This window comes from Pseudoclavibacter sp. Z016 (assembly GCF_002931215.1).
Lineage (GTDB): Bacteria > Actinomycetota > Actinomycetes > Actinomycetales > Microbacteriaceae > Pseudoclavibacter.
Map to the genome: position 1 here is coordinate 57,146 of NZ_PSTU01000002.1, position 53,196 is coordinate 110,341.

At 66.2% G+C, this 53,196-nt stretch carries 65 protein-coding genes (1 of these 65 running past the window's edge); 24 read left to right on the forward strand and 41 right to left on the reverse strand.

The features are described 5' to 3' along the window. Together C5B99_RS18925 and C5B99_RS18930 are read left to right on the forward strand one after the other, a co-directional pair. Positions 1–1,029, forward strand: the 3' portion of a protein-coding gene (locus C5B99_RS18925) for a hypothetical protein (protein ID WP_146081904.1). The gene continues 36 nt to the left of window position 1, outside the view; only the last 1,029 of its 1,065 coding nucleotides appear in the window; its start codon lies beyond the left edge, outside the window; the stop codon is at positions 1,027–1,029. A gap of 119 nt (positions 1,030–1,148) precedes the next feature. Further along, positions 1,149–1,826: a hypothetical protein gene (locus tag C5B99_RS18930; RefSeq protein ID WP_146081905.1), complete on the forward strand. Its 678-nt coding sequence runs from the start codon at positions 1,149–1,151 to the stop codon at positions 1,824–1,826. Positions 1,827–2,040: 214 nt separating this feature from the next. On the opposite strand, the gene C5B99_RS00425 is transcribed toward C5B99_RS18930, so the two are convergent. From C5B99_RS00425 to C5B99_RS00465, 9 genes are all read right to left on the reverse strand, one after another. Then, positions 2,041–2,796 carry an SDR family oxidoreductase gene (locus C5B99_RS00425; protein WP_219819510.1) on the reverse strand — a complete coding sequence of 252 codons (756 nt, stop codon included), beginning with the start codon at positions 2,794–2,796 and terminating at the stop codon, positions 2,041–2,043. Between the two features lie 452 nt (positions 2,797–3,248). Further along, positions 3,249–4,463 (reverse strand): acetyl-CoA C-acetyltransferase, encoded by a 1,215-nt coding sequence (locus C5B99_RS00430; RefSeq protein ID WP_104239806.1) that lies wholly within the window; start codon positions 4,461–4,463, stop codon positions 3,249–3,251. Further along, entirely contained in the window at positions 4,460–5,116 is a 657-nt protein-coding gene (locus tag C5B99_RS00435; RefSeq protein ID WP_104239807.1) for a CoA transferase subunit B, read from the reverse strand. The genes C5B99_RS00430 and C5B99_RS00435 overlap by 4 nt, the downstream gene beginning before the upstream one ends. Further along, entirely contained in the window at positions 5,116–5,931 is an 816-nt protein-coding gene (locus C5B99_RS00440) for a CoA transferase subunit A (RefSeq protein ID WP_104239808.1), read from the reverse strand. Before C5B99_RS00440 ends, C5B99_RS00435 begins: the two co-directional genes overlap by 1 nt. After that, positions 5,924–7,180, reverse strand: coding sequence for a 4-carboxymuconolactone decarboxylase (gene pcaC, locus C5B99_RS19755; protein ID WP_104239809.1), 1,257 nt, complete (start codon positions 7,178–7,180; stop codon positions 5,924–5,926). The genes C5B99_RS00440 and pcaC overlap by 8 nt, the downstream gene beginning before the upstream one ends. Further along, complete coding sequence (locus tag C5B99_RS00450; protein ID WP_219819591.1) at positions 7,177–8,406, reverse strand: lyase family protein; 1,230 nt, start codon at positions 8,404–8,406, stop codon at positions 7,177–7,179. The genes pcaC and C5B99_RS00450 overlap by 4 nt, the downstream gene beginning before the upstream one ends. A gap of 2 nt (positions 8,407–8,408) precedes the next feature. Then, the gene (gene pcaG / locus C5B99_RS00455; protein WP_104239811.1) at positions 8,409–8,996 is read right to left on the reverse strand and encodes a protocatechuate 3,4-dioxygenase subunit alpha; all 588 of its coding nucleotides are present in this window, start codon (positions 8,994–8,996) and stop codon (positions 8,409–8,411) included. Beyond that, positions 8,989–9,792, reverse strand: coding sequence for a protocatechuate 3,4-dioxygenase subunit beta (gene pcaH / locus C5B99_RS00460; protein ID WP_104239812.1), 804 nt, complete (start codon positions 9,790–9,792; stop codon positions 8,989–8,991). The genes pcaG and pcaH overlap by 8 nt, the downstream gene beginning before the upstream one ends. Beyond that, positions 9,789–11,093, reverse strand: a complete 1,305-nt coding sequence (locus C5B99_RS00465) for a 4-hydroxybenzoate 3-monooxygenase (protein ID WP_104239813.1) — start codon at positions 11,091–11,093, stop codon at positions 9,789–9,791. Before C5B99_RS00465 ends, pcaH begins: the two co-directional genes overlap by 4 nt. Positions 11,094–11,459: 366 nt before the next feature. Here C5B99_RS00465 and C5B99_RS00470 point away from each other — a divergent pair, with 366 nt between their 5' ends. Both C5B99_RS00470 and C5B99_RS00475 read left to right on the forward strand, forming a co-directional pair. Then, positions 11,460–11,930, forward strand: a complete 471-nt coding sequence (locus C5B99_RS00470; RefSeq protein ID WP_258062982.1) for an N-acetyltransferase — start codon at positions 11,460–11,462, stop codon at positions 11,928–11,930. Positions 11,931–12,166: 236 nt separating this feature from the next. Next, positions 12,167–12,820 (forward strand): hypothetical protein, encoded by a 654-nt coding sequence (locus C5B99_RS00475; RefSeq protein ID WP_104239815.1) that lies wholly within the window; start codon positions 12,167–12,169, stop codon positions 12,818–12,820. A gap of 9 nt (positions 12,821–12,829) precedes the next feature. Here C5B99_RS00475 and C5B99_RS00480 read toward each other — a convergent pair whose 3' ends face one another. From C5B99_RS00480 to C5B99_RS00495, 4 genes are all read right to left on the reverse strand, one after another. Beyond that, positions 12,830–14,206 (reverse strand): Imm61 family immunity protein, encoded by a 1,377-nt coding sequence (locus tag C5B99_RS00480; protein ID WP_146081906.1) that lies wholly within the window; start codon positions 14,204–14,206, stop codon positions 12,830–12,832. A gap of 197 nt (positions 14,207–14,403) precedes the next feature. Then, a complete protein-coding gene (locus tag C5B99_RS18935) occupies positions 14,404–14,871 on the reverse strand; it encodes a hypothetical protein (protein ID WP_146080665.1) in 468 nt (155 codons plus the stop codon). A gap of 188 nt (positions 14,872–15,059) precedes the next feature. Next, positions 15,060–15,623, reverse strand: a complete 564-nt coding sequence (locus C5B99_RS00485) for a GNAT family N-acetyltransferase (protein WP_104239817.1) — start codon at positions 15,621–15,623, stop codon at positions 15,060–15,062. 1,164 nt (positions 15,624–16,787) lie between these two features. After that, complete coding sequence (locus C5B99_RS00495) at positions 16,788–18,023, reverse strand: MFS transporter (protein ID WP_181064895.1); 1,236 nt, start codon at positions 18,021–18,023, stop codon at positions 16,788–16,790. Positions 18,024–18,109: 86 nt separating this feature from the next. Between C5B99_RS00495 and C5B99_RS00500 the strand changes: the two genes are divergently transcribed. Continuing rightward, positions 18,110–18,673 (forward strand): TetR/AcrR family transcriptional regulator, encoded by a 564-nt coding sequence (locus tag C5B99_RS00500; RefSeq protein ID WP_104239954.1) that lies wholly within the window; start codon positions 18,110–18,112, stop codon positions 18,671–18,673. 173 nt (positions 18,674–18,846) lie between these two features. Here the strand turns inward: C5B99_RS00500 and C5B99_RS00505 are convergent, their stop codons facing one another. After that, positions 18,847–19,365: a TetR/AcrR family transcriptional regulator gene (locus C5B99_RS00505; RefSeq protein WP_104239820.1), complete on the reverse strand. Its 519-nt coding sequence runs from the start codon at positions 19,363–19,365 to the stop codon at positions 18,847–18,849. A 65-nt stretch (positions 19,366–19,430) separates the two neighbouring features. On the opposite strand from C5B99_RS00505, the gene C5B99_RS00510 reads away from it, so the two are divergent. The 4 genes from C5B99_RS00510 to C5B99_RS00525 all read left to right on the forward strand — a co-directional run bounded on the left by C5B99_RS00510 (position 19,431) and on the right by C5B99_RS00525 (position 24,440). Then, on the forward strand, positions 19,431–19,919 hold the full coding sequence (locus C5B99_RS00510; protein WP_104239821.1) for a hypothetical protein: 489 nt from the start codon (positions 19,431–19,433) through the stop codon (positions 19,917–19,919). Between the two features lie 755 nt (positions 19,920–20,674). Continuing rightward, positions 20,675–20,932 (forward strand): CGNR zinc finger domain-containing protein, encoded by a 258-nt coding sequence (locus C5B99_RS19790; protein ID WP_374953212.1) that lies wholly within the window; start codon positions 20,675–20,677, stop codon positions 20,930–20,932. A 228-nt stretch (positions 20,933–21,160) separates the two neighbouring features. Then, positions 21,161–22,258, forward strand: a complete 1,098-nt coding sequence (locus C5B99_RS00520; RefSeq protein WP_104239823.1) for an epoxide hydrolase family protein — start codon at positions 21,161–21,163, stop codon at positions 22,256–22,258. A gap of 178 nt (positions 22,259–22,436) precedes the next feature. Beyond that, complete coding sequence (locus C5B99_RS00525) at positions 22,437–24,440, forward strand: serine hydrolase (RefSeq protein WP_181064896.1); 2,004 nt, start codon at positions 22,437–22,439, stop codon at positions 24,438–24,440. 282 nt (positions 24,441–24,722) lie between these two features. Here C5B99_RS00525 and C5B99_RS00530 read toward each other — a convergent pair whose 3' ends face one another. Next, positions 24,723–25,865 carry a zinc-binding alcohol dehydrogenase family protein gene (locus C5B99_RS00530; protein WP_104239825.1) on the reverse strand — a complete coding sequence of 381 codons (1,143 nt, stop codon included), beginning with the start codon at positions 25,863–25,865 and terminating at the stop codon, positions 24,723–24,725. Between the two features lie 78 nt (positions 25,866–25,943). Between C5B99_RS00530 and C5B99_RS00535 the strand changes: the two genes are divergently transcribed. Beyond that, positions 25,944–26,507 (forward strand): TetR/AcrR family transcriptional regulator, encoded by a 564-nt coding sequence (locus tag C5B99_RS00535; protein WP_104239826.1) that lies wholly within the window; start codon positions 25,944–25,946, stop codon positions 26,505–26,507. Between the two features lie 81 nt (positions 26,508–26,588). Here the strand turns inward: C5B99_RS00535 and C5B99_RS00540 are convergent, their stop codons facing one another. From C5B99_RS00540 to C5B99_RS00575, 8 genes are all read right to left on the reverse strand, one after another. Beyond that, complete coding sequence (locus C5B99_RS00540; protein ID WP_104239827.1) at positions 26,589–26,993, reverse strand: hypothetical protein; 405 nt, start codon at positions 26,991–26,993, stop codon at positions 26,589–26,591. 87 nt (positions 26,994–27,080) lie between these two features. Beyond that, positions 27,081–27,518: a nuclear transport factor 2 family protein gene (locus tag C5B99_RS00545; RefSeq protein WP_104239828.1), complete on the reverse strand. Its 438-nt coding sequence runs from the start codon at positions 27,516–27,518 to the stop codon at positions 27,081–27,083. Next, positions 27,509–28,315 (reverse strand): MBL fold metallo-hydrolase, encoded by an 807-nt coding sequence (locus tag C5B99_RS00550; RefSeq protein WP_104239829.1) that lies wholly within the window; start codon positions 28,313–28,315, stop codon positions 27,509–27,511. The genes C5B99_RS00545 and C5B99_RS00550 overlap by 10 nt, the downstream gene beginning before the upstream one ends. A gap of 107 nt (positions 28,316–28,422) precedes the next feature. After that, positions 28,423–28,917, reverse strand: a complete 495-nt coding sequence (locus C5B99_RS00555) for a MarR family winged helix-turn-helix transcriptional regulator (RefSeq protein ID WP_104239830.1) — start codon at positions 28,915–28,917, stop codon at positions 28,423–28,425. A 213-nt stretch (positions 28,918–29,130) separates the two neighbouring features. After that, positions 29,131–29,469: a transcriptional regulator gene (locus C5B99_RS00560; protein ID WP_104239831.1), complete on the reverse strand. Its 339-nt coding sequence runs from the start codon at positions 29,467–29,469 to the stop codon at positions 29,131–29,133. Next, positions 29,466–29,969 (reverse strand): hypothetical protein, encoded by a 504-nt coding sequence (locus C5B99_RS00565; protein ID WP_104239832.1) that lies wholly within the window; start codon positions 29,967–29,969, stop codon positions 29,466–29,468. The genes C5B99_RS00560 and C5B99_RS00565 overlap by 4 nt, the downstream gene beginning before the upstream one ends. A gap of 55 nt (positions 29,970–30,024) precedes the next feature. Then, the gene (locus tag C5B99_RS00570) at positions 30,025–30,465 is read right to left on the reverse strand and encodes a hypothetical protein (RefSeq protein ID WP_104239833.1); all 441 of its coding nucleotides are present in this window, start codon (positions 30,463–30,465) and stop codon (positions 30,025–30,027) included. A gap of 102 nt (positions 30,466–30,567) precedes the next feature. Then, entirely contained in the window at positions 30,568–31,440 is an 873-nt protein-coding gene (locus C5B99_RS00575) for an alpha/beta fold hydrolase (protein WP_104239834.1), read from the reverse strand. 85 nt (positions 31,441–31,525) lie between these two features. Here C5B99_RS00575 and C5B99_RS00580 point away from each other — a divergent pair, with 85 nt between their 5' ends. Beyond that, a complete protein-coding gene (locus tag C5B99_RS00580; protein ID WP_104239835.1) occupies positions 31,526–32,023 on the forward strand; it encodes a CGNR zinc finger domain-containing protein in 498 nt (165 codons plus the stop codon). Positions 32,024–32,097: 74 nt separating this feature from the next. Here the strand turns inward: C5B99_RS00580 and C5B99_RS00585 are convergent, their stop codons facing one another. The 6 genes from C5B99_RS00585 to C5B99_RS00610 form a co-directional block, all read right to left on the reverse strand. Next, complete coding sequence (locus tag C5B99_RS00585) at positions 32,098–32,421, reverse strand: hypothetical protein (RefSeq protein WP_104239836.1); 324 nt, start codon at positions 32,419–32,421, stop codon at positions 32,098–32,100. A 254-nt stretch (positions 32,422–32,675) separates the two neighbouring features. Beyond that, on the reverse strand, positions 32,676–33,281 hold the full coding sequence (locus tag C5B99_RS00590; protein ID WP_146081907.1) for a hypothetical protein: 606 nt from the start codon (positions 33,279–33,281) through the stop codon (positions 32,676–32,678). Further along, positions 33,278–33,835: a sigma-70 family RNA polymerase sigma factor gene (locus tag C5B99_RS19795; protein ID WP_219819592.1), complete on the reverse strand. Its 558-nt coding sequence runs from the start codon at positions 33,833–33,835 to the stop codon at positions 33,278–33,280. The genes C5B99_RS00590 and C5B99_RS19795 overlap by 4 nt, the downstream gene beginning before the upstream one ends. Continuing rightward, positions 33,832–34,500, reverse strand: coding sequence for a hypothetical protein (locus C5B99_RS00600; protein ID WP_146081908.1), 669 nt, complete (start codon positions 34,498–34,500; stop codon positions 33,832–33,834). The genes C5B99_RS19795 and C5B99_RS00600 overlap by 4 nt, the downstream gene beginning before the upstream one ends. Before the next feature lie 186 nt (positions 34,501–34,686). Continuing rightward, positions 34,687–35,046: a GntR family transcriptional regulator gene (locus C5B99_RS00605; protein WP_104239839.1), complete on the reverse strand. Its 360-nt coding sequence runs from the start codon at positions 35,044–35,046 to the stop codon at positions 34,687–34,689. Then, positions 35,043–36,044 (reverse strand): hypothetical protein, encoded by a 1,002-nt coding sequence (locus tag C5B99_RS00610; RefSeq protein ID WP_104239840.1) that lies wholly within the window; start codon positions 36,042–36,044, stop codon positions 35,043–35,045. The genes C5B99_RS00605 and C5B99_RS00610 overlap by 4 nt, the downstream gene beginning before the upstream one ends. A gap of 341 nt (positions 36,045–36,385) precedes the next feature. On the opposite strand from C5B99_RS00610, the gene C5B99_RS00615 reads away from it, so the two are divergent. Then, positions 36,386–36,811: a GNAT family N-acetyltransferase gene (locus tag C5B99_RS00615; RefSeq protein ID WP_308471570.1), complete on the forward strand. Its 426-nt coding sequence runs from the start codon at positions 36,386–36,388 to the stop codon at positions 36,809–36,811. 134 nt (positions 36,812–36,945) lie between these two features. Here C5B99_RS00615 and C5B99_RS00620 read toward each other — a convergent pair whose 3' ends face one another. After that, positions 36,946–37,356 (reverse strand): hypothetical protein, encoded by a 411-nt coding sequence (locus tag C5B99_RS00620; RefSeq protein WP_146081909.1) that lies wholly within the window; start codon positions 37,354–37,356, stop codon positions 36,946–36,948. Between C5B99_RS00620 and C5B99_RS00625 the strand changes: the two genes are divergently transcribed. Next, positions 37,355–37,813, forward strand: a complete 459-nt coding sequence (locus tag C5B99_RS00625) for a hypothetical protein (RefSeq protein ID WP_146081910.1) — start codon at positions 37,355–37,357, stop codon at positions 37,811–37,813. The genes C5B99_RS00620 and C5B99_RS00625 overlap by 2 nt on opposite strands. A 115-nt stretch (positions 37,814–37,928) precedes the next feature. Further along, the gene (locus tag C5B99_RS00630) at positions 37,929–38,420 is read left to right on the forward strand and encodes a hypothetical protein (RefSeq protein WP_104239843.1); all 492 of its coding nucleotides are present in this window, start codon (positions 37,929–37,931) and stop codon (positions 38,418–38,420) included. An 81-nt stretch (positions 38,421–38,501) separates the two neighbouring features. Here the strand turns inward: C5B99_RS00630 and C5B99_RS00635 are convergent, their stop codons facing one another. Both C5B99_RS00635 and C5B99_RS00640 read right to left on the reverse strand, forming a co-directional pair. Continuing rightward, a complete protein-coding gene (locus C5B99_RS00635) occupies positions 38,502–39,125 on the reverse strand; it encodes a hypothetical protein (RefSeq protein ID WP_104239844.1) in 624 nt (207 codons plus the stop codon). A gap of 27 nt (positions 39,126–39,152) precedes the next feature. Then, a complete protein-coding gene (locus tag C5B99_RS00640) occupies positions 39,153–40,664 on the reverse strand; it encodes a SulP family inorganic anion transporter (RefSeq protein WP_104239845.1) in 1,512 nt (503 codons plus the stop codon). A gap of 158 nt (positions 40,665–40,822) precedes the next feature. Between C5B99_RS00640 and C5B99_RS00645 the strand changes: the two genes are divergently transcribed. Next, positions 40,823–41,194 carry a MerR family transcriptional regulator gene (locus C5B99_RS00645; RefSeq protein WP_104239846.1) on the forward strand — a complete coding sequence of 124 codons (372 nt, stop codon included), beginning with the start codon at positions 40,823–40,825 and terminating at the stop codon, positions 41,192–41,194. Positions 41,195–41,234: 40 nt separating this feature from the next. Here the strand turns inward: C5B99_RS00645 and C5B99_RS19105 are convergent, their stop codons facing one another. Continuing rightward, on the reverse strand, positions 41,235–41,378 hold the full coding sequence (locus C5B99_RS19105) for a hypothetical protein (protein ID WP_181064897.1): 144 nt from the start codon (positions 41,376–41,378) through the stop codon (positions 41,235–41,237). Beyond that, the gene (locus C5B99_RS00650; protein WP_068495214.1) at positions 41,375–41,746 is read right to left on the reverse strand and encodes a metalloregulator ArsR/SmtB family transcription factor; all 372 of its coding nucleotides are present in this window, start codon (positions 41,744–41,746) and stop codon (positions 41,375–41,377) included. Before C5B99_RS00650 ends, C5B99_RS19105 begins: the two co-directional genes overlap by 4 nt. A gap of 100 nt (positions 41,747–41,846) precedes the next feature. Between C5B99_RS00650 and arsB the strand changes: the two genes are divergently transcribed. Continuing rightward, a complete protein-coding gene (gene arsB / locus C5B99_RS00655) occupies positions 41,847–42,941 on the forward strand; it encodes an ACR3 family arsenite efflux transporter (protein WP_104239847.1) in 1,095 nt (364 codons plus the stop codon). A 55-nt stretch (positions 42,942–42,996) separates the two neighbouring features. Then, positions 42,997–43,443: an arsenate reductase ArsC gene (locus tag C5B99_RS00660; protein ID WP_104239956.1), complete on the forward strand. Its 447-nt coding sequence runs from the start codon at positions 42,997–42,999 to the stop codon at positions 43,441–43,443. Here C5B99_RS00660 and C5B99_RS00665 read toward each other — a convergent pair. The 3 genes from C5B99_RS00665 to C5B99_RS00675 all read right to left on the reverse strand — a co-directional run bounded on the left by C5B99_RS00665 (position 43,415) and on the right by C5B99_RS00675 (position 44,944). Beyond that, positions 43,415–43,873, reverse strand: a complete 459-nt coding sequence (locus tag C5B99_RS00665; RefSeq protein ID WP_219819593.1) for a putative immunity protein — start codon at positions 43,871–43,873, stop codon at positions 43,415–43,417. The two genes, C5B99_RS00660 and C5B99_RS00665, sit on opposite strands and share 29 nt — an antisense overlap. 151 nt (positions 43,874–44,024) lie before the next feature. Further along, on the reverse strand, positions 44,025–44,336 hold the full coding sequence (locus C5B99_RS00670; protein WP_104239848.1) for a hypothetical protein: 312 nt from the start codon (positions 44,334–44,336) through the stop codon (positions 44,025–44,027). Beyond that, a complete protein-coding gene (locus C5B99_RS00675; RefSeq protein WP_104239849.1) occupies positions 44,333–44,944 on the reverse strand; it encodes a TetR/AcrR family transcriptional regulator in 612 nt (203 codons plus the stop codon). Before C5B99_RS00675 ends, C5B99_RS00670 begins: the two co-directional genes overlap by 4 nt. A gap of 169 nt (positions 44,945–45,113) precedes the next feature. Here C5B99_RS00675 and C5B99_RS00680 point away from each other — a divergent pair, with 169 nt between their 5' ends. Together C5B99_RS00680 and C5B99_RS00685 are read left to right on the forward strand one after the other, a co-directional pair. Continuing rightward, positions 45,114–45,677 carry a hypothetical protein gene (locus C5B99_RS00680; RefSeq protein WP_258062984.1) on the forward strand — a complete coding sequence of 188 codons (564 nt, stop codon included), beginning with the start codon at positions 45,114–45,116 and terminating at the stop codon, positions 45,675–45,677. A 19-nt stretch (positions 45,678–45,696) separates the two neighbouring features. Continuing rightward, positions 45,697–46,629: a CPBP family intramembrane glutamic endopeptidase gene (locus C5B99_RS00685; RefSeq protein ID WP_104239851.1), complete on the forward strand. Its 933-nt coding sequence runs from the start codon at positions 45,697–45,699 to the stop codon at positions 46,627–46,629. A gap of 41 nt (positions 46,630–46,670) precedes the next feature. On the opposite strand, the gene C5B99_RS00690 is transcribed toward C5B99_RS00685, so the two are convergent. The 3 genes from C5B99_RS00690 to C5B99_RS00695 all read right to left on the reverse strand — a co-directional run bounded on the left by C5B99_RS00690 (position 46,671) and on the right by C5B99_RS00695 (position 48,954). Then, a complete protein-coding gene (locus C5B99_RS00690; RefSeq protein ID WP_181064898.1) occupies positions 46,671–47,507 on the reverse strand; it encodes a CPBP family intramembrane glutamic endopeptidase in 837 nt (278 codons plus the stop codon). A 124-nt stretch (positions 47,508–47,631) separates the two neighbouring features. Beyond that, positions 47,632–48,123 (reverse strand): hypothetical protein, encoded by a 492-nt coding sequence (locus tag C5B99_RS19110; RefSeq protein ID WP_181059464.1) that lies wholly within the window; start codon positions 48,121–48,123, stop codon positions 47,632–47,634. Between the two features lie 171 nt (positions 48,124–48,294). Beyond that, positions 48,295–48,954: a stage II sporulation protein M gene (locus C5B99_RS00695; protein ID WP_104239853.1), complete on the reverse strand. Its 660-nt coding sequence runs from the start codon at positions 48,952–48,954 to the stop codon at positions 48,295–48,297. Between the two features lie 111 nt (positions 48,955–49,065). Between C5B99_RS00695 and C5B99_RS00700 the strand changes: the two genes are divergently transcribed. The 4 genes from C5B99_RS00700 (at position 49,066) to C5B99_RS00715 (ending at position 51,780) form a co-directional block, all read left to right on the forward strand. Beyond that, on the forward strand, positions 49,066–49,311 hold the full coding sequence (locus C5B99_RS00700) for a hypothetical protein (protein WP_104239854.1): 246 nt from the start codon (positions 49,066–49,068) through the stop codon (positions 49,309–49,311). Then, positions 49,308–50,444 (forward strand): sensor histidine kinase, encoded by a 1,137-nt coding sequence (locus C5B99_RS00705; RefSeq protein WP_104239855.1) that lies wholly within the window; start codon positions 49,308–49,310, stop codon positions 50,442–50,444. Before C5B99_RS00700 ends, C5B99_RS00705 begins: the two co-directional genes overlap by 4 nt. After that, positions 50,441–51,061, forward strand: a complete 621-nt coding sequence (locus C5B99_RS00710) for a response regulator transcription factor (protein WP_258062985.1) — start codon at positions 50,441–50,443, stop codon at positions 51,059–51,061. Before C5B99_RS00705 ends, C5B99_RS00710 begins: the two co-directional genes overlap by 4 nt. 68 nt (positions 51,062–51,129) lie before the next feature. Next, on the forward strand, positions 51,130–51,780 hold the full coding sequence (locus tag C5B99_RS00715) for a Type 1 glutamine amidotransferase-like domain-containing protein (RefSeq protein WP_219819594.1): 651 nt from the start codon (positions 51,130–51,132) through the stop codon (positions 51,778–51,780). Between the two features lie 56 nt (positions 51,781–51,836). Here the strand turns inward: C5B99_RS00715 and C5B99_RS00720 are convergent, their stop codons facing one another. Continuing rightward, positions 51,837–52,502 carry an SDR family oxidoreductase gene (locus C5B99_RS00720; RefSeq protein WP_104239856.1) on the reverse strand — a complete coding sequence of 222 codons (666 nt, stop codon included), beginning with the start codon at positions 52,500–52,502 and terminating at the stop codon, positions 51,837–51,839. Between the two features lie 119 nt (positions 52,503–52,621). Between C5B99_RS00720 and C5B99_RS00725 the strand changes: the two genes are divergently transcribed. Continuing rightward, positions 52,622–53,185 (forward strand): TetR/AcrR family transcriptional regulator, encoded by a 564-nt coding sequence (locus tag C5B99_RS00725; RefSeq protein ID WP_104239857.1) that lies wholly within the window; start codon positions 52,622–52,624, stop codon positions 53,183–53,185. The last annotated feature ends 11 nt before the right edge of the window (positions 53,186–53,196 follow it).

The window sequence follows — 53,196 nt, forward strand, 5'->3', positions numbered from 1 at the left end:
TCCAGCGACCCTGTCCTGAAAATCCTCGGTGCGGACTGGTGGGATGCACTATCTGCTGTCGGGACTGTTAGTGCGGTAGCCGTTGCTCTTTTGCTGTCACTACTGGAGAGACACCGTGCTCGACGGGCAGAACGCGCGCTGGACGCTATGCGCGAAACGCAGGCGGAGCGGCTCGAGCAAAGCACAGCAGCGATGGTTTCGGCCTGGATCGAGATCAAGCCGACACCTGCGAGAGATGGACGTAGCTACGACCGCGTGGCGATCGCACACGTGCAGAACCAGAGCGACCGCCCAGTATTCAACCTCAACGCCTGCGTGGCGCTTAAGAATGCCGCAGATCGCTGGACTCCACTCGGCTCCATGTCGATACCAATGCCGATTCCAACTCTCGCAGCACGTTCAAGTCAGACTTGGGACCTGACGGGCCCCTTGAGAGCATGGTCCTATTCCCTAAATGACCTCGCCGGGCACCCCACTATTGGATTCTCATTCACAGACCTAAATGGAATTCGCTGGACTAGAGACTTCGATTCCAAACTCGACCGTCAGGGCAGCGCAGGAGATGCAGCACTGTACATGATTGATGACGATCATGCCCAAGAACAGCTGGGAGATCTCGGAGACCCGCTCAACCCGTTTGCGATCCTCATCACCTTTCGAGCAGCACTGTCGAGAGCGCCCGAGGAAGGTGGCCCAGACTTGAGCACAGCACGCCTTGCTCTTGACCCGGCAGCCGGTGGATGGAAGGCTATCCATGACACGCAACTATTGGAGTTGGCTACGTCTCTGTCTGGACTGGGCGTTGCCGCACACGTCCACTACCCAGCACCTCGTATCGCGTACATCAAGATGCTCTCGGACGAAGCCACTCACCTGAAAGTGACTTCCCCCGGGTATGTTGAAGTACCGATGACCATCGTCACTCTGAGATTCGCAAGCGAAGTCGGTTGGCGCATCTTCTCGATCGGACCACTCACGCCTGTGGACCGCATCGAGTTCCCTGAGGGCGACCTGCGGGGCATGGCCTAGAACATCCGATGCAGATCATGAAATATTCATTCGATCAAGTGCTGTGATTTGCAGACAGAAGAGGGCCCACTCGTAGCCCCTAAGACGAAGTCCAACAGACCTCAACCTGGAAAGCATGCATGAAAGATTCAAGAGTTCATACATCAGGGACCTGGATCAAGAGCATCCTGCTCGTTGCTGCCATGCTGAGTTTTCTGTGCGGCCTTGGTGCCTTCTTTGCTGCCGTTCATCTCCTCACTTCCACGGATCCCACAGGCGGCGAGCACTTACTCACGTTCGCCGCGACAGTCACTCCAGCGTCTCTCGCGGCCGGCGCAACAATCTTCGGAGTGCAGACCTGGGCGGATGGTCGTCGTGCTGCTCGCGACCTGAAAGCAAGGGAGACACTCGAGGAACTTGCAATCCTGTCCGTTAGGACCGTCAGGACACTCGATCTTGAGGGGGAGTTATCGTTACGAGCGAGGGTTGCCACGTGGGCATCCCCGAAACTACTCACCGCGATGGCGGAAAGGTCTACACTTGTCGATGCCATTGGCAGAGAGTTCCAGTCCCAGATACTCGCTGCACAAAGCGGCCAAGCCGAAGGCGCCGCAGTGACTATTACTCTCGGTCCAAGACTAAGTGATATCGGCCGGATGACAGCGGATCTCCTGTCCGTTGCGCGCGCGGACCTGGGCATAGAGCCGGCTTCGCCAGAACTCATCTACGAGGGACTCTGGTCGACTATAGATGGGCACACCTACGCCTCAAGTCGTGACCGCATGCAGGATGGACATTCATCAGCGGCAGAATCCTGAACTCTGCGCCCGCCCTGTCGGACGAATCTGAGAATCGTGCGGACAGTCGAGGCACCGGGGGCGGCCGGTTCTTGACCGCATTGCGGGGCGTGCTAGTAGTCCGGCCACAGACAGGTTCAATCTTCGGAAACTCCGCGTCTCACCTCCGTGAGGATAGATCCGGGTTCTTAGCCAGCGTTGGCGAGATCGCGACCCAAACCGAGGGTCGTCGTGCTCAGCTGATCGCGCGAGCGATCGGGAGGCCGACGCCGTGCGAGGTCAGGCCGCCGTCGATCGAGAGCTCGGCGCCCGTCACGAATGAGGTCTCGGGCGAGAGCAGGCTCGCGATGACGTCGGCGACCTCACCCGGCGATCCCGTCCGGCCGAGCGGTGTCAGCTCGACGTTGATGTCGCGGAACACCGCCGAGGCGCTCGCCGTCATTGGCGTCTCGATGTACCCGGGATGCACGATGTTCACGCGGATCCCCCGCGGCCCCAGCTCCATCGCCGCGGTCTTCGTGATGCCGCGCAGCGCCCATTTGCTCGCCGCATACGCCACCGCGTAGTGGGCCGTGACCGCCGCCGCGGAACCCACGTTGACGATGGATGCGCCGCTCGCCATGAGCGGGGCGAGCGCCTGGATTCCGAGCGCTGGGCCCGTCGCGTTGACCGCGAAGGCCACCTCGAAGTCCTCCGCGCTCGCTGCCTCGAGCCGGGCACGCCTCGTGATGCCGGCCGCGTTCACGAGACCCGCGAGCGCGCCGGTGGTCGCGGCGAGCTCGGCGAGCGACGCCCAGCCCTCCGGGTCGCGCACATCGAGGACAACGCGTCGCACGCCCGACGGCTGGGCGGCATCCGCGGGCCATGCCAGGTCGGCGGCGATGACCGGGACGTCGCCCTCGATGAGCCGCTCCACGACGGCCGCGCCGATGCCGGAAGCGGCCCCCGTCACGACGACGGCTGCGGCGAACGCACTGGTGGTCTCAGGCACGGGGCTCCTCTCGGCGTGCGGCTCTGCGCATCCACCTCAACTCAAGCAGGGAGCGCGGCAGGCGGACAGCGGCAATCGCTGATCCGGCCCATCCGCTCCCTGGATACGACGCCGACAGCGACAGCCACGCCGACAGCGACAGCGACGACGAGCGCGCTTTCGGGATGGGTTACACGCCTCGGGATGGGATGCAACCCATCCGCAAGCGCGAAACCCATCCCGAAACCGCAGGGGGCAGGCAGCGAGACGAAGGTGGGGCTGGGAAGACAGACGAGGAATCCATCCCGAAACGGACGCAGCCGGACAACGCGCCCCACCCCAGCTTCTCGAGGTGGGTTACACGCCTCGGGATGGGTTGTAACCCATCCGGAAGCGCGAAACCCATCCCGAAACGAAAGTGGGTGGGCAGCGCGGCCCCGCCGCACCGCGGCCCCGCGGCCCCGCCGCGCGCCCTACACGCGCTCGAAGACGGCGGCGAGGGCTTGGCCTCCGCCGATGCACATGGTCTCGAGGGCGAGGTTGGCGTCGAGGGCCGGCAGCTCGTTCGCGAGGGTCGCGAGCATGCGGATTCCGGTGGCGCCGATGGGGTGGCCGATGGAGATGCCGGAGCCGCGCGGGTTGAGGCGCGGGTCTTCGGCGTCGATGCCCCAGTCGGCGAGGCACGCGAGCACCTGCACGGCGAAGGCCTCGTTGAGCTCGATCACGTCGAGGTCTGCCAGGCCGATGCCTGCGCGCGAGAGCGCAAGGGAGGTCGCCGGCACTGGTGCGACGCCGAAGAGGCGCGGGTCGTTGCCCGCTACCGCCCACGAAACCAGCCGAACCGAAGGCGTGAGGCCGAGCGCAGCCGCCCGCTCTGGGGTCGTCACGATGCAGGCTGCGGCCGCGTCGTTCTGTCCGCTCGAGTTACCGGCCGTGACGGTGGATGCTGGGTCCTTCTTCCCGAGGATCGGCCGCAGGCGGGCGAGGGCCTCGAGCGACGAGTCGGCGCGCGGATGCTCGTCCCGCTCGACGAGCACGTCGCCCTTCCGGCCTGGCACGGTGACGGGCACGAGCTCGGCGTCGAACGCGCCGGATTCCTGCGCGGCGACGGCGCGCTGGTGCGACTGCAGGGCGAAGCGGTCCTGCGCCTCACGGCTGATGCCGTACTCGGAACGCAGCAGCTCGGCGCTGCCCACGTTGCCGTCGGGGCTCGGGTAGTTGACGCCGCCGACGGTCTCCCGGCCGCGGGCCAGGGCGTCGTGCAGCATGAGGCCGGCGGGCGGGGTGCCGCGGCGTCCCTGCTCCGTATAGAGGGGAGCGTTCGACATCGATTCGGCGCCGAGGGCGACGACCACGTCGGCGACTCCCGTCTGCACCTCCATCGCCGCGTTCATGACGGCCTGCAGTCCCGAGCCGCACCGGCGGTCGAGCTGGTACCCCGTCGTGGTGATGGGGAAGCCCGCATCCAGTGCCGCCACCCGCCCGAAGGCCGGCGACTCCATGGAGGGGTACCCCTGCGCGCCGATGACGGAGTCGACGGCGGTGACGTCGAGCCCGCTGCGCGCGACGAGCGCCTCGAGGACGGCGACGCCGAGCGCCCGCGCGTCGAGCGTCGCGAGCGATCCGCCGAGCCGCCCGACGGGCGTGCGGAGCGGTGAGCAGATGACGACCTCGCGGAGCTCGGTCATGCCGAGACCTCCTGCAGGGAATCGGCGACCGTGAAGGCGGCCCCGGTTGCGTCCCGAACCTCGTCGACCGTCACGCCGGGCGCGAGCTCGACGAGCACGAGCCCGGAGTCCGTCACGTCGAGGACGGCCAGGTCGGTGATGATGCGGTCGATGCAGCCCTTGCCGGTGAGGGGCAGGGTGCACTGCTCGACGATCTTCGGCGAGCCGTCCTTCGCGACGTGCTCCATGACGACGAGCACGTGCTCGGCGCCGTTGACGAGGTCCATGGCTCCGCCCATGCCCTTGACCATCTTGCCGGGCACGGCCCAGTTGGCGATGTCGCCCTGTGCGGAGACCTGCATGGCGCCGAGGACGGCGTTGGTGACGCGGCCGCCGCGGATCATGCCGAAGCTCGCAGCCGAGTCGAAGAAGGACGCGCCGGGCAGCACGGTGACGGTCTCCTTGCCGGCGTTGATGAGCTTCGGGTCTGCCTCACCCTCCCACGGGTACGGGCCGACGCCGAGGATGCCGTTCTCCGAGTGCAGCACCACCTCGATGCCGTCGTCGATGTAGTTCGGGATGAGCGTCGGCAGCCCGATGCCGAGGTTCACGTACGAGCCGTCCTTGAGCTCCTTGGCGGCGCGGGCGGCCATCTCGTTCCTGGTCAGCGGCATCAGGCGTGTCCCCTCGAGTCGGTGGATGCGGTCGTTGCGGCGGTTTCGCGCGGCCGGACGGTGGTCTTCTCGATGGGCAGCTCACCGGACTGCTCCGGCGTGAGCACCACGACCCGGTCGACGTAGATGCCGGGCAGGTGGATCTCGTCGGGGTCGAGCTCGCCTGGCTCGACGAGTCGGTCGACCTCGGCGATCGTGATGCGCCCGGCCATACCGGCGAGGGGGTTGAAGTTGCGGGTCGACTTCTCGAAGCGCAGGTTGCCGTGGCGGTCGCCGACGGCGGCGCGCACGAGCCCGAAGTCGGTGCTGATGGCGGTCTCGAGCACGTACTCCTTCGCGGCCCCGAACACGTCGAAGGGGCGCTGCTCCTTGGGGTCGCTCACGAGGCCGACGGTGCCGTCGGGGTTGTAGCGGATGGGCATCCCACCCTCGGAGACCATGGTGCCGGCCCCGGTCGCCGTGTAGAAGGCGGGGACCCCGACGCCGCCAGCGCGCAGGCGCTCGGCGAGGGTGCCCTGCGGGGTGAGCTCGACCTCGATCTCGCCGGACAGGTACTGGCGCGCGAACTCCTTGTTCTCGCCGATGTAGCTCGCGATGACGCGGCGGATGCGCCCTTCGGAGAGCAGCTCGCCGAGGCCCCAGCCGTCGACGCCGCAGTTGTTGGAGACGACCTCGAGGCCGTCGACGCCGAGCGCCTGGATGGCGCGGATGAGGGTGATGGGCACGCCGGAGAGGCCGAATCCTCCGACCGCGAGCGATGCGCCCGCCGGGATGTCGGCGACGGCGTCGGCCGCCGAGGCGTAGGTCTTATCCACGTTCTGCTCCTTCGTTGGGGCTGGATTCTGGGGTCTCTGCGGCGTCTGCGGTGCTAGCGGCGTCGAGGTCCGCGAAGACCTCCTTGGCGATGCCGAGGGCTGCGTTGGCGGTAGGCAGCCCGGCGTAGAGCGCGGTGTGCAGGATGACTTCGGCGATCTCGGCGCGCGTGAGGCCGTTGGTGAGGGCGGCGCGCACGTGCATCCGGATCTCTGCCTCGTGCGATCCGGTGACGAGGCTCGCGAGCGTCGCGATGGACCGCTCGCGGCGGCACAGCTCGTCGCGCGCCCAGATCTCGCCCCACGCGTAGCGGGTGATGAAGTCCTGGAACGGCGCGGTCTCTGCGGTCGTTCCGGCGACGGCGCGGTCGACGTGCGCGTCGCCGAGCACCTCGCGGCGCACGCGCATGCCCTGCTCGTGCGCGCTCGTCGCGCCGGGCTGCGCCGGCGAGGCGGATGCGCGCAGGTGCGTCGTGAGGAGGCGGGCCGCGGCGTCCGGGTCTTCGAGCGCGGCCAGGTGGGCGGTGCCGGCGATGGTGGAGTGGTAGCCGTTCGGGATGCGCTCGGTGAGCGTCTGCATGGCTTCCGGTGTCGTGACGGCGTCGTGTTCGCCGCTCACGACGAGCACGGGTGCGCGCAGCGAGCCGAGCGATGCGGTGCGGTCGAAGGCGGCGAGCGCCTCGTTGCAGCGGGCGTAGGACTCGTCGTCGATGTCGATGAGCGTCGAGAGGGATCGCGCGGCGGGAGAGAGCGGGTGCTGTTCGAGGAAGCCGGGCGCGAACCAACGTTGGGCGCTGCCCGTGACGAGCGACGCGGTTCCGGATGCGCGCACCGCGGCGGCCCGCTGCTCCCATCCCTCGGTGGTGCCGATCTTCGAGTCGGTGCAGAAGAGCGCGAGGCTCTTGACGCGCTCGGGGTGCGCGAGGGCCAGCTCGAGGGCGATGGCGCCGCCGAGGGAGAGCCCCGCGAGGTGGAATGCGCCGCCGCCGGCTTCCTCGACGACCCCGAGGACCGCATCCGCGAGCTCGGCGATCGTGAACGGCTCGGTAACGGCGGGGCTGGAGCCGTGGCCGGGGAGGTCGACGCGCAGGATGCGGAGCGTGCTGCCGGGTGTCGAGGCGCGCAGAGCTTCGACGGTGCCGTCCCAGAGCGCCATGGTGGTGCCGAGCGATGGGAGCAGCACCAGCAGCTCGTTCTGGGCTGCGGGCTGCGTGCCGGGGGCGAAGGCGCCCCTGAGCCGTGGGATCGTCATGCCGTCTCCTCGCTGTTCGTGCTGTCGTCCGCGTGGCTGTGGCTGTCGCTGTCGCTGTCCACGTCGCTGTCCACGTCGCTGTCCGTATCCCGCTCCTGGCTGGCGTCCTGGTAGAGGAACCGGCTGATGGCGGCGTTCACGACGCGGTTCGCGGCCTGCAGCGTGACCTGGTCGGCGCCCGCGACGGCGGAGTCGGCGAGGTGGTGCCGCGCCGTCTCGCGCTCGACGGTGACGCGGTCGAGGGATGCGGCGAGGCGCCGGGCAGACACGCTGGCGAGCTCGAGGAGGCGGCGCAGCGCATCCCATTCGGCGTGCCATTCGCCAGCCGGTCGTTCGTCCTGGGAGATGGCGGCGGAGGCGACGGTCGCGAGGAGGCCGGGCGCCTGGAGGGCGTTCGAGACGACCACGATGGGGGCGACGGGGTTCTGCTTGTGGGGCATCGCCGAGGAGGTGCCGCCGCCGGCGAGCGACAGTTCGCCGACGCGTTCGCCGGAGGAGGTGACGAGGTCACGTCCGATGCGCCCGAGGGCGACGCACACTGCCGTGGCCGCGCTCGCGACGGCGAGCACCGGGGTGCGCTCGGCGTGCCAGGAGCGGCGGGGGTCGTCGAGGCCGAGGCCCGCCGCGAGGTGCGCCCGCAGGATGCTCGTGGTCTGCGCGCCGGACCCGAGCCGGTCGGCTGCCTCGCCGGTGCCGACGGCGCCGCCGAACTGCACGGGGTAGTCGAGGGCGTCGATGGCCGCGATGGCGGAGGTGACGCCGTCGAGCCAGCCCGCAAACTGCACGCCGAGTGTGCTCGCGGCGGCCTGCCGGCCGAGCGTGTAGGCGACGCGGGGTGAGCGGCGTTCGGCGTCGGCGAGGCCCTGGAGGCGGGTGCCGGTCGCGGCGAGGTCGGCGCGCACGGCGGCGAGTGCGTCGCGTGCGTGCAGCATGCTGGCGGAGTCGACGATGTCCTGGCTCGTCGCACCCGCGTGCAGGCGCGGGGCCTCGACGCCGGCGGTGGCGAGCGAGGCGCGCAGCTGGCGCACGAGCTCCGGAACCATCACGCCGTCCGACTCGAGGCCGTCGCGCAGCGCGTCGGCATCGAGGTCGGCGGTCTCGACGGCACGTGCGGATGCGGTGGCGTCCTTCGTCTCGAGCGCCGCCCACGCGAGCAGCAGCTCGGCCTCGACGCGGAGCATGCCGCGCACGAGCGAGCCCTGCTCGTCCCCACCTTCCCGACGCACGGTCACAGCTCCTGGCCGAAGTCGAAGAAGACCGTCTCGCCGTCGCCCTGGAGGCGGATGTCGAAGCGGTAGCTGCCGGGCGCATCCGGTGTCGCGATGAGGGTGGCGCGGCGCTCGGGGGCCAGTCCGGCGAGCACGGTGTCTGTCTCGTTCTCGGCGGGCTGGTCGCCGAAATAGGCGCGCGTGAAGAGGTGGTGGAGGAGGCCCCGCGCGAAGATCGTGACGAGCAGATAGGGGGCGGCTCCCGCATCCCGTCGCCCTGGCTTGATGGTCGTGAACGAGTAGTGGCCGTCGCGGTCGGCCGGTGCGCGGCCGAAGCCCGTGAACGTGGAGCCGTCGCGTTCGAGGCTGCCGCGCTGCGCGACCGGCTGACCGTCGGCGTCGAGCCCCCACAGCTCGAGAATGGCATCCGGAACCGTCTCGCCTGCCCCGTCGGTGACGGTGCCGTGGAGGCGGATCGCGTCTGGCCGCCAGGGGGCGGCGATCTCGCCGCCGCGCTCGTAGGGCAGGGCGTAGCCGTAGAAGGGGCCGACGGTCTGCGACGGCGTCTGGCCGAGCGGTGCCGCCTCGGTGGTGGTGGGTTCAGGCATGGTCGGTGTCCTCCGGTTCCATCCACGTGGACTTCGAGCCGGTGAGCACGATGTCCCACTTGTAGCCGATCGCCCACTCGTGCTCGCTGACGTCGTGGTCGTAGTTCGCGACGAGTCTTGCGCGTGCGGCTGGGTCGACGATGGACTGGTAGATGGGGTCGAGCGCGAAGAGCGGGTCGCCGGGGAAGTACATCTGCGTGATGAGGCGCTGCGTGAACTGCGTGCCGAACAGCGAGAAGTGGATGTGCGCGGGGCGCCACGCGTTGCGGTGGTTCTTCCACGGGTACGCGCCGGGCTTGATGGTGGTGAGCCGGTACTCGCCGTCGTCGCCCGTGATGATGCGGCCGACGCCCGTGAAGTTCGGGTCGAGCGGGGCGGGGTGCTGGTCGCGCTTGTGCACGTAGCGTCCGGCGGCGTTGGCCTGCCAGATCTCGACGAGCTGGCCGCGCACGGGGCGGCCTTCGCCGTCGAGGATGCGGCCGGAGACGATGATGCGCTCGCCGATGGGTTCGCCGTTGTGCTGGATCGTGAGGTCGGATTCCTCGGCGGCAACGTCGGTGTGCCCGAACGCGGGAGAGACGAGTTCGATCTCCTCGGGGTCGGCGCGCACGAGCTCGTGTGTGGGGTGGCGCAGCGCGACGGATCGGTAGGGCGCGAAGTCGCGCAGCGGGTGGCTGCGGGTGTCGTCGGCGTGCGCGGTGTGCATGTCGGCGATCTGCTGCGAGATGTGCGTCTGGGTGACCAGCGAGTCGACGGGGCCGTCGAGCTGCTCCGGCTGTTCCTGCGGGGCGCTCATCGTGCATCCACGAACGGTAGGCCGGCGTACTGCTCGGCGAGGCTGACCTGGGCGGCGTGCGAGGAGGTGACGTAGCGGATCTGCCCGAGCTGGCGTTGGAAGTCGAAGGCGCTCTGCTCGGCGGATCCGTCGGCGGGGTGCACGTGGAGCATGTCGGTCATCCATTGCGAGAAGTGCTGCACCTTCCACTGCCGGTCGAGCGCTTTGTCGCTGTACTGCTCGAGGCCCGTGTCGTCGCCCGCGTAGTGGGCTTGGAGGGCTTCGGCGAGGAGGGCGACGTCGGCGATGGCCGAGTTGAGGCCCTTCGCGCCGGTCGGGGGCACGATGTGGCCGGCGTCGCCGACGAGGTAGAGGCGGCCGTAATTGAGTGTGGAGACGACGAAGCTGCGCATGGGCAGGATCGACTTCTCGGTGATGGGGCCTTCGGTGAGGGTCCAGCCTTCGGTGCCGAGGCGCGTCTGGAGGGCTTCCCAGATGCGCTCGTCGCTCCAGTTGGCGATGTCGTCGTCGGGGCTCACCTGCAGGTAGAGGCGCGAGACCGTGGTCGAGCGCATGGAGTGCATGGCGAAGCCGTCGCGGTGGAGCGCGTAGATGAGGTCGTCGGTGGAGGGGGCCACGTCGGCGAGGATACCGAGCCACGCGAAGTCGTAGACGCGCTCGGCGACCTCGAGGGTGCCCTCGGGGAAAGCCTGGCGGCAGACGCCGTGGTAGCCGTCGGCGCCGACGATGTAGTCGCAGTCGAGGGTGATGCGCTCGCCGTTCGGGGCCGTGTAGGCGACGGATGCGCGCTCCCCGTCGATCTGCGTTCCGTCGGCCTGCGTTGATTCGAACTGTGTCGATTCGATCTGCGTCGGCTGAACGTCGGTGGCTTCGAAGACGAGCTGCGAGCCGAGCCGCTCGTGTTCGGCGACGAGGTGGTGGACGAGCGCCTGCTGGCCGTAGACGGTGACGGTGCGGCCGGTCAGCTCGGCGAAGTCGATGTGGTGGCGCTCGCCCTCATGCTGCAGGTAGATGCCATGGTGGGTGAGGCCGTTGGCCTTGAGGTCGGCGTCAAGACCGTACTTGCCGAGGAGGTCGACGGAGTCCTGTTCGAGGACGCCAGCGCGGATGCGCCCGAGCACGTAGTCCTTGTCGCGCGCCTCGAGGATGCGGTAGTCGATCCCCGCCTGGCCGAGGATGTGGCCGAGCAGGAGGCCAGCGGGCCCCGCTCCGATGATCGCCACCTGCGTGGACTGGCGGACGCCCGTCGCGGTGCTCTCGCCCGCCTCGGCGCTCTGGCCGTGGCTCTCGTCGCTCGTCATCGAACGCCTCTCGTCGTTGGGAAGGATGAGACGAGTGTGCGGGGCGCGCGGATGCGGTGGGCGGGGGTTTCCGCTGAGTGGAAGGATTTGAGAAGCTACCGGGCACCGAGGACGGCGGGAATGAAGCGCCGCTCGTGACAGGTCAGCGCTGTCGCAAAACCGACGGCGGATACACGTCTCCGCGGAGGGAGTTGTGACACATGGTTTTGAGAGTCGTGTGTCACGGACCCACGCGAAAGCCGCGCCGGGGGGCCACTGCGAGGTGAGACGTCTTGGAACCCTAGGGTTTTGAGTCGGTTCCGTGGTCGGCCGGAGTCGAGGACTCAACGGCGATAGCGTGGTCCCATGCTGCGGATACGAGCTTTCTTGCCAGACGACCGCGAGGACTTGATCTCGCTCGCGTTGCGCGCCTGGGAGCCGGTGTTTCCTCTGACTGAGCAAGCCGTCTCGCCGTTCGTTTACCGCGCGTTCTATCCAGACGGATGGCGCGCGCGACAGCGTGCAGACATTTCGGCAGTCCTCGATGAGGAGCCCGAGAACATCGACGTCGCGTTCTCAGGCAGCCAGGTGGCTGGGTGGGTGTGCACGCGGCTTCATCCAGAGGACCGCATGGGTGAGGTCTACGTGCTTGCGGTCGACCCAGATTTGCAACGACGTGGGATCGGTCGGGCTCTTCTCGAGCACTCCACGCGGCGGGCAAAATCGGCCGGCACGAGCATGGTGATGGTCGAGACTGGCGACGATCCGGGCCACGAACCCGCTCGACGAGCATACGAAGCTGACGGGTTTGAGCGCTGGCCGGTCGCGAGGTACTTCAAGGACCTTTCCGGTCACTGACTCAAAGCGACTGTGACGGCACGGCAACGCCCGACCGGACTGCGTGCACGAGTCGAAGGTCAGCCGCGACGTTCAGTCCAGTCTTGTGGCCCGGTGAGACATCGCAAAACCCATGGGTTGCGAGAACGAGGGTGATCCCCACGAGTACGTGTTTCCGCACCACCTCCCGCTAGTCGTCGTGAACACACCGCCGGACCGTGTCCGCCCTAGGCCAGCTCGAGGGAGAGTATGGGGCGGTGAGCACCCATTTCGACAAAACGTTCCGGGCCGATCCGCGGTTTGCGCGCAAACGAGTCGCAGGTCTCACCTGGTTCGGGATCGCGCTCATCCTGGCGGGCTTCGTCTGCATCGTGTTCACTGCGCAGAACTTCATCCCTCTCGCCGAGTGGGCCCGCGAGGGAGGCGAGGACTCGGCACTGGTTCGCAATCGCATGGCGGGCATCACGCCGCTTGTCATGATCGCGATCGAACTCGTTGGCATCGCTTGGGGGGTGTACCTCCTCATCGTCGGCGCTCGCCCGTGGCATGTCGCTGCGACCGGGACCCGGCTGCGCAAGCGCTACTACGGCTTCCATCTCAGCGATCAGACCTTCTTTCACGAGGCGCACCGGCGATTCGCGACCGGTGATCCGTCAGTGTTCGCGCCATTTCCTCACCAAGTAGATGGCGGGCAGACGGTCGTGATGATCTGGACAGCCGACGCCGACCAGACCGCGTTCGTCGGCATCTCCTGGGACCAGAATCGGCGACGCACGCACAATCTGCCACTCATCTCGCACACTGGCCCGCGCTATCAGGCACTCGACGCCGCGCTCCGGAACAAGCTGTACAAGCCGCTGCCCGACGAGCACAATCCACTGCTGCGCCCCGGCACTCGACCAGCAGACTGAGCGAGCCGATCAGCCGCCGAACGAGTCCAGCGGTGTCCGCTGCCCTTCTCGAAACTCGTCTAGGGCCCGCTCGAAGGAGTACGACGAGGACCGGTAGAGCACGGATCGATCGTGCGCGACGAGGATCATGCCGCCGCCGCGAATCGATCGGAACACCGCGACTCCCCCATCGAACGGGGCCGCGGACACGGGATCTTCAAAGACCTTCCCCCGCTTCTCGTTGAGGGAGCAGAAGAGACGAAATCCCGAGTCCGCGAGTCGGCGGTCCGATGCCGAGAGCCGTCCCCAATCGACCGAGGGTGGCACGGCATCCCCACGGCTGACGGGAACGAGGATGGGCGATAGGGCCGGTGATCCCGCCGCGTCGAGGTACGACTCGCGGATCTCCTGCGGCGTCGAGCGCAGCAGGTGGGTGAAGTCGCGGGCATCCCTTGCTGCGGTGATTCCAGCATCGGCGATCTCGATGCCCCGTTCGGAGCCGTCTGTCCCGCGCACGGACACCCACCCGGGTGCGACGGGCTCAAACCGCAGGCCTTCCGCGATCTCGACGGGAGGAGCGGGCTCGACGAGGAGGGGGAGCCTGAGCTGGGGAGCGTGCCGGGCAGCCGGACCGAACTGCAGCAGCAGATAGCGCTCAACGTCTTCGACGCCGCGAGCTCGCATCCTCGTGTCATGTAGGCCACGGGAGTACCGGCGGACGCACCACCATCCGTCAACGTCCGAGACTTCATAGCCGGTCTCGAAGTCACCGACGAGCACCGTGTCGCCACGTGCGGTCACCTCGGCGCCGCCGAGCGCGACGAACTCCCGGAAGGCCGTCGAGAACAGCCACTCGGGCGACCACGACAGAACGACGGGCGGGTTCACCTGGGGTTGACCGACGTCGAAGACGGGAGATCCGTGTGGGTCCAGCAGTGCTCGTCGAAGGGTCCCGAGGGGCACGGCCATGAGGTGACTGAACGTTCGGGGCTCCCAGGGAACCCCGCGAAGGAAGATCACTGTTCGGCTCGGATCGGCCACGTTCCAGAGACGAACGTTTCCCTTGCCGTCGGTCGCCGACTCGGTGCCAGCGGCGAGCGCTGGCTGAGTGCTTGTCGCCAGCAGCCCGAATCCACGCGTCCCCCGGACTGATGCGTTGCCGATGAGGAAGGTCAGGTAGCGCTCGACGTCCTCGAGCCGTGACGCCTGAAACTCCGTGACATAGCTTCCCGATCGCGACGCTCCGGCCACCAGATAGCCGGCATCGCTTGATCGGACTCGGTGGCGCTCCTCGCCACCCCTGCTCCACACTTCGACGTCCTCATCGTCGCTGCCGACCGCGTACCCAGCCAGCCCGATGAACTCGGCGAACATCGACGAGGGACCGAGTGCGTTGAAAAGCGTCACGCAAGCGACGGTAGCGTGCCCGGGCCGAGGGAACCCTGCCGGGTCTACCCGACCCCACCGTGCCTCGAGTGCCTGCAGTCGAGGCTCATCGCTGGGGTTTACTCGGCCGCGTGAAGCAATGTGGTCGATGCAGCTCCTTGTAGGCGGTGCATCTGTCTCAGAACCTCCTTCGTCTCGAAACCCATGGGTTCTGAGAATCAGAGGACCCAGGGGTCGGCTGGCTGTACCCGCTCGTCGACGAGCGTAATGAGCCACCCGGTCAGACTCTCGTCACCTTCATGCGCTTGGAGAGTGTCGGGCCCGTACCAGCCAGTCGCACCCGCCGGAGGGTCATGCTTTGCCAGTTCGCGTTGCTCGTGTTCTCGTTGAGGGTTTCGCGTGTTGCGTGTTGTAAGAACTTCCTCGAGATGCGCTGATCCGGGTTCCGGACGAAGGATCTGCTCTCGAGCACCTGTCAGGGCGAGTCTGACGTAGACAGCGCTTATCGATGCAACGGTTCCAAGGATCGACCATGGCGACGCGCTGCGTAGTGGAGCGTACTGGTCGAAGTGCCAACAGATTTCGTCGAGTTCGTTGCCGTAGTACTGCCAGGTGGCCTTCTCGGCTAGGCGTTCGATTCTGTCGCCAACTGCGATTATCTCGCCGTCTTCTTCGAGTTCTGTCACGCTGCACGTCACTCGGATCATGAGAACAGGGTCCCACGTCAGCTGTCAGATCGGCCGGTCAAGTCATCGCCCCTCCTCGGTCGAGGTCTCGGGCGCAGGTACCTGCCAGTGAGACATCGCAAAACCCAGGGGTTCTGCGACAACGTGGGACCGGGTTGAGCGCCGCGAAGCTCGCCGTGCGTCCCTGGCTAGAGCTCGATACTCATTGTGTAGACGAGAGGCCCATCCGCTATTTGCGTCTCGTGACTGACCTCGAAGCCGTGTCGCCTGTAGAGGGAGACGTTCCGTTCTGCAGATGTTTCGAGGGAGATGCGTGGGGATGGCGACGTGGCTACCTGACGCAAACATTCTTCAAGGAGTCGAGAACCCAAGCCCTGCCCAGCCTGCTCAGGACGCACTCCTATCGTCGCGAGGTCCCATGATTTCTCGAGCCTGGGGGGCAACTCGACCCCGAATACAGGGTCGAGACGATCGCCCATGAGCTCGGTGATTTCAACCTGTAGAGACTCGGCAGGTCCGGGGACCCCGGGTGGGAGCAGGGCGGCGACTCCGGCGAGATCGTCGCTGACTACGACGACGCCGTGCTGCAGCGCATGCGTCAGGTAGATGGCCTGGAGTTGCTTGAGTCGAGTTGAGTAGTCGTCGCTTGGAATGCTCCAGCGCGTCCACGGGTACGAATCGAAGGCGGCAGCAAGGGTAGCTGCCGCTTGAGATAGGTCTGAGTGAGTTGCATTTCGTATCGCTACTGGCACCCGAAAATCCTATGCTCAGTGACTGTTCCCCAGACAGCGGGTCCCGAGCGCCGTAGGTATAGCACGGCTCGTGTCAGCCTTGACTGGGGCGCCTGGAGAACGTAGTGAGACCGTCTCCAAACCCATGGGTTTCGCGAGCAAACTTTTGCAGCGAGTCGCCCTAGCCTGGATCGAAGACGTGCCCCAGAATTCCGCTGGTCAGCGTGAGCCATACAAGCGTGACCGCTGCTCCTAGGCTCACAAGCAGCGTGAGCATCTTTCTCTCCTCGTTTGATGGCATGAAACCAGCTTGCATGCTCTGCACCTGAGGGAATCCACAAGTGTTGCGAGACGCGATGAGCAGTCGTCGTGTTGCCTTCGCACGCCGAGACGTGTCGATCTCGTGCCCTGCCGCGTGAGACACCTCAAAACCCATCGTTCAAGGTCTGAATGCAACGCTGTCGATCCAGACCGGTCGGAAGACGTGCGGTCAATTGCTCGTAGCGGGGAATCTCACAGGCGTGACGTTGGTTAGCGCTCTCGCACTGGCGTGATCAGGACTCCGCCGAATCGCGCCTCGGAGTAGTCCCACTCGCGTCCATCAACCCACACCCGCGCCGAAATGCAGGGCAGCGATTCGTGCTCGCCGTTCGGCCAGTGCAACACGAACCCGCCGCCGAACGACGCGTTCGATCCAGCCACGCGTGCACCGTTCGCATCCACTGCGCGAGCCTCGCATTCGAGGCACAAGTATTCGGGGTACCGATCGGATTGGACGACTTGGGTGCCGCAGTTCGGGCAGGGCTGCATTCCGCGGGCGCCAGGGAGGAACGGACTCATCTGACGAGCGTAGGCCGAACAGCGCGCGAGCTGTTCGCGTACGGCCGGCTGATCGACATCGGGCGCAGCCCGGGATGGTCGAGACGAGTTCGGAGTGTCTCGCTCCCCCAGTCTGGCCAAGTGAGACATCGCAAAACCCGTGGGTTGTGAGAATGAGGGTGAGCCCTATAAGTACGTGTTCCCGCGCCCACCTCCCGCGCTTCGTCGTGGACACGCCGCCTGGCCGTGTCCGCCCGTGGCTAGGTCGGGCGAGAGCATGGGACGGTGAGCACCCATTTCGACAAGACGTTGAGCGTCTTGCGGGCACGTGCGTCGTGTGGCGTGGCTTGGTGAACCACTGATCGGTTAGCGCGAAACGGGCTGTGGGTGGGAGGCGCTGGCGCCATCCGGAACCCCCACAGCCTGACGACGAGCCCTGACGAGACCAGCCACGATCGCGATCACAACCAAGGCGACATCCAGCGCCCCGTACACGACCGCGGTGGGTTCGAGACCGAAGCGCTCGACGGCGAGGCCCGCCACCAGCGCGGGGACGCTGAAAGCGATATAGCTGACGATGTACATCGTCGAGAAAACTTGTCCACGCTCCGCATCCGGAGCTGCCTCACCCAGCGCGCCGACGGCGAGGCGGAAGGTCGCACCAAAACCGAGACCCGCGATCGCCGAACCGACGATATACAGCGGCGTACCGGCCATGACGAGTGCCGCGATCGTGATCAGCACCCCGAGAATCAGTGTTCCGTAGCCGAACAGCGTGCCCAGGCGCGGGGGGAGAAATGCCGAGACAGCTGTGCCGACCGTACCGGCGATGAAGAAGACCCCGAGCACGAGGCCGATGGTGAAGTGGCTCTGCACGCCGAGTACGGTGCCGAGGATTGACGACCCTAGTGACAGGTAAAGGCCGCCTAGTGCCCAGGTCGCGGCGATCGACGGGACAAGGGCGAAGAAGATGCTCCTTGCGGCGGGAGGAAGCCCGACGCTCGGCAGGAGCGACCGCCAGATCGAGCGGGCTGTGCGGCTGTCTGGCCGGACGCGTTCTGGAACCAGCCAGATGAGAGCGGCGATCACCAGATAGCTGACAGCCAGGATCCAGAACACCAGCTGCCGAGGGAAGGGCGCGAATTCGACCAGCGCGCCGGCGAGCACGGCTCCGAACGCGATTCCCAATGACGGGACCGCGCTGCTGACCAGCGAACCGGAGCGGGCGCTCGGCGCTTTGTCGATGATCATCGCCGTGAAGGTGCCGGTGGCGGCGCCGACCGCGAAGCCCTGCACGAGTCGCGCCGCTACCAGAGCGCCCGTACTGTCGGCCGTTGCGAAGAGAACCATGCCGAGGGTCAGCAGAACAAGAGAGGCCGATGCCACGGGGCGACGCCCGATCCGGTCGCTCAGCGAACCGACCGTGAGCAGAGCGACGAGCAACGCGACGACGTAGGCCGCGAAGATGACCGTCAGGGTGAACGATGAGAAGCCCCAGAGCTGCTGGTAGACGGGGTAGAGCGGAGACGGAGCCGATGCGGCGGTCAGCGTCGCCGCACCGGCGAGGCCAGCGAGCGCAAATGAGATGGGGCGTGAGAGCACGATACCTCCGTCGTAAAGCAATGATCTTTGCTTTAAACATAGGCGTCAGTGTTGGTTATAGCAAATTTCTTTGCGATAATCTGATCATGTCATCTGCTGCAGCGTCGAGCCGGCCCGGTGGCCGGAGCGCAAGAGTTCTGAACGCGATCTACACCGCCGTCGGCGAGCTCGTCGGCGAAGGAACAGAGAGGGTCACCTTTCCGCTCATCGCCGAGCGCGCCGGAGTCAACCCGACCACGCTGTATCGCCGATGGGACGACGTCGACGCTCTGCTCGAAGAGGTCTCCGTCGCGGCGCTGACGCGAGAGGGTGACCAGATTCCCGACACAGGCGCCCTTGAGACGGATCTCACGGAATGGGCACTCATTATCACCAAGGACATCGCGCGGCCACACCGCACACGGTATCTGCGAGCGATGGTGGCAGCGCGCACTGAGACCGTCTCGAGTTGCCCCGTGATGGAGCGGCGGCGCGACCAGGCGGCGGAGATGGTGCGTCGGGCATCAGGGCGGGGACAAGCAGCGCCTACCGTCGTGCAGATCCTTGACCACATCGTCGCACCGCTCTATCACCATGTCGTCTTCGCCCTTCCTGTCGACGAGGAGTATGCGCGGCGACTCGTTCGCGACGTGCTCTTGATGGTGCGCTGAGTCCGAGAAGGGATCGCCTAGCTTTTCCCAGTGGTCACGCCTCCGCGACGACGTCGGCGTCAGCGTCGGCGTCGGCGTCTGAGATGCCGTCGTGAGACGCCGCGAAACCCAAGGGCCTCCCGATGCCGCCTCTGTTGCGGAACGACTTCGATTCGCGGCCTGGAAACGGTTGTTCAGGAGAGTCTGCTGAGGAGGTCCCGCAGGGCGGCGCCGTCGTGGGGAAGGGCAGGTTGGGTGTTGCTGAGCGCGAGGTGCACAATGCCGTGGACAAGTGCGAACGCGGCGAGCGCATCAGCGCGCTCAGGCTCGTTTTCTCCAGTGGCGAGGTGAGCCCAGGCGCTCTTGCGCGCCCTGGACAGGCGGGGGTGGGCCAGGTCAAGCAGCTCCGTCTGCCACATGACGTTGTAGAGGCCAGGGTTGCTGGTCCCCCACTTCACGTACGCGACGCCCTTGTCATAGATGTCGCCAGGGGTCTCGTCGAGTGCGCGGCTCAGTGCTTCGAACCCTCCGGCTGCGAGTTCTGTCAGCAGGCCTTCTCGAGAGCCGAAGTGGTGGACTGGCGCGGCATGAGAGACCCCCGCCTGCCGTGCGATTTCTCTCAGGCTCAGTGCGTGGACGCCACGCTCGGCAACGGTCGTAGCGGCGAGCTCCAGGAGTCGGGAGTGGAGGGCTTCGCGGTCTCGAACAAGCATTGTGTCAGTGTAACGCTAGCCCTGATGTGTCAGTGTCACATTGCGTCGCCGTCCGCGGAGGTCTCATGTCCCTCATCTACCCGTTCGTCCTGTGCCTGCTCGGTACGCGCGTGAGCATGGGGGTTGCGCGTCGCCGCGGAGTCGCTTGGGCACGGCCGTGGGCGACATGGTCGTCTTCTTCCGCCGTGGCCATGAGTGCCGTGTTGCTCGCTGGTTCGGCGACGCATTTTGTTGAGCCGCAGCGCTCGGGGTTACTGGCGATCGTGCCGACCTGGATTCCGTTCCCGGGCTGGGTGGTCACCGTGACCGGAGTTGTCGAGGCGGTGCTCGCGGTGGGGTTGACCGTCTCCCGAACCAGAAGAAGGTCCGCAATCGCGACCATCGGGTTGTTGCTGGCGATCTACCCCGCCAACGTGATCGCCGCAAAAGGCGTTGAGGAGGCAAGCGCGCCAGACTCGCCCCTCCTACCTAGGACACTGCTGCAGATCGCGTTTATCGGTGCGTGCGCACTCGCGGCGCGGAGCCCAGTCGACCGCGGATCAATAGAGCCGTAGCACCGCGCGACGTCGTGACAACCTGGGCGGCAGTGGAGATAGGGGGCCTCGCGCCCGCAGCACGAGGCTCCACGCATCTGGCCCGACCCAAACGGGCTGCCACGCGCGACGGCGGGACTCTAGGGTTTTGAGACAACTGGAGGGGACTGAGCAAGCTCGTCCTGTTTCGCCGCCCACGTTGATGGCGGACCCGATTCGTCCAGGCATCCGGGCGTTGGGATGGCCCCTTCGAGGGAACCATCCATCGAATAGACGCAGATCCGGAACTGCGCTTCCTCGTTGGAAAGCCCGTTGTGCCAAAACTCCAGGAACTCGAGAGCGTGATTCGTCTCAGCGAGTGCGCGGGCGTCGAATCTCGCGTTTGGATCCAAAAGTCGACTTGGGGGCCGCGACGCCGCGACGCATGCTCGCTGACTTCTCACCGGAATCCGCATCTCCCCTGACGCCAGCCCACATGACGTAACGCCTCAGGCACAAGCTGTGCGTTACATCTCTGCTAGGGTCGAGTCATGCATGATGACCCCATCCGGCCCTTGGTCGACCTTGCCGCCACGCGCCCAGAGGGCGAATGGCCGGAACAGTTGGACATGGCTCGGTTCCACCGCGTTCTCGCAGACGTTGCACCCGCGTCCCGGGACCTTCAAGACCTGGAAGCTGCTCGGTCAGTTCGTGACCGACTTGCCTCGATCCTGCTCGACGGATCCGATGCCGAGGCCTACAAGACTTTGAACGGAGTCGTGACGGAGCACGCGGTGATGCCGTTCGTGGATGCGTCTGGCGTGCAGTACCGCTCGGGTCGCTCGGATGCGGTGAGCTCGTTGTGGGCGCAGGTTGCGGGACCACTTCTCCTCGCGCTCGCCTCCGGCGTTCGAGGGCGAACGAAGCGCTGCGCGAGTGCGCCGTGTGTAACCCCATTCATCGACTCGTCCGGTGGGGGCCGAGAGTACTGCTGCGCACGATGCGCCACGCGGGCACGAGTGCGCCGCCATCGGGCAGAGAGAGCGCCTCAGTGACGATCGCTGCACAGACGTGTCTTCAGTGCGCCCACCCTCCGGCCGGAAGCTGGTTCACGCGCGTGGCCCACGCACTCGGCGTTGCATTGCTGCGCGTGACCCACGCATCCGACGCCACGCGAAGCCGCGAGGCGCACCGCACCGCATACGAACTCAACTTGACGCTGGAAACCGAACGGCGCCACCGAGAAAAGACACGACTGCTCACGAACCGGCAGATCTGAGCGCATGACGATTCCTCCCAACGCCTTCTTCCACGTCTCGCCCGCCGACCTGAAGAGCCTCCACCGCCGACTCCGTAGCGCGGTGCTGCCGGAGCAGTCACCGGGCGAGGATTGGTCCCGCGGCATCCCAACGCGCGTCCTTCAACGACTCATCGAAAGGTGGGCCGGAGACTACGACTGGCGGGCACACGAACGCCTGCTGAATCGCGAGGCGCACGACTCCTACCGCAGTGCCATCGGCCCTCTCCATTACGTCCAGCGCAGTGGTGACGAAGCCAAGTTGCCGCTCCTCGCCATCCACGGCTGGCCGTACTCCTACGCGCAGCTCCTCCCTCTTGCGGATGCCCTGAACGGCGAGCACACCGTGATACTTCCCTCGCTGCCCGGGTTCGCTCACTCACCCGCTTCCACGCAGCCGTTCAGCGCGAGGCGCATCGCGGAAGCACTGCACTCGTTGATGGTCGACCACCTGGGTCACCACCGCTATATCGTCTACGGCGAGGACATGGGTGCCCCCGTCGCAGACTGGATCGCTGGCCTGTACCCGGGCCCCGTTGCCGGAATCCTCGCGTCGCATCCGTCGTACTCCGCTCAAGCGAGACCAGGAGTTCTGCTGACCCAAGACGAGCGCGCGTTCCTTCGGCAAGCTCGGGACCCCCTTGAAAGCGGATACGCGCATCAACAAGGCACCCGCCCCGACACCTTGGCCGTCGCGTTGCTCGATTCTCCGGTCGGGTTGCTCGCCTGGCTCGCCGAGAAGGTCGCAGCTTGGAGTGACGGTGGTCATGCGAGCGAGTTCGGCGGCCTGAGCGATGACGCGGTTCTCGACCTCGTCTCTCTGTACTGGCACACGCGGTCGATCGGAACGAGCTTCCGCAGCTACGCAGAGCCCAGCGATTTCGACGATCATCCGCTCGTTGCCGCGCCGGCCTCGATCCTCATCAACACTCACGAGCGCGGCTACCCTCGATCCCTCGCCGAGAAGAGCTATACCGGCATCCGGGCGTTCCAGCGACTGGAGAGAGGTGGTCACTTCACGGCGTGGGAGAACCCTGCGGAGATCGCGACCGCCATCCGACAGCACGCACAATGCGTCACCTGAAGCCATCGAGATCCCGGGGACGACAAGGTCCCGGGAGGAATGGGGAGATGACTGCGGCTTCGTCGCATCAGTCCCGGTCCTATGTTGAGAGGGAAAGCCCATTGAAGGGACCGTTCGGGAGTCTGGCCGATACTCCGGCCTCGCTCTGCCAGCTATGTACTCCGTTGAAGGATCAAAATTGCTCAGCTCTCCCCTTTTCCTCGTTCGCGGCCTGAGCGCTATCGCCCTGACAGGGGTGCTCGCGATGCTCGGCGCGACAAGCGCAGCAGCCGCGCCCGTCGGCCTCACGAGCGCCGCGCACGAGCTCACAACTGATGACGTGAACGCGTGGCTCGACGGGATGCTCCCTTCCGCTCTCGAGCGTGAGGGAATCGCTGGTGCAACGGTTGGAGTCGTCAGCAAGGGACAGGTGATGACGCAGCGCGGGTATGGCTACGCGGACACCGGCTCGGACACTGAGGACCCGGTGCCCGTGGATCCACATCACACGCTCTTCCGCATCGGGTCGATCTCCAAGATCGTGACCGCCACCGCTGTGATGCAGCTCGTCGAGCAAGGACGTCTCGCCCTGGATGCGCCAGTTCAGGACTATCTCGACTTCACACTCGACACGTCATTCGAGAAACCCATCACGCTCCGTCATCTCCTCACCCACACCGCCGGCTTCGAGGACAAGATCGCCGGAGTCATCGCTGGCCCCGGAGAGAATGCCACATCGCTCCGCGATGCCGTTACGGTCGACCCGCCCGAGCAGATCGCAGAACCTGGCACGACCCCCGCGTACTCCAACTACTCGAACGGGCTCGCCGCGTATGTCGTAGAGCGGACCGTCGGCGTCGGCTACGCCGACTACGTCCAGGAGCACGTCTTCGACGCGGTAGGAATGTCGACTGCAACGCTCGCCCAGCCGCTGCCCGATGAGATGCAGTCGTCGATGTCCAAGGGCTACTCGTTCACCGGCTCCGCCGAAGTGCCGTTCGAGATCAACGCACCCGCCCCTGCCGGTGCGATCTCCGCGACGACTGCAGACATGAACGCGTTCATGCTCGCGCAGCTCGGGGACAGCAGTCCGCTGCTCAGCGAACGCACTCTGGAGCAGATGCACGAGCCAGCCCTCAGCGCCGAGGAGCTCGGCGGTCTCGCTGCAGGACCTCGCATGACCCTGGGCTACTTCGAGGCGGACAGAAACGGGCACCGGATCCTCAGCCACGGAGGCGACCTCACCGCGTTCCACGCGCAACTCGACCTCTACCCAGACGACGAAGCTGGCGTCTACATCTCCCTGAACAGCACCGGGTTGAACGGGGACGCGTCGACTGCGATCCGAGACGCCCTGTCTCGCGGGTTCGCAGACCGGTACTTTCCCGACCAGCGCGACGCAGCCGTCGTGGAAACGACGACCGCAGCCGAGCATGCAGACGAGATCGTCGGCACCTATCAGGTGTCGAGACGCAGCGAGTCCACGTTCGTGCGCCTTTTCGCCGCCCTCTCCACCGTGGAAGTGTCTCCAAGCGCGGGCAATGCGGTGACGATATCGGCGGTCACCGACTTGGCCGGTACCCCCGTGGATCTCGTCGAGGTGGAGCCCTGGGTCTGGCAAGAGGTTGATGGGCAACGACGCTTCGCCGTCGACCAGCAGGACGGACGCGTGGTCGCGATCGGCCTCAACCCGGCGTTCGCGCTCCAGCCGATGTCGCCGAGTCGGGCAGCGTTGCCGATCATCGCGACACTCTCGCTCGCCGTACTTGCTGCCGCGGTGCTCGCGCTTCCTGCGCGTTGGGGCATCCGTCGCTGGTACAAGATCGCTCAGGAGGCCCCGCGTCGAGAGCGGCTGCTGCGCCGCCTCCGAGCGGCAGCCCTCGTGGCGCTTGCGCTTGCGGGCATACTCTGGGCGACTGTCGCAGCGACGCTCCTCTCGGACGGAGCTCCACCGTCCGCAGTGATCCTGCGTTCGGCACAAGCCCTCACCCTTGCGGCCGTTCTGGGCGCGCTTCCCGCAGCGTTCCTCGCAATCCACCGCGCGCAACCAACGGAGAGCAACGCGGAGAATCCTTCGCCGTGGCGGTCCAGAGGGGCACACACCCTCCGCATCACCGGACGCATTGTTCTGACGCTCGCATTCTGTGGACTCGGGTACGTGGCTGTCGTCGGCGGATTGCTTCTCCCGAGCATCACCTACTGACCACAGGCGCTTGCCCCGTGGTTCTCGAGGATGGTGACGCCCGCGGTGCGATCTACGGGCACGACGGGGCGGACCTCGACGGGGAGCAGCAAGCCCGCGCCCCCATTTGACGTCTCGTCCGTCGTGCAGCCTGTAACTGCCAGTAAGACATTGCAAACCCCAAGGGTGTCGAAACGAACCTGGCGGTGGTGAAGGTAGATGGGGGCCTCGCATCCGCAGCACGAGGCTCCACGCATCTGGCCCCGCTCAAACGGGCTGCCACTCTCGCCATGCTGCGGGTGATCAGGCGTCCCCCGACGCAGCGTCGTGCAGTGTGACGACCAGCTTCTGAGCGGACACGCCACCGCGGAGCGTGTCGATCGCTCCTTGGAGAGCAGAAAGGCCGTCTCCGACAACGTGGGCATTCGGGTAGGCGCGATGCCGGCCCGATGCGAGAGCTTCGGGGAGGTAGCTCCCCCAGATGGCAGCACCAACGGGAGAGGTCGAGATGGCGCTTCCCCAGATGAACGAGGCCCTGATGTTGCGGGCACGGCTGCGTACTTGCAGCAGCGCGCTCCGTGTTCCCAAGCGCAGGAGCAGGCGGATCCGGGCGAGGGAGAGGCCACCTCGACGGGGCTGCTCGTAGAACGACACGGGCGGGCTCGCCATCGCGATCTTCGTCGCGCCGGTCGCCCGAGCGATCTTCAGGCACGGTTCGGCTGACCCCACGGCGATGGCCAGGACACCCGCGACGACGGAACCGTCGACAGCCTCGATGATCCGGTCGACAACGTCCGCGTCGCGGTAGTCGAATGCCGCCTCGGCTCCCAACCTCTTCATCTGTTCGTGGTTGCGGGCAGAGGCAGTCGTGACGACTCGATAGCCGGCCGCTCGGGCGAGTTGAATCGCGTTGCCTCCCACGGCCGTCGCGCCACCCCACACCACGACGACCTCGTCGCGAGTCTCCGGGCTTCCGAGGCTGGAGTAGTCCAACCCCAGCTGCGCGGTTTCGAAGAGCCCGGCTGCCGCCGTGGACAGCGCGAGTGGGAGGACGGCGGCCTCCTCGAACGCCATGGTGTCCGGCAGAGCGGCGGCGAGGTTCGCGTCGACGGCGACGTATGCCTGGAAGCCGCTCTCGGACACAGCGTCGCGGCCCTTCTCCAAACCGATCGCGTACGCCGTGACGCGATCGCCGACCTCGAAGGCACCCACGTCCTCTCCGACCTCGACGACGACACCCGCGACGTCCTCGCCGAGGATCACCGGGTACTGCAGCCACCCGTACATCAGGCGGCCGTTGGACTGGATGATCGCATCCAGCGGATTCACCGCCAGCGCGCGCACCGCGATCAGTAGCTGCCCCGGGCCCGGCTTGGGTGCGGGTGCGTCCCGAATCGTCAGATCGGCGTATGGGGCATTGATCCACGCTGCAGTGTTTTCTCTCATGACCGTTCGCTCTCCACACCTGATGACATCTCGTGCCGTCACTGTACACCTGATGACACTTCGTGACATCATGTTCGTATGCCTCGATGGTCCCCCGACGCCGCACTTCGGCTCGAAAGTGCAGCGATACTCCTGTTCGAACAACAGGGTTTCGCCGCAACGACGGTGCCCCAGATCGCCGCGGCAGCGGATCTGACCACTCGGACGTTCTTCCGCCACTTCGCCGACAAGCGCGATGTCCTCTTCCTCCGGGATCGCGAGTTCCCCCAAGCTGTCAGCGACTTCATGAGCTCGGTCCCGCCCGACGCCACCGGGGCTGCCACGGTCCGCGCGGGGCTGGTCGCGGCATCTCGCGGGATTCAGGACTGGCGAGAGTCGATCGCTCGTCGGCGCCTGATCGTCCGCAGCGAGCCAGCACTGCACGAGCGCGAACTCCTGCAGAGCCACCACCTCGCCCTCGCGATCGAGGAGTCACTGGAGCAACGTGGCACCGCCCCTCGCTGGTCGCGCACGCTGGCCGCTCTTGCGGTGACCTGTTTCGACCTCGCGATGGATCAATGGCTCGCGGGGCCCACGGATCGCCCGCTCGAGGAGTGCGTGACGTCGGCCTGGGATGACATGCGCGAGTGCATCAGCGAGTGACGCCGAGCACATCGAATGAGTCCAAGAGGGGGGACGTGCGTGGCCACTACCCCACGGACAGCGGTCCGAGCTCGTCGAGTATCAGCCCTGGTAGACGCCTTGGGCTTCCAAGACGAACGGCGCAGCAAGGAAGCAGGTGACTTCAGCGGCAAGAGGCCCGACGACGAAGAACACCCCCACGCTGGGCCTGATGCCGAATGCTCTGCACGTTTGCACAGAGATCAGGGTCGCTCCTGCCAGTGCGAGTAGGACGAGCACTGCTCCAAAACCCACTCCGGAGAGTGCTTCACGGAAGCGCAGGTGGGCGTCGCTGCCAGAGCCGTGGCCGTAGTGCACGGCTTCACCAATGCTCAGCATCCAGAACACACCAACCAGGAACAGCATCGTTCCAAAGATCAGCACCGTCAGGACGAGTGCCCACCACTCATGAGCCCGCCTCGGCTCTGCCACGTCGCGAGGTGACTGCGGCAAGGTCGGCTGCGTCATGGGGTGATTCTAGGGACCCGACCCCGAGGCCAGGGCGCCTCGTGCACAGCACAAGACGCCCCAGCTCACGTCGACCGTTGCGCCGAGTTAACCTGCTGCCGCCTCCGCGACCAGGGCAGTGTCGACGAACTGCTCGAACCGCACGATGAGTCCGCCGCGAACCACGAAATGGTGGGCAACCCGTGCGTTCAGCGCCTTGCCCGTGGTTCGGTGGGTTGCGGTGTACCGCGCAAGCACGACCACATTCTCCCCCTCGACGATGTAGGAATCGTCGTGGGCAGTCCAGTCCTCCCAGTCGCGGCCGAGGACTTCCATGACGTTCGAGGTCACCCCTCGGGGCGTTCGGTACGTCCCTGCGAGTGGGAACCCTGCCATTTCGGTCCACTCGACGTCGGGGGCCAGGGTGGCCCGGAGCGCGTCGAGGTCGCCCGCCGCTGAGGCGAGGTACTGACGGCGGACCACATCCCGCGGTGCAGCGCTCGTCGTCTCGTTTTCGTCGTCGTTTGTGCTCTGGTTCAGCCCCATGTCGTCTCTCCCTTGGCAACTTTGGTCCCGATCTGAGCTGCGATGCCCATCCCGGAGTCGGGGTACTTCTGGTTCAGCAGTGCAGTGGCGGCAGCGCCGTCCGTGGTTTCAGCCAGTACCTTCTCGAACGTGTCGAGGTAGGTGCGGGTGTACCGAAGTGCGCTCGCGTCGTTCGCCGTGTCGGGCAGGCGATGACCTGGGATGACGGTGATCGGGTCGAGGGCCGACATCGCGTCGAGCTGGTCGACCCAGGCCGAGCGCAGTTCGGGCGTGGCGGTGTCTGCGGTCCAGACGTGCTCCTGCTGGAACACGAGAACACCGCCGAGGATGACGCGCTGCGCGGGGTACCAGAGGTAGTGGCGGTCGGGGAGGAGCTCGGAGCCGCCACGGAGCTCGAGCTCTTCACCGTCGACCGTGATGGTGTCGGAGGTGAGCGGTGAGATCTCGGGGAAGCGTGTCGGCAGGTTCGTGCCGAGCGTGGCCCAGGCCTTGAGCTTGCCCTCGAAGGAGGCCGAGATGTGTTCGATGACGATCGGGGTCGCCGTGACGATTGCCTCGGGGAACGCCTCGGCGATGACTTCAAGGCCGAAGTAGAAGTCCGGGTCCGCGTGACTGACGAACACGGTCATGAGGGTCTTGCCGGAGTCGAGGATCGCAGCCACAAGCCGGTGCCCGTCAGCTCGAGTGAAGCCAGCGTCGACGAGGACCGCCTCTGTTGGCCCGGTGACGAGCACGGCGGACTTGTTGAGGGAGCCGACGGGGAAGTTGAGATCGAAGACTTCGAAGGAGAGTGTCATGGTCGGTGATCGCTTTCTTTGGCTGTGCAGCGTCTGCCGCACACAAGAAGCAACTTAGCTGAGCAGTCAGCTATTCCCGGAACTTTCGCGGCATGACTCCGCCCCGGTCAGGGCATGATGGGCAGCGCCCGCGCAGCTTCCTTGCTGAGCGCCTCGACCGAGGCAGCGAATGCCGCGCGGTGCTCTTCCGGAAGCACCGCGAGCAGCGTCCGCTCGATGTTGGCAGCGTGCACAGCACTCGAGTGCAACAGCATCCGCTCCCCCTCCTCGGTGAGGTTGACCAGCTGGACGCGCGCATCCTCCGTCGAGGGTTTGCGCGTGACGAAGCCGCGCTGCACGCCGCGCTGCACGAGCCGAGTCGCACCTCCCGACGTGAGCACGCGCGCCTGAGCGATATCTCGGACCGCGATGCCGTCTGGGCCAGCCCTCCCGACGACGACCAGGAGCTCGAACAGGGTGTGCTCAAGACCCGTCTCGTCCTGGAGCGCCTTGGCGAGGAGATGCTCCCACCCATTGGCGGCCCCAAGGAGTCGGCCGAAGAGAAGGATCCGTGGGTCGCTGACCGCCTCGCACACACTCGGAATGACGGTCACTGAACTCATGAAGTCACCCTAATCCGCCTCCTCGCTAAGAGGGTCGTGGTGCTCACAAGAACGCGGCCGGACGACGAAGTGGAGATGGGCGAGACCGCTGCCCACCGGGGAGATGACAACGAAGCCCGGCGATCAACCACCCCACCTAAGGACAACAACCCGGGACTTCGAGCTCGGGAGCCGCTTCCCGGTCACGAGCGCCGGGCCGCCATGACTTGGGGACTACGCCTGCCCCGGAAGGGCGTCGAAGTCGGCACCGTTGGCGATAGCGGTCAACGCGGCGAGGTGGGCCTCCACCGCGGTGGAACCGATCGGCGTGAGCTTGACCCAGGTGAGACGCCTTGAGTCGGCTCGACTGGCCGACCTCTCCTTGCGGAGCGACACGAAACCGGCGTCGGTCAGCACTCTGATGTGCTTCGAGAGCTTGGCATCATCGATGGCGAGCGCATCGCGGACCACGGCGAACTCCAGCTCGTCGACGCTCCGGAGCAGTCCGCAGATCCGCAATCGCAGCGGCGCATGGATGACCTCGTTGAACACGGGAGCGCGACCGGCCGTCACGCTCCCGCCACCTTCGGAGCGGCGACCTCCTGGCGGAGAGCCTCGTCATAGCGGCGCCCGAGGATGACGGTGGCCATGAAGGTGACCCCAGCAGGGATGAGCGCCCACCACGGATCGATGCTCAGAAACTTGAAGGCCAGACTCGACATCATCGCGGCGACGAGCACACCGAGCGTTGCCAGGAGCAGGCGCTTGCTTCGCGGGCCGGCCGGCTTCGTCACGACCACTCCGAAGCGTCGGGAGTAGGTCGTGGTCAGGATCGGGATCGCGACGATCCCGAGCACCAACAGCACCATTGGCCATGCCCCGGGAAGCGCATGCGCACCCGCGAAGATCGCGGTGATCACCCCGAGGGCTGGGTGATACCACCACGGCGTGACGATGCGAGCGGCCAACCCCTGACTGTCGTGCCCGAGGTCGTCGAGCGCAGCCTGCGCCTGATCCCGGCTGGGCGACGTGGCCCGGCTATCCGGTGTCTGATCCTCGAAGTCACTTGCCATGATCGCAACTCTATCCAGTGAGTTGCGAACGTGGCAAGTCATCCAGTGCGAGGAATCAGAGAACGACCCTGGTGAGCTCCTGCCCTTCCGGGGTGGTGACCGTGAGGATCGTGCCTGCATAGGAAGCGATGCCTGCGAGACCCAGAACAAACTCGTACGTACCGGGAACTGCTCCCGTCGAGGTGAAGCGCGCGCCGCGACTACCCAATCGAGACCAACCCCACGTGCCGGGAGTCGTTCCCGAGGAGTTGAGGGCCCACTGATTCGCAGTGCCGTCGATGTCCACGTCGAAGGTCGTGCCTGCCGTCAGGCTCTCCGTCGTCGTGAGGGAGATCGGGAACCGCGTGGAGTCACTCGTGTTCGCAGAGAGGGTGACCGGCTGCGCTGGGCTCGCTGCCATGGCAGGCGCGGCGACGCCGAGAGCAAGAACTGGAGTGGCCCACGCGAGACCGATCACGGTGCGACGCGAGACAGCCTCAGGTTCGGGTGCGGTCATGGTGAAAATATAGCGACCGCACGGTCAGGCACCTAACACGATTTTGGCACTGACGACCGGGATAGAGGTCGAGCCGGAGCAGGCATCGCACCACCCGACGTTCTATGCGCTTCGCTCGCTGGCCTGGAGCCACCCCTTGATGGCGTCAGCGACCTCATCCAGGTGAGATTCGAGCAGGAAGTGTCCGCCATCAATGAGGTCGACGCGAGCGTGCGGAGCGTCGCGGGTGAACGCCTCGGCGCCGGCAGCGTCGAAGATCTCGTCGTTGCGCCCCCAGACGACGAGAACCGGCACCTGCGAGGTGCGGAGCCAGGCGTGCACGGCTGGGTACAGGTCACGGTTGGTGGTGTAGTCGCGGAAGAGCGTCAGCTGCACGTCATCCTGTCCCGGCCGGGCGAGGAGCGCGAGGTCGTGCTCCCACGCGTCGGGGTCGACGGTTGTCGTGTCCGGCACGCCGTGGGTGTACTGCCATTCGACGGCTTCCCGGCCGAGGGCGGGACGGAGCGCGTCGCGCGTCTCGGTGGTCCGCTCGGCGGCGTCGGCCCAGATCGGGTCCCAGAAGCCGGGCACGAAGCCTTCTTCGTACGCGTTGCCGTTCTGGGAGATGACCCCGACGACCGCAGCGGGGTCGGCGAGAGCGAGGCGCCAGCCGACCGGGGCGCCGTAGTCCTGGACATACATCGTGTACTGCGTGACCCCGATGGTCGAGAGGAACCGACCGGTCACCCGCGCGAGGGCCGCAAAGGTGTATTCGAACTCGTCGACGGAAGGCGCAGCGGAACGGCCGAAGCCGATGTGGTCCGGAGCGATGACGCGGTACCGATCGGCCAGCGCGGGGATGAGGTGCCGGAACATGTGGGAGCTGCTCGGGTACCCGTGCAGGAGCAGGAGCACGGGAGCGTCGGCGGGGCCGGCTTCGCGGTAGAAGACGTCGAGCCCATCGACGGAGACGGTGCGGTGGTGGACGGTGACCATGGCTAACCCCTTTGGCTTGTTTTACTGGTTAGCAGGACGGTAGCATGGATTCGTCGCACCAGACAGTGCGGGAAAGCGAGGAGAGGTGCTTCGCAACGAGGAACTGCTGCTGAGCCTGCTGAACAGCGCACCGGTCATCGAGGGCACCCCGACCGACAGCCTCCAGGGCGCTCCGGGGCGAGATATCGCTCGCAGCTGGGGCGGGACAGGATCCGCGAACGAGTTGGCGCGCCTTCGACGCGCGCGACAGGCGCTGCAGGCCGTCGTCCGCGGAGACGACGGAGGGGCGATCGGAGAGCTCACGGGCATCCTCGACGATGCCGTGCAGACGCCGCGCGTCACCCCGGATGGTGTGACCTGGGAGCTTCAGGCTCCCGACGACGACCGCCTTGCGGCAGGGGCCGTGATGGCGTGGTCGAGCGTGATCACGGAGTTCCCCGGGCGCCTCCGCGCCTGCGCGAATGACGAATGCACCCAGTTCCTCGTCGACCACAGTCGCCCTGGCACCGCGAAGTGGTGCTCGATGGCGGTCTGCGGCAACCGGATGAAGGCGCGCACGCACGCACGCCGCTCCAAGGCCTGAGCCAAGCTGCCCGCGAGCGCAGCCCCCAAGCGATCACTCTGGTCGGGTCAGGCGACTGAAGGTTGTGGGCCCCGTCAGGCCTCGCTGCGACGGCGGGAACCCAGGCCAACGGCCGTCGATCCCGTGATCGCCACTCCCAGCACCAATGCGGTCCCCAAGCTGCGGTCGCGTGACGCCGCGCAGGCACCGATCGCTTCCTGCATCCCGTTCCCACCCGTGTCGCGAACACCGAGTCGGTAATCCGGGTCAGCGCCGAGGACGGGGGTGCAGATGACCTTGACGGGATCTTGCGTGGACACGACGACGGACGCGGGAAGCGTGAGGGCGAGAATCACGACGCAGGCTGCTACCGCGGCCAGCCCCCAGGCGATGACAGCAACAATGCGAGCTCGTCTCATTCCGGGATCCTACAACCGCCGTTATCGAGGACGACAAACCCTCGGGCACGGAGAAATCCACAGACGGCCATGAGTGCTCCACCTCTCGATGGCCACTCGTCAGAAGATGGCCTGCTGGTACTCATGCTTGGTGTGAGCTTCCACGTCGGGACCCTCTGTGAGGCAGTAATAGTTCGCCTCATCGGGGTTTGCGCGCGATGGCGAAGCGACAACTGCCCAGCCGTCGTTCCATCGCGAGGTTCGGTGGGCCGCGTCTATTCGTGGATTCGTTCGACAAAGAAATAGATTTTCCTGCCGTTCTCGGTCCGGTGATCAGACACCTGCTCTTCCCTGACTACGGTGTACCCCCGGACGTCTTGAGGCAGGATCTCTTGAGTCGTGTTGTCGATGACAATGATGCTTGTGTGCACCGATCGCTCGTAGAGCATGAGCAGTTCCCCCAGACTGTTCTGCGCCTCCCACGGCTCGCGGGTCACGATGATCTTCGGTCGGTGATTGTCTTCGTGGGTGATCGAGACGACGGTGTAATGCGATACCGACGCATCCACTGGGTGCCCCTCGGTGTCCACGATGTCCACGTTCGCGCTGACACTCGTGACGAGGGGGTGTATTTGCTCGAGTGGCTTCCCTTCCACAAGGTCCGCAGATATGGACCCCATTGGCCTTCTCTCTGCATCCTCGGGCCAGAAAGCAAACATACCCAAGGTGGCGGCGACGATGGCCAGGAGCCCGATGATCCCGTAGAGGTTCGTTAGGTGCCGGGGTGTCGGTCGCAGACCGGGTGCCGGAACACGCTCGCTTGAAGCACTGTCGCGTGCGCGAAAGGCTTCCTGGTCACTCTTCCTGCTCGTTGACTTCAATCGCTTCCAACTCCCCGTTGAGAAGCGAACGTTGTAATAGGAGGCTCTTCGGGACGGAGGAGTTCTCGAAGTCGAATGCGGGCGCGTTGGTAGCGACCGCGAGCCGTCGACTCACTGATGTCGAGGATCGACGCGGCCTGCGGCAGAGTGAAGCCGTCCCAGAGGATCAGGCGCACAAGTTCGCTCTGATCGACCGGCAGCTGACCAAGAGCTTCGCGCACCTCGAGCGTCGTGGAATCGATCGCTGCGAGAGGTTGCGTTTCGAGCTGCCGACGGAGCTTGAGAGTCAGGTCCGTGCGTCGGAGCGATCCGCGGACAGCATTTGCATGAACTCGACGGGCGACTCCGAAAAGCCACATCCGCGCCTGCTCAGGGTTCGAGGGCATGTGGTCGACTCGTCGCCACGCGACGACGAACGTCTCGCTCAGCAGGTCAGCGGCGTCGGCCGGAATGCTCACCCGCCTCCCGAAATAGCTGAGGAGGTCCGCCGCGTTGGCCTGGTGAAGCGCCTCGATCGTCGCTTCCCGCTGGTCACGTCCGCGTCGCCGGGTCACTCGGAGCTCCCGGGAGTCTCGTCTCCGCAACGGCCAGCCATCTCCAGGGAGACTCCGCCGTCGAGGTAACCGGCCTCCTCGAATACCCGCAACATCTCGTCGCCCACGAGCGAGCTCGCGGCGATGCCGTGCTCCGCGTCCGGGACATCCGCCGAGTCCCCTCCCCCGGCCTCGATTTGGTTCTTGAGCGCTTGCTGTTCAGCCTGCTGATCGTTGAACTCAGCTTCGATATCCTCGGCGGTGATCGCCGCGACGAAGGGATCCCAGTCGTAGTCTGCGAGGAATTCGCGCGCGGCCTGAGTGCGCTCATCCACTTCGACGTCCGACAGCTCTCCGCCGTACTCGGGGCTAATGCGCGCGACGACGGTGCAGAGCCCGAGTTCGTCGCTACCTGTTCTGAGCTCGAACGTGCGCTGCACCACAACGTCCGGCGTGAAACCGACCCAGTCCAGCAGAGCGGGCCCTGCAACCGCGGCTGTGGTGCCGACCCCCACGAGCCCCACGCTGAGGATCGCGGCCCAGAACCCCGTTTGCAGCTTGGAGCGTCGCGGCAGCCTGTCGGCCGCGACGGCGTGGGCGATCTTCCGCGCCTCCGTTGCGTTCGTGGATTCCGAGCCCAGCGCTGGCGGCGCCGTTCGGCGTACCAGGTCGTCGATGTCGTCCATGTCGTCCATGTCGTCCCTCCTCAGCGTTTGCCCTTCACTGTGAACATGTCCAGGTGCGACCCGTTCTTAACGCGGGGCGGGAAATTGCCCATCGAGCGTCCGACTGATTTCCCAGAAGATACGACTTGGCGCTCCGACGGATCAGCCGGGAGCTGCATGCTCGAGCGTGCGCGACGCCGTCAGGCTTTACTCCGTCCAGTAAGCGCTCAGCGCGTTGATGAGGTCGCCATGAGGGACGTTCGCAGACTTCGCGGTGGCTACGGCGGCCCGCAGTTGGGCGGCAACGGCCCCCGGCAGCGCGGCGGACGCATCCGCGACTCGGGTGCCCGCGCGACCCCGCGACACGACCAGGCCTTCCTGTTCGAGGAGTTTGTACGCCTTGGCGGCTGTGCCGAGAGCAACGTCAAGATCGACCATCGTCTGGCGCACAGTCGGGAGCTTCTCTCCTGCTCCGAGCCGCCCCGAGAGGATGAGCCCCTTGAAGTAGCCGAAGATCTGCTCCGCAGTGCGCAACGTGTCGGCGCTGTGAACCGGGGAGTCCTTCATCGAAGGGCGCCCGCCTGAGCCGCGACATCGCGATGCGAGGCGAAGCTCGGGAGCCAGCTGAGGAGAGGAATGGCAAGGAGCAACGTGAGGCCAGCCGTTCGGAGGATGGCAGCCGAAGCGATGAACAGGCGCCCGAGAGCCTCGTACGAGGCCCCAACTGCCACGTGAGTTCCATCCTCGAGCACCATGCCCTGATGCGGCATACCGGCATAACCGGTATCGCGGAGCACAATCGCGAGCGTGAGAAGAACGACTCCCCCGGAAAGAGTCAGCACTGTCGAACTGATCTTGCGACGAGCCTGCCGCTCCAGTTCCAGCGTCGATGGGCGGCGGAACGGGCGCAACGCATTCTCTCGGAGCACTGCCCAAGCGGCGGCTGCGACGACGACCACCGCGGCGACTACGGGAAGGCTGTAGGACCAACCGAAGAAGTCTCGTCCTTCCTCAAGGAAACCCGCGCCCGTAAAAGAGCCAGGTGCGACCAGGAGCCGGTACGCCCCATCAGACGCTTGTGTCGATGTGACCCCCGTCCAGATCATGAGAACAGCGAAGGCCGCCAGCAGGAAGCCCCCACCGGCAAGCGCGCTCCGGTTTGAGAACGTCATCCAATCGCGCGCCGTTGTCGGTGCCACCCTTTCCTCGACATCACGACGTGCCGACCTGAGGATGACGGCCACCGCCAACAGCGGCAGGAGAACGGCAGCCAGCACCGTCACGTACTTCCACCAGATGAAGTTCGTCGTCCAGTCAGGGTTGACGAACCGGACCGCCGCGAGGTCGCGTCCGAGCTGCTGCGCGATGAAGGCGAACAGCGCCCCGGCCGTGAGGGCCCCAAGCGCCCACCTCTCGCGTGGTGACCAGACGGTCACCGGGACCCTGTGGCTTCGCCGCCTCAACGCTGTAACGGTACCGATGGTGAGCACCAGAGCCGGCACCCAGGCATGGTTGTAGAGAGCGCTCCACGGGTCCTCGACCAGGATGAAAAGCCATGCAGGCATGTGTAGTCCGTTCGTCAATTGTTCCGACTTGTTGAGACAAACTTTGTGTCTACACAATAGAACACAATCTCAGGCTGACAGCAACCATCGCCGGTCACGTCAGCCCTGGTGCCCCAGATGCTTCCGGGGGCGCAGGGGGCCGAAATCTCGAAGAACCCCTCGCCCGACGCGGCACGGGCGAACGCTCTGAACTTCGCGAGCGGGGTGGATCTCACAGTGCGAGCATGAGGCCATGCTCAAACTGTTGACGCTTCCGACCGAACTCCCGACGGCGACCGAGCCCATCGCGATCCGTCGAGCGACGCTCGGTGACCTCCCCGCACTCATGGGACTGCTGTCCGATGACCCGATCAGCGCGTCTCGGGGCGACGTTGCCGATCACGCCGATGAGCGGCTGTACCGCAGGGCGCTCGAGGGCGTCATCGCCGACCCTGGCAACGAGGTCATTCTGGCGACTGACCTGGCCGGAGCCCCCCGTCGGCACCCTGCAGCTCACCCTCATCCCCGGGATGGCCCGCCGAGGAGCCTGGCGGCTCCAGATCGAGGCGGTTCGGGTTGCGACCCACCATCGTTCGTCCGGGATCGGCACGGCCCTCATGAACTGGACGGTCCGCGTGGCTGCGCCGGCACTCGGCGCCACGCTCGTGCAGCTGACGTCCGACAGGGCCCGCGCCGACGCCCACCGCTTCTACGAACGCCTCGGTTTCCGGCCCTCGCACACCGGGTTCAAGCTCACCCTCGACACCGCCCGCCAACCGGGGCTCTGACCGGGAACGCGCTGCTGGTCGCCTCGGGGCTCAGGTCCAGCCGAGGGTCGCGAGGCGATGTCGCGCCCGAGGCTGGACTGAACGCGTGAGTTCCCGCCCGCCCCTCCGCGATGACACCGTGCACAACCGCGGGGTTACGAGTACTCCCACCCCTGCTCGCGGTGAGGGCCGAACTCTGGAATGACGACGGTTGTCTTGTAGAGCTCTCGTTGGAGGTCGGTCGCGAGACTCAAGCCTTCCTGCCACCAGGCGTGCAAGGTTTCGAGGTCGGTCCATGGTTCGAAGGGGTCGGCTCGAGCCGCCCAGAATGCCGTCCACTCACGCAGGCGCTCGGCCAGCCCGTCAGAGATACCGAAATGTTCGGGGCTCATTGCTCCCCCGTCTCCCCAGAGCGAGTAGTCGTGTCCCCAGTCAGGGAAAAGGCGCAGACGCCGTAGCTTCCCTGCCCTGCGCAATCGAGCGTGCTCGATAGCGTCGTCGCGGGAGATGCCATCAGGCACGATGAGCTCGACCTGGGTCACCGGATCAAGGATGCGTTGCGACATGCACTCACTCAACAACAGGGAACGGAGAGCGTCCAGCGTGAGACGCACCAAAGCACCTGGGTTTTGCGAGGCGGCGGCGGTGACGGGGTTTCTCGGTCATGATGTTGTGATGGCGAGCAGCGAACCGAAGAAGCGCATTCTGCGCCTGGCATCCAGCTCGCCACAGCAGGGAGATGCGGGCTCGCCGGCGTGGCCCTACGACGTCGACTTCGTGCTGAGCGAAGACCAGGTGTGGACTATCGGGCTGAGCGAGGGCGTGGGCCACGGGGCTGCCGGACGTGTCGTCAGCGTTGAAGAGGCCCTCCAAACGCGCTCGCTGGCACACATCATGAAAGCCGAAGGGAGCTGGCTGGTCCCCTACCTTCGGCGACTGCATGCTGGCGGGCGAGTCACCGAAGAGGAGCTCGTCGAGGACTATCTCCGTCGACACGGCCGCCTTCCGCGAGTAATTGCCTAGTCGGAGCATCACGGCGACGGCCTCGCAGGCTCCCACCGACCGAGAACGAGCTGCGGGCGCCAGGAGTTGAGCTTCCTCTGTCAGTGCAGGAGCTGAGCCCGTATGATCACGCCTCGTGAAGAGCGTGAACGTTCCGATGATCCTCGATTCCAGCTCGTGGTGGGACGAGGGGGTCGAGGTGCCCAAGATCGATCACGAACCTGCCGGGCCCGCGACCTGGCTGCGGGGCCATCCATCGGTCTTCGACACAGACCACGACGAGACGCTCCTCTTCGCGGAGACCGGAAGCGGAGTCTCCCGGTGTGGAACGGCGGACGACTTCAGGCAAGACGTCCTGTTCGAGAACGTGCCCATGGGGTACACCAGCCTGACGCTGCTCGAGAAGCGCGCGGTCGTCATGGGTGGTCGCGTTGCGCGCCTGTGGCCTGGTGAACGTCAACCACTGGGATACGTCGCGAGCACGGTGGATGTGGCGGGACGGCCCCTCGGGGAGGGTCACGATTCGGTCCTCTGGCACAGCATTCACCGCGCACTGCGATGGTCGACGATCGTCACGGATCGCCCGTTCACCGTCGGCGCCGTGCACAGCTCGCAGACCTGGCACTAATCGCCGTCGGATCAGCTCGTCAGCGTCCGCATCCGACTGCCGGCCAACCGGATTGGTGAGCCCGCTCGACTCGTCAGCTTCCTAGCCGGCGACCCACGGAGCGGTGAGACCCACGCGGAGGGCACGATCGAGGTCGCCGAACGGACGACCGCTGAGCACGATGAGGGGTGCGTTGCGGGTGGCCTTCCGCTTGCTCCCCCAGGTCATTCCGACGAATGCGAGCTGGTCGGCGTCGGCGGTCCAGATGAAGACGACGCCGTCACCTCCGCGGCTCTGCTCCGGCAGTGGCACGTACCGGGTCGGGTCTCCGGATGCGAACGCCGCGTGGAGTCGCTCGAACGCGTCCGGGCTGAGCGAGTGGTACCCCTCGAAACGCTTCCGAAGCGGTGTGCCGGTCTGCTCGCGGACCCAGACTTTCGACCAGGACCCCACAATCGCCCCGACGGCGAACACACCGAAGGTCACGGCGAGGATGATGATCGCTATGGGAAGAATGCCCAGCCCCCGCAGCGCTTGATAGCGCGGGCGCGACGCTTCCTGTGCGCTCTCCTTCGAGTACTCCATCAACCCGGCGAAGTTCACCACCGCGAACACCACCGCTGCCATGCACAGCAGGAGCGCGCCCGTCGCCACGATCGTGCGCGGCAGCGAACGCCGAGAGACGAGGCCGGGAGTCCGCGAGAGCGTCGTGTCGTAGAGAGCCACACCCCCAGCATCCCAGGTCTGCGAGGCCTAGTGGCTCGAGGCCACCCCTCCGCTGAGTCGCTGGTGGAAGGCGGTGGTCGCGTCGTTCATGCCCTCGATGTGCACGCTCTTGCCGTGGGCTTCATATTTCGTGACGACGGCGTCGAGGGCCGCGACGGTCGAGGCGTCCCAGATGTGGGAGCGGGACATGTCGATGACGATGCGGTCCGGGTCTGTCGTGTACTCGAACTGCGTCGTGAGGTCGTTGCTGGAGGCGAAGAACAGCTCCCCCTCCACGTCGTAGTGGGCGGTGCCGCCGTCGATGCGGCGGGTGACGTTGGTGAAGTGCGCGACGCGGCGGGCGAAGAGGACCATGGCGACGAGCACGCCGAGCACGACGCCGATAGCGAGGTTGTGGGTCCAGACGGTCGCGACGACGCTGATGAGCATGACCGCGAGCTCGCTCTTCGGCATGCGCTTCAGCGTGGCCGGGGTGATGCTGTGCCAGTCGAAGGTCGCGATGGAGACGACGATCATGACGGCGACGAGGGCTGCCATGGGAATGACCGCGACCACGTCTCCAAGTGCGAGGACGAGAACCAGCAGGAAGACGCCGGCGAGGAACGTCGAGATCCGTGTGCGGGCACCGGACGCTTTCACGTTGATCATGGTCTGGCCGATCATCGCGCATCCGCCCATGCCGCCGAAGATGCCGGAGAGCATGTTGGCGACGCCCTGCGCCCAGGTCTCGCGGGTCTTGCGGGAGTGGGTGTCGGTGATCTCGTCGACGAGCTTCGCGGTCATCAGCGACTCGAGGATGCCCACCACGGCCATCGCGATGGCGAACGGAGCGATGATCTGCAGCGTCTCCAGGTTGAGGGGCACGTTCGGGATGAACAGCTCGGGCAGACTGCGCGGCAGCTCTCCCTGATCCCCAACGGTGGGCACGTTCAGGCCGAAGACCACGGCGGCGCCGGTCAGCAGCACGATCGCGACAAGCGGCGCTGGCACGACCTTCGTCAGCCTCGGCAGCAGGTACATGATGAGGAGGCCCGCGCCCACGAGCGGGTAGACGAGCCAGGGCACGCCGAGCAGCTGCGGCACCTGCGAGATGAAGATGAGGATCGCGAGGGCGTTCACGAACCCGACCATGACGCTGCGCGGGATGAAGCGCATGAGCTTCGCGACCCCGAGCAGGGCGAGGACGATCTGGATGAGGCCGCCGAGGATGACGGTGGCGATGAAGTAGTCCATGCCGTAGTCGCGGGCGACGGGCGCGATGACAAGCGCGATCGCGCCGGTCGCGGCGGTGATCATCGCGGGGCGGCCGCCGAGGAACGCGATGGCAACGGCCATCACGAACGAGGAGAAGAGGCCGACGCGAGGGTCGACGCCGGCGATGATCGAGAATGCGATGGCTTCGGGGATGAGCGCGATCGCCACGACCAGACCAGCGAGCACCTCGCGAGTCAGGATGCGGGGGCTCCGCAGCGCCTGTAGGACGGTCGGCTCGATGCGGTACCGGGATGAGGGATCGGAAGTAGGGGTGACGATGGTCACGGGAGCTCCTCGGTGGGTGCAGGAATAGGACGAGGGAGCACGCGCCGTTGCGCACCACGAGAGCCTGAGGCGTCTCGAAAAGAGTGAGAGGATCGCGGAGAACCGCAACCCCACGCAAACCTACCGTAACGTGAGAGTTAAGCCAAGAGGGGCACGAGATGACCGAGGAAACGATGCAGATCGGCAAGCTCGCCGACCGCACCGGCATGTCGATCCGGTCACTGCGCCACTACGACGAGATCGGCCTTCTTGTGCCCTCGGCACGGACCGAGGGCGGGTTCCGCCTCTACACCGCTGAGGACGAAGAGCGGTTGCTGCTCATCCGCCGCATGAAGCCGCTCGGCTACAGCTTGGAGCAGATGCGAGCGCTGCTCGACGTCGTCGACGAGCTGGCTGCGCATCCCGAGAACGCCGGAAACCGAACGCGGCTCGAGGAGATCCGAAGCGAAGCACTCGAGCGGCAGGCGAAGCTCCAGAAACAGGTCGCGGCCGCAGACGAGTTCGTCGATCGATTGACCGCCCTGAACTGAGGTGGAAACTGTAGGTGAGTGCGGGTGTCGCTCGCCGGATTCAGTGATCAGCGTCCTTCACGAATGCGACGGAGGTGACGTGCAGCTCGGCGCCAACGACGGAACGCATGAGCGCTGCGGCCATCTGCGACTTGCATCTGTTCTTCTGGCAGACGAAGACAATGTTGCGGGGACTGGTGGTCATCGGGTCGCTCCGGTGAGTTCGTTGCTGGTGAGGAGGGCGGCGAGCGAGTCGAGCGCACCGGGGACGAGACTGAAGTAGGCCCACGAGCCGCGCTTCTCGCGGGCGAGGATGCCCGCCTCGACCAAGATCTTCAGGTGGTGGGAGACGGTGGGCTGCCCGAGTCCGAGCGGCTCCGTGAGGTCGCAGGCGCACGCCTCCGCCTTCTCCTGTGCCGCGATCATCGAGATGAGCCGCAGGCGGGCCGGGTCGGCGATGACCTTGAGGGTTCTGGCCAGCTTCTCGGCGTTCTCCGCGGAGATCGCCTCGTCCGTGAGGGGCTCGCAGCACGCGGTCACGTCGGTGAGCGGCAGGAGTTGCGTGAACGACATCTGAACGTCCTCCAAGGAAATTGACAGTCATCGATACCCTAGCCATACTCGTATCGATCCGCATCAATATCGACCGAGATCAATATCTCTCTGGAGCTTCATGACTGCTGTCACCCCGCCCGTCAAGCTCGGCATCACAGATCGGTTCCTGCCGGTCTGGATCATCGCGGCCATGGCCCTCGGCCTCGCTCTCGCAGTGTTCGTTCCCATCGTCGGGGAAGCGCTGCACGCGTTCGAGATCGGCTCTGTGAGCGTCCCGATCGCCATCGGGCTGCTGGTGATGATGTACCCGGTGCTCGCGAAGGTCCGCTACTCGGATGCACGGGCCGTCGCCGGTGACCGGAAGCTGCTGATCTCCTCGCTCGTCATGAACTGGCTTGTGGGACCCGCCCTCATGTTCGCCCTCGCGTGGCTGCTGCTGCCAGATCTGCCCGAATACCGGACCGGGCTCATCATCGTGGGACTTGCTCGCTGCATCGCGATGGTGCTGATCTGGAACGACCTCGCCTGCGGGGACCGGGAAGCGGCCGCGTTCCTCGTTGCGCTGAACTCCGTGTTCCAGGTCATCATGTTCGGGGCGCTCGGCTGGTTCTACCTCCAGCTGCTCCCGTCCTGGCTTGGCCTGCCCACGACCAGCGCGGACTTCTCCTTCTGGGCCATCACGATCAGCGTGCTCGTGTTCCTCGGCATTCCGCTGCTCGCCGGCTACCTCTCCCGCCGCATCGGGGAGTCGACGAAGGGCCGCGACTGGTACGAGTCCAGGTTCCTCCCAAAGGTGGGCCCATTCGCGCTCTACGGGCTGCTGTTCACGATCGTCATGCTCTTCGCCCTCCAGGGGCAGCAGGTCATCGACCGCCCCTGGGACGTCGCACGCATCGCTCTGCCGCTGCTCATCTACTTCGCCGTCACCTTCCTCCTCGGCTTCGGGCTCGGGAAACTCGTGGGGCTCGGCTACGAGCGCACCACGACGCTCGCGTTCACGGCGGCGGGCAACAACTTCGAGCTCGCGATCGCCGTCGCCATCGGCACGTTCGGCGCGACCAGCGGGCAAGCCCTCGCGGGCATCGTCGGCCCGCTCATCGAGGTGCCCGTGCTCGTCGCACTCGTCTACGTCGCCCTCTGGTTGCGCACCCGGCTCTTCCCCGCCGCAGCAGCCACCCCGGCACCCGCCGCGCCGACGTCCACCCTCGTCTGAACCCTCTCCACCCCCTCGTTGACCTCGCTCCACCCACCTCTGTGAAAGGCCCATGATGTCCACGAAACCTTCCGTGCTGTTCGTCTGCGTCCACAACGCTGGCCGCTCCCAGATGGCCGCCGGCTACCTCACCGCCCTCGCAGGTGGGCGTATCGAGGTGCTCTCCGCGGGGAGCGAGCCGAAAGACCAGATCAACCCCGTCGCCGTCGAGGCCATGGCCGAAGAGGGCATCGACATCGCGGGGAACACCCCGAAGGTGCTGACCACTGAAGCTGTCCAGGCCTCCGATGTCGTGATCACGATGGGCTGCGGCGACGCCTGCCCGTTCTTCCCCGGCAAGCGCTACGAGGACTGGAAGCTCGACGACCCCGCAGGCCAGGGCATCGAGGCCGTGCGCCCCATCCGCGACGACATCAAGCGGCGCGTCGAGGCGCTCATCGCTGACCTGCTCCCCGAGAAGGTCGAGCCGATCGCTAGTGGAGGCCCTTCGGGAAGCCGATAGCCCGCAACCCTGGGGCGAGCTGCTCCCATTGCCAGGCGCGCTCAGCTTCTCGAGCAGCCTCGCCGCCGCCGTGAAGGCCAACCGCTTTCGCCGCGTAGCTCGCAGCGTGCGGCGAGTGGTCGAACATGTGGGCCACTGCGCACGCCTGACCGGCGGCACGAGCGGCGGCGACGGCCGCCGCCCCTGCCTCAGTCGCGTCGCGCGCGGCCGCGTGAGCTGCAAACGCAGCAGTGCGACATGTCGTCATCGGGAGTTCGCCGCGTTCCCACGCGCGTACTGCTGCGATCGCTGCGCGCGGGCGGTCATCACCCGGTCGCTGTTCCTCAAAGATGGGCAGGGCACGCTCGGCGCAGCTCGCCGCCCACCGGGCGATCGCGCGATGGATCGGCGGCTCAGGGTTGGCCCACTTGGCCTTGGTCTCCTCGCTCACGCATCGATCGTCTCAGGGATCCGCTCCAGAACGATCACCCAACGCGGGTTGGTCGAGAAGGTGCGCGCGCACGTGCTGGAAGTGGCCCAGCATTGGTCGGCTCCGACTGCGGGCGAGACGAATCGGAGGATGACGTCGCCGCACGGACGAGTCACCTTCCTGCGGGCCTTCCCCCCTCGTCGATCCGTTGCCAGATCTGTCCGCAGAGCAGCCCGATCGACCCTGCGACGGCGGAGATGACGATCGCCATGGTGAGCGAGCCGGCAGGTATCACCCCCGCGACGACGAACAGCGACAGCATGAACGCGATCCCGTTCAGGAGCAGCGAGAACTTGCTCGACCAACGGTGCCATCGCCGGGCACGCGCCGTCGTCTCGTCACCTGTCACGCGTCGATCGAGGAAGAGGGCGATGAGCAACAGCGGAACGACCTGCAGCGCGGCCTCGTAGAGGAGCCTGTTCATGAGGCGCTCCACGCGGTCGTGACGGCGTGCACGGCGAGGCGGAGCGTGTCCGTCTCGGCCTCCGTCTGCACCGCTTCGGCGGGCAGAGCGCGGTCGGTCATGAGGCCGCTGAGCACGGTCGCGAGAAATCGCGCCCGCCGCTCGACCTCGCCCGCGGGCACGGCCCCCTCCTCGATGAGCGTGGTCAGCCATCGCTCGATACGGTGGCGCCCCATCCGCTCGAGCGCGAAGTAGGTCGCCGCTTCGTCTTCGGACGGCGGGGATGCCACGTATGCGTCGTACAGGGCACCCCATTGCTCCCGGGCGCGATCGCCGACACCCACTTGCGCGAGGATCAGGCGCAAGCAGGCCATCAGGCGATCGGCCGGCGACATGGAGCGATCGGTGATGGGATCGTCGGGGATATCGAGGTCGTAGAGGCCCGCGACAACCGTATCGATGAGATCGCGCTGGGTCGGAAAGAAATGGCGGAGCGAGCCGGTGCTCACCTGCGCACGGGCAGCCACCGCCCTCACGCTCAAGCGCGCGGTCGGGTTCTCGCCGAGCATCGTCGCCGCGGCGATCAGGATCTTGTCGCGCGTGCCCGGCTCCTTGGGTACCTCAGTCATGTCTGCCCTTCTCGCGACAACACTCTATTACGGTGTGCTAGCTTATCCCCTCGTTGACTATCACGCTGTACCAATTCGGATCGAGGACGGAATGGGGCTCAAGAAATGGCGCACCCGGCGCGTGCGTGCAGGATCCGGCGAGCCACTTCGCCGTTACCACTGGTGGCAGATGTTGAGCAGGTCGCTCCGCGCGATCACGCTGCGCTCCGCCGACGGCACCGCATCCACCTACACGGTCGATGTCCGACACGGTGGCGATATGACGGACGGCGAGATCCGCGCCCGCCTGTATGTGGACGGGGCGCTGCAGTCGTTCGCGAGAATGCCGACCCGCTTCCCGGTCCCAGGCGGTCACATCGAAGTCGCCATCACCGGCTTCGGACTCAAGCGCTGCCACTACGTGCGCGCAGACGGCAGCGAGGTGCAGCTGACCCCCGATCCTGCATCGGGCGAAGGCCGCCGCGCCCGGCTGCACCACAGGCATCCCAACGCCAGCCGTCTCATCGGCATTATCTCGACCCTGCTCGTCGTCATCGGCCTGGGCGTCGAAGTGCCGCAGATCATCGCAGCTCTCTCGCAGATTCCCCCCATCGCCGACTCGATCGGGACCTTCACCTCTCCCGTGCAACTGCCGCTTCAGGCCAACCTGCTCATCGGCCTCGCCGCCGTCATCGGCAGCACGGAGCGAGCGCTTCGGATGAGGTCGAGCTGGATCGATGAACTCGCCAGCTGACGCACGAAAGGGAACAACAATGCCGAACACCACCACGAATTGGCTTCTCCAGTACGACCACCCCGTACCGACTCCCCGCGTTCCCCCGGCCGTGGAGTACCACCGCGTCTACGCGGGCGAGAAGCGTCGAATCCTCCGCGGCGTCCTCGCGATCGTCCTCCTGTTCGTCGGACTCGTCGGCTTCGCGCAGCTGTTCCTGTTCGGTGCGGCGATCATCGACGCGCAGATTCTCGGGCGCACCGGCTTCACGCCTCTCCAGCAAGCCGCAGGAGCACTCTCGCTCGGCGTGCTCATCCCCTACAGCATGCTGCTGCAGCGCCTGCTCTATGGAGTCCCCTTCCGGTCGCTGCACTCCGTGGCCGGGCGTTTTCGATTCGGCGTCTTCGGCCGGGCGATGCTCGCTTTCGGCCCGATACTGCTCGTCGTCGTCGCCTCCGGTTTCCTCCTCGCCCCCGCCGAGCAGGTTCCCTGGACCACCTTCGACCTCGTCGCCTACTTTGTGATCGGGATGCTGCTGACACCACTGGCGGCCGCCGGCGAAGAATACGGATTCCGCGGGTTCATGTTCCGCGTGGTCGGCGGGTGGACCCGCGGTACGCGCGTCGGTGCCGCGATCGGCATCATCATCCCGACCGTCCTCTTCTCGCTCTTCCATGGCTCACTGGACCCGTACATCCTCACGTCCTACCTCGTGCTGTTCGGCTCGCTGGCGGTCGTCACGTGGCGCACCGGCGGACTCGAGACCGCCGTCGTTCTCCACGTCGTCTACAACGTCACGGCCCTCGTGCTCGGAACCACGCTGCACGTCGATCTCGGCGGCGCGCTCAACAGCCGCGAAGCAGCATCCGGTTCGTTTGCCACCCTCATGCCGAGCGCGACGCTCATCCTCATCACCGCCGTCATCTGGTGGATGACGCGCAGAACCGGCCCGGCGCGCACCCCCGAACGCTGAGCCGTCGACACAACTGCAGCGTGCCGGTGCGGCGTGGGCGATCAGAGACTGCTGGCGTCTTGTCTCCTGTTCCGCCGGTCCTCCCGGATCACGCTCACGACGCCGACGGCGAGGATGATCCAGAGCACCACTCCGAGGGTTCCGATGAACGGATCGGCAGGGGCCTCGTGACTGTTCGGCACGCTGGCAGCCTGAGTACCCGCGTCCGCGGCAAGGTAGAGGTTCCAATCGCTGAAGGCGTGGATCAGCGCGCCGACCCAGAGGCGCCCGGTTACACGCCTGATCCAGTAGTAGCTTGCGCCAGCGATGATGAGGCCGCCCAGCTGGAAGGCTATGACCGCGGGAGGCGCCCCGGCGATGATGCTCCCGGGAATGTGCGCGAGCGCGAAGACCAGGGACGTGATGAGGAGGACCGCGAGTTCACCGTGTCGTTGTCGGACGGCGGTCAGAAGCACGCCTCGGACGGCGAGCTCCTCCCCGAATCCCACGAGCAGCGTTCCGAGCGTGATCACGGCGATCAACGCAAAGGTCTGCTCGGCCCAGGCGACCTCCGCGAGGACCGCGAGGGACGACGCGATCATGAGGATCGGAATGGAGACCAGGTACCAGCGCCGAGGTGTGAGCGTGGGCGTGGGGCGTTCGCGCCACACCTGCTCAGCGTTGCCAGTCCAGCGGACGTAGAGAAGCAGCAGCGCAATGCCGATGGGAAGCGGGATGAGATGCCCAAGCGCGAACTGGGCCACTTCCTGGTCGTCGCTGACCAAGCTGCTCAGGAGGTTGCCGAGGCCGGCGGCGAGCGCAACATAGACGACGACGGCCGCGAGAGCTGTCAGGATCCCGGGCTTGCGCGAGCCAGTCACGAGCGTGGTTGCTGTCATGCAGGGGTCCGTTCTGCGGAAGCGCTCCGACCTCTGTGTTCGTGCGTGTCGAGTGCGACGAGCAGCGCCGTCCGTTTCGGTTCGCTCCCGCCGGGCAAGAGGGTCGGAGCGTGGGGCCGACCGCTCAGAAGGTGCCGTCGGCGGCGAGCCCGGTGAAGGTGGTCGTGATCGTGGTCGGCGCGACACGGACGGTGTAGCTGGTGCCGACAGCGAAGCTGCCGCTGATGAAGAAGTCGCCGAGGACCGGCGTCTGTTCGCCCGCCGGAAGAGGGGTGGTGTTCGTGAGAGTGACGACGTTGCCATCGACGCTGACGTCGAATCCAGCAGGTGCTGCGGACGTCGTGAAGGGCACCCCCGTGGGAACCGTGACGATGACCTGGAGCTGCTGGGCGGTGTACGGGCCGCTCGCGCTGGAACCGTCGTAGTTCGACCCGGCGAAGAAGATTCCTTCACCGGCACTTGAACCTCCGTTCAGCGTGAGCGTGCCGCCGGTTGCCGTCGTGCTTGCGACTGCGGCCGGAACGGAAGCCGACAGAGCGAGGACGGGCGCCGACCAGCTCAGCGCGGTCAGCACTGTTCGACGGCTCGGATCGGCTGGGGTATGCGCGTTCGACATGGTCTCTCCAGAAGGGTGGCGCGTTGAGGTGGTCTCGGTGGGCGCGATCAAGCACGCATCAGGCAATCATGGCCAGCCTACGCAATCCGCCCGGAGCGCTTGACTCGGCCCGGGATTCATGAGCTGCGTACCTCGATTTGCCCCTATGCCAGGCGTGTGGCCTCGGCGCCGCTACAGCAGCCACTCGGCGAGCGGGTGGATGAGATAGCGGAGCGAGATCGCCTCCCAGATGGCCCCGATGACGAGGAGGGAAAGCGCAGGTACGGCGAGCAGTCCCATGCACTGCAGGCCACGGAGGTATCCGCGTCGCCGAGTGGGGGCGCCGATGGTTCGCGGAAAGAGCCAGTGTCGCCCGAGGAGCCACGCGCCCAGCAGCAGGAGGATGTAGGCCTGCAGCTCGATGATCAGCGTCAGCGAGTGCGGGATGAGCTGCACCCACGCGACGGGCGAGGTGGGGGCGAGGGTGACGCCGGTTTCCACGGCGAAGTAGGCGAAGAGGCCCAGGCCAGCGAAGGGCACGATGAGGGACGGCAGGACGATGAAGCCCAGCCCGACCTTGCCGATGTTGACGGCCAGGATCACGAGGGCGAACAAGGGCGGCGTGAGCACGAGGTCCTGGACCAGCCCCGCCGTGCCGTCGCTCTCGAGGGCATCCGCTCGAGCTGCGTTGAGGTCCGGGAAGACGATTCCCAGCACGAAGCCGACAGCGGTGAGGCCGTAGGCGCCCACGTTGAGCCAGGCGTAGGCGCGCGCGTTGTCGCGGATGAGGCGGAACGAGCGCCGCCACCTGCGTGGTCGTGAGTGGTGGTTCGTTCGAGCTGCTGAGGTCATGGTTCCACCTCACCGGCAGACGGGAAGAGTCGGTAGTGACGCCGGGTCACCGAGAGAGGTGACACAGCGTCACTACCCGGAGGGCGTGGAACTGGCGAGAGTTGGAGCACTATGAAGGCAATCGACCTGACACTCAACGCCGTGATCGCCGTGACGGTGACGGTATGCCTCGCGTACCTCGGTTTCCATTTCTGGGACTTCGGCATCTTCACCACCCTGCCGTCGGACATCACGGGCTTCTTTCTCGACAACCCCAGCCTGCAGTACATTGCGCTCGGCATGCTTGGTGCTGCGATGATCGCCAAGGTGCCCGTCGGACGCACGATCAAGACGCGGGACGCTGAGACTCGGAGGTGACCATCGACATGGTGGGGCGAGATGACGTCCCGTCCGAGCGGCGGATGCGCCAGCTGGCGATGGTCACGGCCGTCGTGGCGATCGCCCCGCCCAGCCTGCTGGGCGTTGCCGTCACCGCCGCATCCTGGTGGGAAGGCGCGACGGCCGCCATCGGCTACCTCCTGACCCTGGGGGTGCTCCGCGAGTGGAGCCTGGATCGGTACCCGCGGAGGGCCATGTTCGCGCTGATCTTCACGGCGGTGGGCTGGGGTGTCGGCTCGCTCACCGCATCGAGCCCCATCAGCTTCGTGCCGCTGTCACTGATCGGGGCCATGCTCCTGGCCAGGTCGCGGAGGCGGATGCTGTGGTTCGCTGTGTTCGCGGCCGGTGTCGCCGGCGTGGGCGCCAGTGCGCTCATCTTCCACCCGGTGACGTGGGAGCTCGTCACTCTCTACCTGGTCTCTCCCGCCCTGGGAACGCTGTTCATCACCGGGGTCATCGTCTTCAGCGAGCATGTCTGGCTCGTCGTCCGGCGCCTGAAAGTGGCCGCCAGGACAGAGGCGGAGCTGGCCGTCGCGAACGAGCGGATGCGCTTCGCCGGAGACCTGCATGACATCCAGGGCCACACCCTGCACGTCATCAAGCTCAAGGCCGCTCTCGCCCGTCGTCTCGTTGCGACAGATCCAGACCGGGCCATCAGCGAACTCGATGACATCCGCCAGCTCACGAGTGACACCATCGCGGAGACCCGGACGCTCGCCTACGCTCGGCATCGGCTCAACCTTCTGGCCGAGCTCGAGAACGCCACGAAGCTATGCCAGGCGGTGGGCATCCAGGTCAGCACGGAGGTCGCGGATGGGACAGAGGCCAGCCCGCATGAGCTGCTCGCGCAGGTGCTTCGCGAAGCGACCACGAACTTGCTGCGTCACGCCAGCCCCGAGCGCGTGACCATCATCGCGACTCCAGACCGCATCGAGATCACCAACGACGGAGTAGGCGCGGAGGACGCTCCGCTTCGTGGCCTCGCACGGCTCCGCGAACGACTCGAGGCGAACCGCGGGACGCTGTCCGTGCAGCACACCCCGCCCACCTTCACCGTCTCAGCTCACATCAACTCGCCGTCGGTCGAGACTCCGGCGCGGAGTGCGTCGTGAGCAGCGGCCGCGATCCTGTCCGCGTGGTCCTCGCGGACGACGAACTCCTCCTGCGCACCGCCCTCTCGGCGCTCCTCCCCCTCGATGGCCTGATCCAGGTCGTCGGCCACGCGAGCAACGGGAACGAAGCCGTCGCTTCCACGCTCGAGCACGAGCCTGACGTGCTTGTCATCGATCTTGAGATGCCCGGGACAGACGGACTGCAGGCCGTTGCACGGATCCTGGCCGAGCGGCCCGCCCAACGCGTCCTCATGCTCACTCGACACGCACGGCCCGGCGTGCTCCGGCGAGCCCTTGACCTCGGGGTGCTCGGCTTCATGAGCAAGGCCTCCGACCCGGAAGACATCGCGGACGCCGTCGAGCGCGTTCACGCTGGGCAGCGGTGGATCGCCCATGATGTCCTCGAGGCCGCCATGGCCGACGATTCGCCGCTCACCGCCCGAGAAGTCGACGTCCTGCGCGAGACGCGCGAGGGGTACTCCGTCCGCGACATTGCACGGAGGCTCCACCTCGCCCCGGGAACAGTCCGCAACTATCTCTCCAGCGCGATGCAGAAGACGAGTGCTGGCACGCGCCATGACGCAGCCCGGGTGGCCCACGAGCGCGACTGGCTCTGACGTCTGGACGCAACGAGCTTCGAGCGGAAGAGCACAGCAGCCTTCCGGGTTCGATCAAGCTGTCGGCGGTGGCTGATACCGTGCCCGGCGTGAAGATCCTCCTGCTCTCTCGCTGTCCGGGTGCGCTCGCGTCTTTCCTCGCGGAGTCGACAGATCGCGAAGGCCCACTCCGCCTCGGCTACATCGACGACGCCCAGGTGGCGTTCTCGGAGGCTCCGTTCGTGCGAGCGGAACGCGACTCTGTGGAGAAGCTGGGCCACGAGGTCGTCGGCATCACCGTTCGGGGCCTGAGCGTCGCCGAGTTCGAGCGCGTGCTCGACGAGTTGGATGCGCTGTACGTGGCGAGCGGGAGCACCTTCGCGCTCCTTGAGGCGCTGCGCGTGTCTGGCTGCGACGCCCCCTTGGTCGAGCACGTGCGAGCAGGGCTCCCCTATGTCGGGTCCAGCGCCGGATCGATCATCGCGGGGCCCGATGTCACGCCCGCCTCCCTGATGGACGACCCCGCAGATGGGCCCCTGCTCACTGATCTCACCGGTCTCGGGCTGGTCGAGCAGACCGTCATCCCGCATGCGGATGGGCAGCTGCCGCCCTACCCACCGGACCTGATTCGCACGACGCTGGACACGTACGGAGCTGACTACCCGTTGCTCCCCCTCGCCGACGACCAGGCCCTTCTCGGCAACGGAACGAACACGAGCGTGATCAACTCAAGCTGCTGAGCGTGTCGCCGTGAAGATGATCGGCCTCATCGCGCGCCTGAAACGTGGTCTGCGTGTTAGCCGTTGTAGGCGACGTAATGCAGCTCGGGCTGCCGACGCTCGTCGTGCAGTCGCGCCAGCGCCTCGGCGATGACCTCGGGCTCGGCGTCGGGGTGGCCGCCTCCGATGAGCGCGGTGATGCCCATGTGCGCGACATAGACCCCCTTCGGCTGGAGTGCGTTGTGCAGATTGAGGGTCCAGTTGCGCAGCCCGGCCGCGGCGATGTTCACATTGCCGAGGAAGGGCATGGGGTTGATGGAACCACCGCCGGTGACGACGAGGACCGTGCCTTCGCCGGCCGCGATCATGTCCGGCAACACAGCCCCGACGGCGGTGAGCGCGCCTCCGAGATAGAAGTCGATCTGGGGCTGCAGGTTCTCCATCGTCACATCGAGCACGTCGACGGGCGCCAGGGACGGGTCCGCTGGCGAGAACTCGAGCACGTCGATCGGGCCGAGCGTGTCCTTGATCGCACGAAGAGCTTCCGTGACGGAGTCTGGTCGGCTGATGTCGGCGGCGAACGCGTGGGCTGTGATGCCTTCGCTCATGAGGGTCTCGACGAGGGAGTCGAGCCTGGCCTGGGTGCGCGCCACGAGAGCGACGTCGAACCCTCGACGCGCGAAGGCGCGGGCGATCTCGAGTCCGAGTCCGGGGCCGGCTCCGACGATGGTGAGAAGAGGCATGAGGCGTCCTTTCGTGTCCCGCGCAGCGCAGATACCGCAGGGGTGGGTTAGGTTGAGGTTGTCCTCAAGTTCCTCTGCATCATATGTTGAGGCCACCCTCAATATCTACCGGAATCGTCATGACACGTACCAACGGCCTCCGCCGAGATGCCCAAGCCAACGTCGAGAGGCTCCACGCAGCCGCACGGACGGTATTCGCGCGCCGCGGGCTCGCGGCCCCGCTGGACGAGATCGCTCGCGAGGCGGGCGTGAGCATCGGCACCCTCTACAACCGGGTCGGATCCCGTGAAGCCCTCATCGACGCCGTGATCCCTGCAATCGCCGGTGAAAAGCTCTTGGCACTCAAGGAGCGATCACTGAGTCAGCCATCGCCTCGCGCACGGCTGGAGGCGTTCATCGCGGGGATGATCGACCTACAGGTCGATGATCCGGCGCTGAGCGATGCCATGCTCCGTCGCTTCCCGAACGCAACCTCACTCATCGAGACCTGCGATCGCTCGACCGCGCTCGGTCAGGACCTGATCGACGACGCCCACACCTCAGGCGCCCTCTCCCGAGACTTCACCGCCGACGACCTCATGACAGTGCTGTGGATGGCAGGAACCGCAAGCCACGACCCCTCAGCCCCCGCCGGGTGGCGACGAGTCGTCGACCGCAGCATCGCCGCCGCCTGGACCGCCTGACGACAGCAGCG

Bases quoted from the DNA above. Each gene is read 5' to 3' on its own strand.
- C5B99_RS18930 (WP_146081905.1), top strand. From the start codon at position 1,149: ATGAAAGATTCAAGAGTTCATACATCAGGGACCTGGATCAAGAGCATC.
- C5B99_RS00430 (WP_104239806.1), bottom strand. From the start codon at position 4,463: ATGACCGAGCTCCGCGAGGTCGTCATCTGCTCACCGCTCCGCACGCCC.
- C5B99_RS00435 (WP_104239807.1), bottom strand. From the start codon at position 5,116: ATGCCGCTGACCAGGAACGAGATGGCCGCCCGCGCCGCCAAGGAGCTC.
- pcaC (WP_104239809.1), bottom strand. From the start codon at position 7,180: ATGACGATCCCACGGCTCAGGGGCGCCTTCGCCCCCGGCACGCAGCCC.
- pcaG (WP_104239811.1), bottom strand. From the start codon at position 8,996: ATGCCTGAACCCACCACCACCGAGGCGGCACCGCTCGGCCAGACGCCG.
- pcaH (WP_104239812.1), bottom strand. From the start codon at position 9,792: ATGAGCGCCCCGCAGGAACAGCCGGAGCAGCTCGACGGCCCCGTCGAC.
- C5B99_RS00465 (WP_104239813.1), bottom strand. From the start codon at position 11,093: ATGACGAGCGACGAGAGCCACGGCCAGAGCGCCGAGGCGGGCGAGAGC.
- C5B99_RS00500 (WP_104239954.1), top strand. From the start codon at position 18,110: ATGTCATCTGCTGCAGCGTCGAGCCGGCCCGGTGGCCGGAGCGCAAGA.
- C5B99_RS00505 (WP_104239820.1), bottom strand. From the start codon at position 19,365: ATGCTTGTTCGAGACCGCGAAGCCCTCCACTCCCGACTCCTGGAGCTC.
- C5B99_RS00510 (WP_104239821.1), top strand. From the start codon at position 19,431: ATGTCCCTCATCTACCCGTTCGTCCTGTGCCTGCTCGGTACGCGCGTG.
- C5B99_RS19790 (WP_374953212.1), top strand. From the start codon at position 20,675: ATGCCGTTCGTGGATGCGTCTGGCGTGCAGTACCGCTCGGGTCGCTCG.
- C5B99_RS00520 (WP_104239823.1), top strand. From the start codon at position 21,161: ATGACGATTCCTCCCAACGCCTTCTTCCACGTCTCGCCCGCCGACCTG.
- C5B99_RS00530 (WP_104239825.1), bottom strand. From the start codon at position 25,865: ATGAGAGAAAACACTGCAGCGTGGATCAATGCCCCATACGCCGATCTG.
- C5B99_RS00535 (WP_104239826.1), top strand. From the start codon at position 25,944: ATGCCTCGATGGTCCCCCGACGCCGCACTTCGGCTCGAAAGTGCAGCG.
- C5B99_RS00540 (WP_104239827.1), bottom strand. From the start codon at position 26,993: ATGACGCAGCCGACCTTGCCGCAGTCACCTCGCGACGTGGCAGAGCCG.
- C5B99_RS00545 (WP_104239828.1), bottom strand. From the start codon at position 27,518: ATGGGGCTGAACCAGAGCACAAACGACGACGAAAACGAGACGACGAGC.
- C5B99_RS00550 (WP_104239829.1), bottom strand. From the start codon at position 28,315: ATGACACTCTCCTTCGAAGTCTTCGATCTCAACTTCCCCGTCGGCTCC.
- C5B99_RS00555 (WP_104239830.1), bottom strand. From the start codon at position 28,917: ATGAGTTCAGTGACCGTCATTCCGAGTGTGTGCGAGGCGGTCAGCGAC.
- C5B99_RS00565 (WP_104239832.1), bottom strand. From the start codon at position 29,969: ATGGCAAGTGACTTCGAGGATCAGACACCGGATAGCCGGGCCACGTCG.
- C5B99_RS00570 (WP_104239833.1), bottom strand. From the start codon at position 30,465: ATGACCGCACCCGAACCTGAGGCTGTCTCGCGTCGCACCGTGATCGGT.
- C5B99_RS00575 (WP_104239834.1), bottom strand. From the start codon at position 31,440: ATGGTCACCGTCCACCACCGCACCGTCTCCGTCGATGGGCTCGACGTC.
- C5B99_RS00585 (WP_104239836.1), bottom strand. From the start codon at position 32,421: ATGAGACGAGCTCGCATTGTTGCTGTCATCGCCTGGGGGCTGGCCGCG.
- C5B99_RS00600 (WP_146081908.1), bottom strand. From the start codon at position 34,500: ATGGACGACATCGACGACCTGGTACGCCGAACGGCGCCGCCAGCGCTG.
- C5B99_RS00605 (WP_104239839.1), bottom strand. From the start codon at position 35,046: ATGAAGGACTCCCCGGTTCACAGCGCCGACACGTTGCGCACTGCGGAG.
- C5B99_RS00610 (WP_104239840.1), bottom strand. From the start codon at position 36,044: ATGCCTGCATGGCTTTTCATCCTGGTCGAGGACCCGTGGAGCGCTCTC.
- C5B99_RS00615 (WP_308471570.1), top strand. From the start codon at position 36,386: ATGACCCGATCAGCGCGTCTCGGGGCGACGTTGCCGATCACGCCGATG.
- C5B99_RS00625 (WP_146081910.1), top strand. From the start codon at position 37,355: ATGCACTCACTCAACAACAGGGAACGGAGAGCGTCCAGCGTGAGACGC.
- C5B99_RS00620 (WP_146081909.1), bottom strand. From the start codon at position 37,356: ATGTCGCAACGCATCCTTGATCCGGTGACCCAGGTCGAGCTCATCGTG.
- C5B99_RS00645 (WP_104239846.1), top strand. From the start codon at position 40,823: ATGACCGAGGAAACGATGCAGATCGGCAAGCTCGCCGACCGCACCGGC.
- C5B99_RS19105 (WP_181064897.1), bottom strand. From the start codon at position 41,378: ATGACCACCAGTCCCCGCAACATTGTCTTCGTCTGCCAGAAGAACAGA.
- C5B99_RS00650 (WP_068495214.1), bottom strand. From the start codon at position 41,746: ATGTCGTTCACGCAACTCCTGCCGCTCACCGACGTGACCGCGTGCTGC.
- arsB (WP_104239847.1), top strand. From the start codon at position 41,847: ATGACTGCTGTCACCCCGCCCGTCAAGCTCGGCATCACAGATCGGTTC.
- C5B99_RS00660 (WP_104239956.1), top strand. From the start codon at position 42,997: ATGTCCACGAAACCTTCCGTGCTGTTCGTCTGCGTCCACAACGCTGGC.
- C5B99_RS00670 (WP_104239848.1), bottom strand. From the start codon at position 44,336: ATGAACAGGCTCCTCTACGAGGCCGCGCTGCAGGTCGTTCCGCTGTTG.
- C5B99_RS00675 (WP_104239849.1), bottom strand. From the start codon at position 44,944: ATGACTGAGGTACCCAAGGAGCCGGGCACGCGCGACAAGATCCTGATC.
- C5B99_RS00680 (WP_258062984.1), top strand. From the start codon at position 45,114: ATGTTGAGCAGGTCGCTCCGCGCGATCACGCTGCGCTCCGCCGACGGC.
- C5B99_RS00685 (WP_104239851.1), top strand. From the start codon at position 45,697: ATGCCGAACACCACCACGAATTGGCTTCTCCAGTACGACCACCCCGTA.
- C5B99_RS00690 (WP_181064898.1), bottom strand. From the start codon at position 47,507: ATGACAGCAACCACGCTCGTGACTGGCTCGCGCAAGCCCGGGATCCTG.
- C5B99_RS19110 (WP_181059464.1), bottom strand. From the start codon at position 48,123: ATGTCGAACGCGCATACCCCAGCCGATCCGAGCCGTCGAACAGTGCTG.
- C5B99_RS00695 (WP_104239853.1), bottom strand. From the start codon at position 48,954: ATGACCTCAGCAGCTCGAACGAACCACCACTCACGACCACGCAGGTGG.
- C5B99_RS00700 (WP_104239854.1), top strand. From the start codon at position 49,066: ATGAAGGCAATCGACCTGACACTCAACGCCGTGATCGCCGTGACGGTG.
- C5B99_RS00720 (WP_104239856.1), bottom strand. From the start codon at position 52,502: ATGCCTCTTCTCACCATCGTCGGAGCCGGCCCCGGACTCGGACTCGAG.
- C5B99_RS00725 (WP_104239857.1), top strand. From the start codon at position 52,622: ATGACACGTACCAACGGCCTCCGCCGAGATGCCCAAGCCAACGTCGAG.